Annotated in this window: 35 protein-coding genes and 1 pseudogene (2 of these 36 only partly in view); 10 read left to right on the top strand and 26 right to left on the bottom strand. The window is 37.4% G+C overall.

What is annotated here, in order from left to right:
• The 10 genes from aroC to E1750_RS16500 all read right to left on the bottom strand — a co-directional run.
• Nucleotides 1–189: the start of a chorismate synthase gene (gene aroC / locus E1750_RS16545; protein ID WP_133277833.1), read on the bottom strand. The gene continues 870 nt to the left of window position 1, outside the view; 189 of the gene's 1,059 nt are visible here — the first part of the coding sequence; it begins with the start codon at nt 187–189; the stop codon falls past the left edge of the window.
• A gap of 174 nt (nt 190–363) precedes the next feature.
• The gene (locus tag E1750_RS16540; RefSeq protein ID WP_133277832.1) at nt 364–792 is read right to left on the bottom strand and encodes a protease complex subunit PrcB family protein; all 429 of its coding nucleotides are present in this window, start codon (nt 790–792) and stop codon (nt 364–366) included.
• Nucleotides 789–1,922 (bottom strand): N-acetyl-alpha-D-glucosaminyl L-malate synthase BshA, encoded by a 1,134-nt coding sequence (bshA, locus tag E1750_RS16535; RefSeq protein ID WP_133277831.1) that lies wholly within the window; start codon nt 1,920–1,922, stop codon nt 789–791. Before bshA ends, E1750_RS16540 begins: the two co-directional genes overlap by 4 nt.
• A 72-nt stretch (nt 1,923–1,994) precedes the next feature.
• Nucleotides 1,995–5,003 (bottom strand): glycoside hydrolase family 3 N-terminal domain-containing protein, encoded by a 3,009-nt coding sequence (locus E1750_RS16530; protein ID WP_133277830.1) that lies wholly within the window; start codon nt 5,001–5,003, stop codon nt 1,995–1,997.
• Between the two features lie 11 nt (nt 5,004–5,014).
• Nucleotides 5,015–5,497: an ABC transporter ATPase gene (locus tag E1750_RS16525; RefSeq protein WP_133277829.1), complete on the bottom strand. Its 483-nt coding sequence runs from the start codon at nt 5,495–5,497 to the stop codon at nt 5,015–5,017.
• A gap of 46 nt (nt 5,498–5,543) precedes the next feature.
• Complete coding sequence (locus E1750_RS16520) at nt 5,544–6,335, bottom strand: (Fe-S)-binding protein (protein WP_133277828.1); 792 nt, start codon at nt 6,333–6,335, stop codon at nt 5,544–5,546.
• Nucleotides 6,336–6,565: 230 nt separating this feature from the next.
• The gene (locus E1750_RS16515) at nt 6,566–7,897 is read right to left on the bottom strand and encodes a (Fe-S)-binding protein (protein WP_133277827.1); all 1,332 of its coding nucleotides are present in this window, start codon (nt 7,895–7,897) and stop codon (nt 6,566–6,568) included.
• Between the two features lie 13 nt (nt 7,898–7,910).
• The gene (locus tag E1750_RS16510; RefSeq protein ID WP_133277826.1) at nt 7,911–8,867 is read right to left on the bottom strand and encodes an MlaD family protein; all 957 of its coding nucleotides are present in this window, start codon (nt 8,865–8,867) and stop codon (nt 7,911–7,913) included.
• A gap of 55 nt (nt 8,868–8,922) precedes the next feature.
• A complete protein-coding gene (locus E1750_RS16505; protein WP_133277825.1) occupies nt 8,923–10,065 on the bottom strand; it encodes an N-acetylmuramoyl-L-alanine amidase family protein in 1,143 nt (380 codons plus the stop codon).
• Between the two features lie 18 nt (nt 10,066–10,083).
• A complete protein-coding gene (locus tag E1750_RS16500; RefSeq protein WP_133277824.1) occupies nt 10,084–11,205 on the bottom strand; it encodes an N-acetylmuramoyl-L-alanine amidase in 1,122 nt (373 codons plus the stop codon).
• Nucleotides 11,206–11,285: 80 nt separating this feature from the next.
• On the opposite strand from E1750_RS16500, the gene E1750_RS16495 reads away from it, so the two are divergent.
• The 3 genes from E1750_RS16495 to E1750_RS16485 all read left to right on the top strand — a co-directional run bounded on the left by E1750_RS16495 (nt 11,286) and on the right by E1750_RS16485 (nt 15,301).
• On the top strand, nt 11,286–14,033 hold the full coding sequence (locus E1750_RS16495) for a putative LPS assembly protein LptD (protein ID WP_133277823.1): 2,748 nt from the start codon (nt 11,286–11,288) through the stop codon (nt 14,031–14,033).
• Nucleotides 14,034–14,072: 39 nt separating this feature from the next.
• The gene (locus E1750_RS16490; RefSeq protein ID WP_133277822.1) at nt 14,073–14,453 is read left to right on the top strand and encodes a RidA family protein; all 381 of its coding nucleotides are present in this window, start codon (nt 14,073–14,075) and stop codon (nt 14,451–14,453) included.
• A gap of 95 nt (nt 14,454–14,548) precedes the next feature.
• Entirely contained in the window at nt 14,549–15,301 is a 753-nt protein-coding gene (locus E1750_RS16485) for a PPC domain-containing protein (protein WP_133277821.1), read from the top strand.
• Between the two features lie 143 nt (nt 15,302–15,444).
• On the opposite strand, the pseudogene E1750_RS16480 reads toward E1750_RS16485, so the two are convergent.
• The 11 genes and pseudogenes from E1750_RS16480 to E1750_RS16430 form a co-directional block, all read right to left on the bottom strand.
• Nucleotides 15,445–15,819, bottom strand: a pseudogene (locus E1750_RS16480) (methylglyoxal synthase).
• A gap of 459 nt (nt 15,820–16,278) precedes the next feature.
• Complete coding sequence (locus E1750_RS16475) at nt 16,279–17,802, bottom strand: sulfatase (RefSeq protein WP_133277820.1); 1,524 nt, start codon at nt 17,800–17,802, stop codon at nt 16,279–16,281.
• Nucleotides 17,803–17,908: 106 nt separating this feature from the next.
• Nucleotides 17,909–18,820 carry a glycoside hydrolase family 16 protein gene (locus E1750_RS16470; RefSeq protein ID WP_133277819.1) on the bottom strand — a complete coding sequence of 304 codons (912 nt, stop codon included), beginning with the start codon at nt 18,818–18,820 and terminating at the stop codon, nt 17,909–17,911.
• A 33-nt stretch (nt 18,821–18,853) separates the two neighbouring features.
• Nucleotides 18,854–21,283, bottom strand: a complete 2,430-nt coding sequence (gene galB / locus E1750_RS16465) for a beta-galactosidase GalB (protein WP_133277818.1) — start codon at nt 21,281–21,283, stop codon at nt 18,854–18,856.
• Nucleotides 21,284–21,340: 57 nt separating this feature from the next.
• Entirely contained in the window at nt 21,341–23,278 is a 1,938-nt protein-coding gene (locus E1750_RS16460) for a sialate O-acetylesterase (RefSeq protein ID WP_133277817.1), read from the bottom strand.
• A complete protein-coding gene (locus E1750_RS16455; protein WP_133277816.1) occupies nt 23,262–24,665 on the bottom strand; it encodes a sulfatase family protein in 1,404 nt (467 codons plus the stop codon). Before E1750_RS16455 ends, E1750_RS16460 begins: the two co-directional genes overlap by 17 nt.
• A 2-nt stretch (nt 24,666–24,667) precedes the next feature.
• Nucleotides 24,668–25,798 (bottom strand): glycoside hydrolase family 43 protein, encoded by a 1,131-nt coding sequence (locus tag E1750_RS16450; RefSeq protein ID WP_133277815.1) that lies wholly within the window; start codon nt 25,796–25,798, stop codon nt 24,668–24,670.
• 20 nt (nt 25,799–25,818) lie between these two features.
• Nucleotides 25,819–29,022: a glycoside hydrolase family 2 TIM barrel-domain containing protein gene (locus E1750_RS16445; protein ID WP_133277814.1), complete on the bottom strand. Its 3,204-nt coding sequence runs from the start codon at nt 29,020–29,022 to the stop codon at nt 25,819–25,821.
• Nucleotides 29,023–29,046: 24 nt separating this feature from the next.
• A complete protein-coding gene (locus E1750_RS16440) occupies nt 29,047–30,003 on the bottom strand; it encodes an alpha/beta hydrolase (protein WP_133277813.1) in 957 nt (318 codons plus the stop codon).
• Between the two features lie 49 nt (nt 30,004–30,052).
• Nucleotides 30,053–31,477, bottom strand: coding sequence for an arylsulfatase (locus E1750_RS16435; protein ID WP_133277812.1), 1,425 nt, complete (start codon nt 31,475–31,477; stop codon nt 30,053–30,055).
• A gap of 15 nt (nt 31,478–31,492) precedes the next feature.
• Nucleotides 31,493–33,004, bottom strand: coding sequence for a sulfatase family protein (locus E1750_RS16430; protein ID WP_227873993.1), 1,512 nt, complete (start codon nt 33,002–33,004; stop codon nt 31,493–31,495).
• Between the two features lie 521 nt (nt 33,005–33,525).
• Here E1750_RS16430 and E1750_RS16425 point away from each other — a divergent pair.
• The 7 genes from E1750_RS16425 (at nt 33,526) to E1750_RS16395 (ending at nt 50,644) form a co-directional block, all read left to right on the top strand.
• Entirely contained in the window at nt 33,526–37,545 is a 4,020-nt protein-coding gene (locus tag E1750_RS16425; RefSeq protein ID WP_133277810.1) for a hybrid sensor histidine kinase/response regulator transcription factor, read from the top strand.
• Between the two features lie 259 nt (nt 37,546–37,804).
• Nucleotides 37,805–38,884 carry a fasciclin domain-containing protein gene (locus E1750_RS16420; RefSeq protein WP_133277809.1) on the top strand — a complete coding sequence of 360 codons (1,080 nt, stop codon included), beginning with the start codon at nt 37,805–37,807 and terminating at the stop codon, nt 38,882–38,884.
• Between the two features lie 224 nt (nt 38,885–39,108).
• On the top strand, nt 39,109–42,213 hold the full coding sequence (locus E1750_RS16415; protein WP_133277808.1) for a SusC/RagA family TonB-linked outer membrane protein: 3,105 nt from the start codon (nt 39,109–39,111) through the stop codon (nt 42,211–42,213).
• A 27-nt stretch (nt 42,214–42,240) separates the two neighbouring features.
• Complete coding sequence (locus E1750_RS16410; RefSeq protein WP_133277807.1) at nt 42,241–44,007, top strand: RagB/SusD family nutrient uptake outer membrane protein; 1,767 nt, start codon at nt 42,241–42,243, stop codon at nt 44,005–44,007.
• 35 nt (nt 44,008–44,042) lie between these two features.
• Nucleotides 44,043–47,153 carry a SusC/RagA family TonB-linked outer membrane protein gene (locus E1750_RS16405; RefSeq protein ID WP_133277806.1) on the top strand — a complete coding sequence of 1,037 codons (3,111 nt, stop codon included), beginning with the start codon at nt 44,043–44,045 and terminating at the stop codon, nt 47,151–47,153.
• A gap of 12 nt (nt 47,154–47,165) precedes the next feature.
• Nucleotides 47,166–48,863 carry a RagB/SusD family nutrient uptake outer membrane protein gene (locus E1750_RS16400; RefSeq protein WP_133277805.1) on the top strand — a complete coding sequence of 566 codons (1,698 nt, stop codon included), beginning with the start codon at nt 47,166–47,168 and terminating at the stop codon, nt 48,861–48,863.
• Between the two features lie 149 nt (nt 48,864–49,012).
• Nucleotides 49,013–50,644: a right-handed parallel beta-helix repeat-containing protein gene (locus tag E1750_RS16395; RefSeq protein ID WP_133277804.1), complete on the top strand. Its 1,632-nt coding sequence runs from the start codon at nt 49,013–49,015 to the stop codon at nt 50,642–50,644.
• A gap of 286 nt (nt 50,645–50,930) precedes the next feature.
• Here the strand turns inward: E1750_RS16395 and E1750_RS16390 are convergent, their stop codons facing one another.
• The 5 genes from E1750_RS16390 to E1750_RS16370 all read right to left on the bottom strand — a co-directional run.
• Nucleotides 50,931–51,305, bottom strand: a complete 375-nt coding sequence (locus E1750_RS16390) for a methylglyoxal synthase (protein ID WP_133277803.1) — start codon at nt 51,303–51,305, stop codon at nt 50,931–50,933.
• A 50-nt stretch (nt 51,306–51,355) separates the two neighbouring features.
• Entirely contained in the window at nt 51,356–52,207 is an 852-nt protein-coding gene (locus E1750_RS16385; RefSeq protein ID WP_133277802.1) for an N-acetylglucosamine kinase, read from the bottom strand.
• A gap of 173 nt (nt 52,208–52,380) precedes the next feature.
• A complete protein-coding gene (gene gap / locus E1750_RS16380) occupies nt 52,381–53,385 on the bottom strand; it encodes a type I glyceraldehyde-3-phosphate dehydrogenase (RefSeq protein WP_133277801.1) in 1,005 nt (334 codons plus the stop codon).
• Nucleotides 53,386–53,470: 85 nt separating this feature from the next.
• Nucleotides 53,471–54,457, bottom strand: coding sequence for a 6-phosphofructokinase (gene pfkA / locus E1750_RS16375; RefSeq protein ID WP_133277800.1), 987 nt, complete (start codon nt 54,455–54,457; stop codon nt 53,471–53,473).
• A 213-nt stretch (nt 54,458–54,670) separates the two neighbouring features.
• A protein-coding gene (locus tag E1750_RS16370; protein WP_227873913.1) for a translocation/assembly module TamB domain-containing protein crosses the window boundary here: on the bottom strand, nt 54,671–57,671 show its 3' portion. It continues 1,430 nt past the right edge of the window; 3,001 of the gene's 4,431 nt are visible here — the last part of the coding sequence; its start codon lies off the right edge, out of view; its stop codon occupies nt 54,671–54,673.

Genomic DNA, 57,671 nt, shown 5'->3' with positions numbered 1-57,671 from the left:
ATCTGGTTCCTTACGTTGCGTTACAATTGTAGATTGGCCTGGCTTTCTTCTTGACATTTCAAATTGAATGGCATCAAAATCCAATGCAATTCCTGAAGGACATCCGTCAATTATTCCACCTAAAGCTTCGCCGTGTGATTCGCCAAATGTTGTTATTCTGTATAGGGTTCCGTAGCTATTTCCTGCCATTATAATTAGTTTTGAACAAATATAATATTTTAGTTCAATGTTCAAAACTTTAAAGGATGAAGATTTAAAAATCAATTCTCAACCTTTTGATAATCAGAATATTTTAACTTTATTTATAATATAAAATTATAGTAACCCTACAAAAGGTTTTCGAAAATTTCCCAAAAATCTTTGCTATTTAATGATAATTTCTTTTTTAGAATTAATTTTTACCACGCTGAATGGAGTGGTAATTTCTTGCGCCGCAGTTGAACCTGATTTCGTTTCTGTTTCTTTTATCGTAATAATGATATTTTTATCTGTTTCCACCGCACTTTCAATCCCTATTTTAGATCCGCCAGTTGCTTTTTCGCCCAGATTCAAAACAATAAAATTAGCATTTTGAATGTCGCTGGGTTTAATTTTTTCTTTTAATTTCTCGTCATTTAGCAACATGGCAATTTCATTTTCTGTACTTAATATTTCGAAAAAACGAATACTCGCGCCGCCATCGGCTTGTTGGGTTATCAGTTCGTACAAGGCATTCGTCCCTGCTGTTTTTGTAGAGGTAGCACCGCAAGAAAACAGGAATAAACTAACCAATAATAAGATTACTTTTTTCATGAAAATTTATATATCGCTTTATGATAGAGTTCTTCGTACAAAGGCAGAATGTTTTCGATGTCAAATTGCTTTGCTACTGCTAACGCATTTTCTTTGAATTTATTTAAAGTAGCTGTGTCTTTCAAAATTTTCAAGGCGTTTTCGGCCATTTCATCAACATTTCCCTTATCACTCAAATATCCTGAAACCCCATCAAAATTCACTTCGGGTAAACCACCAGAATTACTCGAAATGACAGGAACGCTCCAAGCCATTGCTTCGAGAGCTGCAAGACCGAAACTCTCGGTTTCAGAGGGCAACAAAAACAAATCGGTATAACTCAATATTTTGTCAATTTCATTGCTGTTACCAAAGAAAATAACTTTGTCTAAAATGCCTAATTCTTGGCATAAATATTCCGCTTTTTCTTTTTCGGGACCATCGCCTACCATCATCAATTTGGCCGGAATCTGCTGCTGAATTTTATAAAATATTTGAATCACATCGGGTATTCGTTTCACTTTTCTGAAATTACTGATGTGCGTAATAATTCGTTCATTTTCGTCAGCCATCACCGAGCGACGGCAAGAAGTCACGGCTTCGACTTCGTGCTTATCCAATTCGATAAAATTCGGAATCACCTGAATTTCATTTTTAATTTTGAATAACTTCAGCGTATCCGCTTTGAGACTTTCGGACACCGAAGTCACAAAATCTGATTTATTGATACTAAATGTAACCGCAGTTTTATAGAAAGGATGATTGCCTACCAAAGTGATATCAGTTCCGTGCAAAGTAGTAATCATCGGCAAATTGATCCCTTCATCTTTGAGCATTTGCTTGGCCATATAACCAGCATAAGCGTGCGGAATGGCATAATGTACGTGCAGTAATTCGATTTTGTACAACTTCACCATATCGACTAATTTGCTCGACAAAGCCAGTTCATACGGTTGAAAATGGAACAAGGGATATTCAGGAACATTTACCTCATGATAATGCACATTGGTACTGAGCAACGCCAATCGAACGGGTTGACTGTAGGTAATAAAATGAATTTCGTGACCCCGTCGCGCCAATTCTAAACCCAACTCAGTAGCTACAACGCCACTTCCGCCAAAGGTTGGATAACATACGATTGCTATTTTCATATCTGTATTTTGATGAAACGAATTTAGGGAAAATAGAAATGAATTTCTGAAAAATGAATATAAATTTCAAAGTTACTTTTCGATAGCTTCGTAAATAATTTCTTGAATCTGTTCTCGGATTTTGCCTTTGGCCAATTTATTTTCAACTACTTCAGGATAAGTTCTATTCGAGAGAAAAACATACACAGTCTCGGTAACGGGGTCTGCCCAAGTCATAGTTCCCGTAAATCCGGTATGACCAAAACTACGGTCCGAAGCCGATTTTGAAGCGGGATTGTCTATTCCGCGAGGCTTATTAAAACCTAAGCCACGAACATTTCCTTCGGCACACAAATAACAACTGTTGAAATCGTCAAATGTTTGCGATGAAAAATATTGAATACCACCATAATTCCCTTTTTGCAAATACAATTGCATCATTTTGGCAATGTCCATCGCATTAGAAAACAATCCGGCGTGTCCTTGCACCCCGCCTTCGATAGCAGCTCCTTGATCGTGAACATAGCCTTGCAAAGTTTGGTGCCTGAAATAATTGTCTATTTCAGTAGGAGCAATATCCGATTTATTCTTTTTTTGTAAAGGATTAAATAGCGAATAATTCATTCCAAGCGATCGGAAAAACTGATCTTGCACCAAAACATCTAGTTTTTTTGCCGTTGATTTTTCCAGATATTCTTTCAAAATCATAAAGGTCAGATCGCTGTATTTGTATTTTTTTTCGGGCAATAATTTGCTATCCACCATAATTTTCATAATCGTGTCGTGAAAATCATTCCGAATGAACATACTATCGGCCACTTGCTTCGAAAAGTTTGGGGCAGAAGTTTTGCTGTAATATTTTTCTAAAGGTTTTCCAGAACTATCAAGCGTGTTTTTATAATACGGAATATAAGGAATCAGCTGTGCATTATGCAATAGCAAATCTTTGAAATTGATGCTGGCTTTATTCGAATCTTTAAATAGAGGAAGCATTGTTGCCAAAGTAGTTGCCAAATTCACCTTTCCCTTATCGTACTGTTGCATCAAATTGGGTAGCGTAGCAATCATTTTGGTCAACGAAGCCACATCATACAAATCGGTGGTGGCAACCATTTTTAGCTTGTCGTAGGTTTGATATCCAAAGGCTTTCTGATAAACCACCTTCCCTTTTCTAGCTACCAAAACCACAATTCCGGGTGCAATTTTTTCCTCGATCGCTTTATTGACTATTTGCTCAATTTCTTGCAATTTCAATGGACTCATCCCAACATTTTCGGGAGCAGTAAAGCCCAAACGATTCAGTTTTTCGGTGGGTAAACCATCATTAACTTTGTAATGAGTATTGACAGAAACGGGCAATTTCCCTTTGGCTTCGATGGCACCAAAAATTAATTCAGCCGAAACGATTTGAGCAACATCCGAATTTTGGTAGGAAACCACTAATCCTTCAATATCGTCATAATTGGATATGGGCAAGAGTGAATAGGGTTTTGCAAAAACATCCAAAATCACTTTGTTTTTTTTGGCAATTTGTTGCAACCAAAGCGACTCTGTTTCGGTAAAATCCTGATTTCTAAAAGCTCGATCCGATTTATGAAAACCAACAATAACCGTATCGAAATCTTTCAATTTTTGATTTAAACTATCCATATTTTGGCTGGCGACTTCTGTGATTTCGGTATATTTTTTTAAATGAGCAACAAATTCAGAGTTTGGAGCATCACCTAATTTCACATAGGCAATTCTATTGTTTTGCAAATTCTTTATTGGAAGAATACTTTCTTTGTTTTCTAAAACGGTAATTGCATTTTCAAACAATTGATAATGCAAGGCTTTGTTCGACGAAGGGTTGATATCTTGTACTAAATTCGAAGTATCGATGGGTTTGAATTGAGGCAAACCCGCTTTGAATTTGTAGCGTAAAATCTTTTTTACAGAATACACCAAGCGTTCCTCTGAAATCACATTGGTCAAATAGGCCGAACGCATTTTCGCTATTGAAAATGGAACAGTATCAGAACATAACAAAATATCATTCCCTGCCAGAAAAGCTTTCAAGTCAATATCCCCAGGCGTTGAAGGAATATCAGTGTTTTCTCTGTAAGTACTAACGCCTTTCATATTAAGTGCATCAGTAAAAATGAGCCCATCAAATTGCATTTCATTCTGCAGTAATTCGGTTACGATACTTTTGGAAATGGAGGTAGGATAATTGGGTCTTGGTTCTAAACTAGGAATATTCAAATGCCCTACCATCACAGAAACCAAACCCTCATCGAATAGTCGTTTGTAAGGATACAACTCGACTAAATCGATATGTTCTTTTGAATAATCTACCAGTGGTAAGGCTTTGTGCGAATCGACAGCCGTATTGCCGTGACCGGGAAAATGTTTTCCTGTAGAAAAAACACCTTGATTTTGAACTCCTTTCATCAAAGCAATAGCTCTATCACTGACATTAACCTTGCTTTCGCCAAAAGATCGAAATCCTATAACCGGATTTTTGGGATTGGTATTGATGTCTAAAACGGGAGCAAAGTTAAAATGTACGCCCATTCTCTTGCTTTCTTTGCCCATACTCTCCCCTACTTTTTCTATCAGAATCAAATTCTGAACGGCACCCAAAGTCATATTCCAAGGATGTACAAAAGTAGAATCGAGGCGCATACTCAACCCCCATTCGGCATCGATTGCAATAAATAAGGGGATTTTGGATTTGGATTGGAAACTGTTGCTCAAATTGGCCTGACGAACAGGACCGCCTTGAAAGAAAATTACTCCTCCTACTTTGTGCTCGACAATTAATTTTTCGACTGAATTAACGTGTACAGAATCCTTATTCGAATAGGCCGAAATCATAAAAAGCTGCCCCAATTTTTCGTCTAACGACATCGTTTGGTACACACTATCTACCCATTTTTTTTCAGCCTCGGACTCTTTGAAGAAGTTTTTTCGCTCCGATTTTAAATGCGGAATGTAGATTTCTTCATTTTCGGTTATTTCCGGTTTTTCGAATGGAATTTTTGACTTTTTACTGGCACAATCGGTCAGCAAAAAGAGCAACATAACACTGCATCCCATTCGGGCCAATATAGATTTCATACACTTAGGTTTTAGAAAAAACGACTGTGCCAACTATCCATAGCCGGAACTTCCCAAGAATCGTTATATTCTTCGATGGTATTAACGAGGTTGTTGAACACAATGGTATTTTCGGTCACTGCTTTTTCTTTGGCCATTTTTTTAAAATCGATCAAGGATTTGTGCGCAATGTGTTCGCCGTTTTTGAAAGTAACATTCATTTTATCGAGTAAATCGACTTGGTACTTTTGTTCCAATTTTTGAATGAATTGCACCGATTTATCGATGGAACAACCGGTAGCGGCTTGCACCTCCTGATTGACGGCAATAATGATAAAACGATTGTATTTGAGCTGATATCCTGTTTCAAGACTAACACTATGTGCTTCCCATTGTTCCAGAAAAGAGTGTACTTCCGCTTCAATTTCAGCGAATTCAGCATCCGAGAATTTTCTGTTGGATTGGTAAATCCAGATTTTGGATTCTAATGGTAAATTTTCGAAAGGTATAAGCATTGGAGTTATGAGTTATTAGGTTGCGGGTTATAAGTTGCGGGTTATATTACAAATCCATTGCGTTTGCAATCAATTCGGCGATGTCTATAACTTTTACTTCGCCTTCTTTTTCTTTGTTTTTGATACCGTCGGTCATCATCGTGTTGCAAAACGGACAGCCGGCCGCGATGATATCGGGTTTGGTTTCAAGCGCATCTTCGGTTCTCTCGATGTTGATTTCTTTGTTTCCGGGTTCAGCATCTTTGAACATTTGAGCTCCACCGGCACCACAACATAATCCGTTGGCTCGGGAACGCTTCATTTCGACCAATTCGGCGTCGAGTTTTTGAATTAAATCGCGAGGCGCTTCATAAATATTATTGGCTCTTCCTAAATAACAAGGATCGTGAAATGTAATTCGTTTTCCTTTGAATTGTCCGCCTTCGATGGTCAATCGTCCATCGTCGAGTAGGGATTTTAAGAATTCGGTATGATGTAAAACTTCGTATTTTCCGCCCAATTCTGGGTATTCATTTTTCAAGGTATTGAAGCAATGTGGACAAGCAGTTACGATTTTTTTTATTTCGTAGGCGTTCAAAACCTCAATATTGGTCATAGCCTGCATTTGGAACAAAAATTCGTTTCCTGCTCGTTTGGCTGGATCACCAGAACAACTTTCTTCAGTTCCTAGCACTGCAAAAGAAACGTTGGCGCGATTCAAAATGCGGACAAATGCTTTGGTGATTTTTTTGGCTCTATCATCGAAACTTCCTGCGCAACCTACCCAAAACAATACTTCAGGTTGTTTGCCTTGTGAAAGCATTTCGGCCATTGTAGGTACTATTAATACTTCTGACATATAAAAAAGTTTAAAGGTTTAAGTGTTTAAAGTTTAAAAAACTGTCATCTGAAACCGTTTTGTTTTATCAATTTATTTGTTTTTTCCTGTATCCGCGTGAGGGATGGAAGTGGAGCTCTTTTTTCTTTATCAATTGCCACGGGTTCAAACCCGTGGCAATTGATAAAGAAAAAAAGCGGGAACGTACAGCCCGACCCGCAGTTTTTACGGAGGGTCACGCCCAAATTATGCTATTCATTCTTCCAATTCAATCGGTCTTGCTGATTGTATTGCCAAGGTGCTCCATTGTTTTCTATATTGCTCATCATCGCGTTCAACGACATTGGCGCCGCGCTTTGTTCCATTACGAGATAGCGACGCAAATCGACAATAATCGACAATGGATTGATGTTTACGGGACATTCTTCGACGCAAGCATTGCAGGATGTACAGGCCCATAATTCTTCGGCGGTGATGTAATCGTTGAGTAATGATTTGTTATCGGGAACGAAAACGCCATTGTTGGCATCGATATTTTTGCCTACTTCCTCGATTCGGTCTCTGGTGTCCATCATAATTTTACGAGGCGATAATTGCTTTCCGGTCAGATTAGCAGGACAGGATGAAGTGCAACGCCCACATTCGGTGCAGGTATAGGCATTCAATAATTGCACCCAGTTCAAATCCTGAATATCGCTTGCGCCAAACTTGCTGGGAACTGCGTTTTCATTTGCGGGTGGAGCGGCATAAGGGTCGGCATTGGGATCCATCATCAGTTTCACTTCATTGGTGACCGACTCTAAATTATTGAATTTTCCTTTTGCGTTCAAATCGGCGAAATAGGTATTGGGGAACGCTAGCAGAATATGAAGGTGTTTTGAATAGTACAAATAGTTCATAAAAATGAGAATGCCAATGATGTGCAACCACCAAAATAGTTCGTTGAGTACCATCACCAATTCACTAGAAACACCGTTGAATAATGGCGCAATGAACTGGCTTATCGGATAACTTCCAGCTGTGATATAATGTGAAAAGCCTCCCGGAATGTTTTGCAAATGCAAGTCGGAAGCGTTCATCAATAAAAATAACGACATCAAAACGACTTCGAAATACAGGATATAATTGGCGTCGTTCTTAGGAAAACCATTTAAATCTTTGCTGGCAAATCGCTTCAAACGGATGATATTTCTTCTTGTCCAAAAAGCAAATACCGCTAGCAAAACAAGTCCGGCTAAGATTTCGAATGACCCAATCAATACATCGTAAAAAGTCCCCAAAAAGGCAAAAATTCTGTGGGTTCCAAATAATCCATCGATAATTATTTCAAGCAATTCGATATTGATGATGATAAACCCGGCATACACAATAATGTGCAATATTCCAGAAATGGGTCTTTTGACCATTTTTGATTGTCCGAGGGCAATCATCGCCATGTTTTTCCATCGGGCTTGGGGATTGTCCTTTCGATCAACTTCTTGACCAAGATTGATGTTTCGGATGATTTTTTTTATATTCAAATAAAAATAACCAAATCCAACGGCTAGCAGAATGGCAAATAAAATTGAACTTAAATACCCCATAATTATCACTTTATTATTTTGAAATAGTATCTTTTACAGGTGCTACATAAGGTTTGTTTTTCTTTCCAAAAACGGAAACATTTACATAACGCGTTGGATGAAGTCGAACATCTTCTAGCAATAATTCTAATTCTTTGGATGTTTTTTCCAGATTATTGTAGAGGGCTTCGTCTTTAACTAATTTTCCCATCGAGCCTTTACCAGATTGAATATCGGCCATAATTTTGTCTAGATTTTCTAGGGTTTTTTGCAAGTTTTTAGCCGTTTTTCCCAAATCGGCTTTTTGAAGCGAATCGGATATTTTAGAAAAATCCGACGAAACTTTATTTAGATTAGTCACCACGCCATTGATCTGAACCTTATTGTCATCGAGCATCGCATTGACACTGGAAGATGCTTTGTGGAATTGCTGCATGGTTTGACTCAATTCGGCTAAACTTTTCTTGAGGTCTTGTTGTCCTTGAGCATCTAAAACATTGTTGATTCCTGTCAATAAATTATCAGCATTAAGCATTACTTTTTCGAACTTTGCTTGAAGCGGAACCAATTGCTGTTTTAATGCTTCGGTTAAGTCCAATTCGGAAGTCCCTACTAAAATTTGACCTTCGGCACACTCGGATTTGTCCGCAAGATTAGGATGGATGGCAATTTGTTTCCCGTCGATAAATCCGGGTTTATAGATTACTGCAGTACTGGTTTTCGAAATAGGAAAATCGGTTTTGAGTTGCAAGCGCACCATTAGTTTCCCCGTTTCTTTATTCAACGAAATCTTAGTTACTTTACCCACAACCAATCCGTTGATGGTGACCGAAGCAGAGGGCGATAGGCCTTCGACATTGTCGTATTGCACATAAAAAGTTCGGTATTTATCCAAAAGATCTTTCCCTTTCAGGAAACTGTACCCCCAGATAAATAAAACAATAGTCGTTAGCGCAAAAATGCCTGTTTTTAATTCTCGTGTTAGTTTCAAAATATATAAAGTTTGGACAAATTTAATGTAAATATATTAAACTTGAAGTTAATAATTATTTGATGGCCTCTTGTACGGTAATCAACTGACCATTTTTCAATGCTATCAAATAAGCCGAATCATATCCTTTGGATTTCGCTTCCGCCAACAGTTTTTGGGCTTCCTCGAAAGTAGCGGCGGCGCCAAACATATATTTGAAATACTTCCCGTCGGCAACCACTGTAATCCCTTCGAGCCCTTTGAAATTGCTGGATTGCAATTCTAATTTCTTCTTACTGGTCATTAGTTGCACTTTAAAAACGATGGCAGGCGCCTCTTCTTTCACTACTGGTTTTTCAACCACTGGGGCCACATTTTCGTTTACGGCCGCCGCAGGGGTTGTTTGGCTGGGTCTTTCATTGTAATTATCGGTTGCATCAGCTCCGAAATATTCTCTTTTGTAGCTGACAATCGCATCTGCGATGGCACGGGCAATATCGTTCTGTCCTTCTTCTGAATTTAGATAATTACCTTCAACAGTATTCGAAATAAAGCCCGTTTCGACTAAAACTCTTGGCATATAGGCCTTGTGCAGTACCATAAATGGAGCTTGTTTTACGCCGCCTTGCCGAATTTCTCTTCCTAAATCGGCAAATCGATCTTCAATTTTACTTGCCAATGCAATACTGTTATCTAAATATTCTTCCTGCATCAAGGTCATACCGATCATCGTTTCGGGAGAATTCGGATCGAAACCTTCATATTTTTGTTTGTAATCTTTTTCTAAAGTAATTACCGAGTTTTCCTTTTTTGCCGCTTCTAGATTCGAGGCTACTTTACTCATCCCCATCACATAAGTTTCGGTTCCTGAAGCAGCGGTATTCTTGTTGGCATTGCAATGAATGGAAACAAAAATTGTGGCATCGGCGCGATTTGCAATATTGGCTCGTTCGATTAAATCGATAAAAACATCGGTAGTACGGGTGTAAATAACCTCTATCTTAGGGTTTTGTTCTAAAATTTTGCCAACCTTAAGCACCAAAGCCAAGTTGATGTTTTTTTCGATTCGACCGCCATAATTGGCCCCAAAATCGTGATCGCCGTGCCCCGCATCTAAAGCTACACGAAACAAATTTTGACTAAAAGCAGCGCTAAACACAAAAAATGTCGTCACGAAAAAAACGATGGCCGCTATTCTATTTTTTTTCACTACTTGCATTATTTTTCAAATTAGGTATTAGAATTTATCGATGTCTTTGACTGGGCTTGCTTTCCCATCCTTGATCAGAACAATATATGCGCCAGAAAACCCCGTTTTTTGAGCCTCCGATTTCAGTTTTTTAGCCTCTTCCTTATTGGTCGTTTCTCCATACATATACCGATACATATTATTGCTAAAGGTAGTTGAAATATTTTTCAGCCCTTTAAAGGATTTAGAATCCAATTCAATTTTTTGTGTCCCTGCAAAAAGTTGTATTTTATAAATCGAATCCTTTTTTGAAGAGTCGGTTTTCAATTTTTCACTGGTTTCTATCGGATGTACGGGTTTTTCTTTCACTTCTGTTGGCGTAGAACGGACTCCCTCTTCCCCCAAGTAATCTTTTTTGTAGGATTTAATGGCGTTTGCAATTTGAAGCGCCATTTTGTATTGTCCTTCATCGGAATTCAGAAATTTCCCCTCTTCAAAGTTAGACAAAAAACCCAGTTCGATTAATACCCCCGGCATATAAGCCGCATCCAAAACCCATAGCGGCTGTTGTTTGACGCCACGCGTATTTCTGTCTAGATTATGGGTGAAATTATTTTGAATTTTTGTGGCCAAATTGATGCTGTTATTTAAATTTTCTTCTTGCATCATCGTTAAGCCGATCAACGATTCCGGTTTCTTGGGGTTGAACCCCTGATAGGTTTCTTTGTAATTATTTTCGAGCAAAATAACCGAGTTTTCATTTTTGGCGACCTCCAAATTCATGTCGCTTCGAGACAAACCCATAACAAAAGTTTCAGTTCCGGAAGGAGTAAAATTTTTAACGGAATTACAATGAACCGAAATAAATAAGTTTGCATTTGCCTTATTGGCTATTTTCGGCCTTTTTGATAATTCAATAAACACATCGGAGGTGCGAGTATAAATCACTTTTATCCCCTTTTCTTTTTCTAAAATCTCTCCAACTTTCAGTGTGGTCTTCAGTGCAATTTCCTTTTCTACAAATCCGTGATAGGAATTACCAGGGTCTTTTCCGCCGTGACCAGCGTCTAGAATTACGGTGAATTGCGAATGGTTTTGAGCAAAGGATAAACTGCATAAAAACAAGCTGGCAAACGCTGTGCAAAAGAAGTTTTTTAAATTAGTGGTCATTTATAAAAGTTAATTTAATTACAACACCAAGGCTATAAATGTAATATTTGATTATTTTTGCAAAAAATTTATATGTAAGTTTGACACGTCAAAAAACAAGCCATATTTTTACAAAAATAGCATTAAAACCTTTGAATACAAACTTATTTAATATCGTTTTATTATCCATTTTCCTAACAATAGGAAGCTGTAAAATATTTGGGCAAGATATTTCAAAAAAGAAAAAAACAATTCCCTCGACCGAACAATCCAAAAAAGCCGTTGCTACCCCCAATTCAAAAAATCAGCCGAGTACTTTAGTGGTAAGCAATACCGACACCATCAAAAAAGACAGCATTCCCAAAAAAGTACTTCTTGACGCCAAAATAAAATACAATGCTACCGATTACGTCAAAATAGAACAGAAGAAAAAGCTCATCACGCTCTACAATAAAGCCGAATTGTATCATACAGACACGGAATTGAAATCTGGAATTATCGTTTTGAATTATGAAACCAACGAAGTTCTCGCGGGAAGAATTAAAGATTCAATGGGTAAACCTTCGCAATATCCCAATTTCAAACAAGCCGAGAATGTTATCGAACCTGATTCTATCCGTTTTAATTTTAAATCTAAAAAAGCTTTAATCTGGAATTCAAGAACCGATCAAGGAGAATTCAAAGTCAAAGCAGTTTTGACTAAAAAAGAAAATGATTCGGTTTATTTCTTGAAAGGTGCGCGATTCACGACCTCAAAAGATGTCGATAATCCGGAATATTATTTTCAAACTAGTAAAGTAAAAATCATTCCGGGTAAAAAAGTAGTAACGGGTTTGACCAATATGGTTATTGCCAATGTGCCAACACCAATCGCTTTGCCTTTTGCTTTTTTCCCGATGAGCAAAGAAACCAGTGTTTCAGGTATCCTTTTGCCGAGTTATAATGACTCCAACAACAGAGGTTTTTCATTGCAGAATGGTGGATATTACTTTGCATTGAGCGACCATTATGACTTGACTGTCCTCGGCGATTATTATACCAACGGGAGTTATGCCATGCGTTTTGAATCGAGTTATGCTAAACGATATAGTTACAGAGGCAATTTGAACTTTAGATTCGAAAACTTGATCAATAGCGAACGTGGTTATCCCGATTATTCCAAACAAAACATTTACAATTTGCAATGGTCACATTCGAAAGATTCTAAAGGAAGTCCTAATTCAAGTTTTTCGGCATCGGTCAATATGGGAAGCAGTAAATATTACCAACAATCAATCAATCAATCCAACATAGGTTCGAATTTGAATAACACTTTGACCTCGTCGGTTTCTTACAGCAAATTTTTTCCCGCCACTGTAGGTTCGCGTTTGTCCTTGAGTGCCACCCATTCGCAAAACACCCAAACTTCAGAAATCAATATGACCTTGCCCGATTTGCAATACAGTGTCGATAGAATTTATCCTTTTGTGGGTAAAGACGGTGTAAAAAAAGGGTTTTTCAAAAACATCAATTTACTGTATAATTTAGTTGGAAAGAATAGTTTTGTTACTACAGATTCCTTATTCTTTTCCAAACAAATGTTTGATAACGCAAAAATTGGTATGCAACATTCGATTCCATTGAGTACCAATTTCAAAGTTTTTAAATATTTTAGTGCCTCGACGGCAATGAATTATAACGAAGTTTGGACTTTAAAAACTATCAAAAGGTATTATGATAAAGACCAAAGTGAAGTTATAGATGAAACGATCAACGGATTCGATGCTTTTAGGACCTATAATTTTTCGAGTAGTTTGGGAACCACTATTTATGGAACTTTCAACTTCAAACCCGATAAAAAAATAAAATCCATTCGACACGTGATGCGGCCTTCGCTCTCCTACGGCTACACTCCTAGTTTCGAAAAATATTACGACACCTACGCCACCGATGCTTCGGGAACTATGACCAAAGATTATACACGGTTTGAAGGAGGCGTCTTTGGAGCACCGTCAAATAACAATTCCAATATACTAGGTTTTGATTTGAGCAATACCTTCGAAGCAAAAATCACCGATCCCGATAGCACCAAAGTCGATCCTAAAAAAATTATGCTGCTGAATAATTTGAATTTTTCTACCAGTTACGACATCAATGCCGACGGAAAAACGACTCTCGCATGGGCTCCTGTCCGAGTGAGCGGAGGAACGCTATTATTCAAAGATAAATTGAACATGAATTTCGGTGCCACACTCGATCCTTATGCCATTGATAATGCCGGCAATAGAATCAATGTGTATAACATCAACAATGGCGGCAGTTTGTTTCGAATGACCAGCGCCAATATGACTTTAAATTATTCGATATCCAGCAAAGATGCCGATGAAAAAGAAAAAGAGGGCAAAAACAAAGAAGGTCAACGGAATGGAGGGCGAGATGATGATTTGTTTGGACGAAATACCATTGATAATATTAGAGGCCGAAGCCAATTTGAAGACGAAGATGAGGACGCTACCGATAAAATATCCGAATTTTTCGCTTCGAAATTGCCTTGGGATATGACCCTCGCCTATTCTCTTACGTATAGCAATATCAATAGAGAAAGCAAAATTACCGGAAATTCCTTGATGGTTTCTGCAAATGGGGATTTAACTCCAAAATGGAAAGTTGGGGTTTCTACAGGATATGATTTTGTACTAAATGGTGTAACTTACACCCAACTCCGTTTTGAAAGAGATTTATTAAGCTGGCGAATGGATTTCAATTGGCAACCCTTTGGCGATCAAGCCAACTGGAGTTTTTTCATTGGTATCAAATCCGGTATCCTTAGTGATATTAAATATGATAAGCGGAGCGTGAGCAATCGATAATTTAATGCTATTTTTGATACACTAAAAAATGCAGTTTTTATGAAAAAAATAATCTTTACCGAAAAAGCTCCAGCACCAATTGGGCCATACAACCAAGCGGTTCTTATGGGCAACACCCTTTATACTTCTGGGCAAATTGCCATCAATCCCGAAAATGGGGAACTTGTTACCAACAACATTCAAGCCGAAACCCAACAAGTGATGCAAAATATGAAAGCTGTTCTCGAAGCGGCTGGAATGACCTTTGAAAACGTAGTAAAATCGACGATATTCATCACGAATATGAATGATTTTGGAGCTATAAATACCGTTTATGGTTCGTATTTTGACGAGGTTACAGCTCCTGCACGTGAAACCGTTCAGGTGGCAGCATTGCCCAAAAATGTAAATGTCGAAATTTCGATGATTGCGTATTTGTAAAAAGTCATTTATCAATGCGTTAATTTCCCCCTAAGCGATATTTAGTATACTTTTTTTTTATAAATTTGAGTTAATAACCATTAAAACAAATTATTATGAGAAAATGTTTAAAAAGAATGGGATTGTTTTTAGCAATTTTGGCGTTGATTCCAGTAGAAAGTTCTGCTCAAATTATTACCAAAAAAGTTAGCTTCCCGAAAGGTAAATCTTCAACGGTAATACAAGGTTCCATTACAGGAGATCAAACCATTGATTACACTGTGGGTGCCAATGCGGGACAAACCTTAAAAGTAACTTTTAAACAACTTTCTAAAAGTAGTTTCTTTAATGTACTTCCCCCAGGTTCAGAAAATGTAGCTGATTTTATTAGTCAAACTGAAGGCAATACCTGCAGCCTCAATTTGACTAAAAGTGGTACTTATAAAATTAGAGTATATCAAATGAGAAGCACTGCTAGACGCGGTGAAAAAGCGACCTATAGTTTAAGTATCAGTATTCCTGCTGGTTCTAGTTCAAAATCTAGTTCCACTGCAAGTGCTAACACTAGCTATAGTGGAGATGCCAAAGTAGCTGGCACCAAATACAATGCCACTGGGGATCTAAGAGCTAAAAATGGAACCGATAGCGCTATGGCAAAATTTGGTGTTATTCGATTCAATGGTGGTGCTGAAATACACGCCACAATACCTAGAGGACTCAAACGTGTTTTTGTTTTTTCGAAAGGAGAATGGTCTTGTAAAACAGAGAGATGCACTATTGTATCTCAAAAAGCAAGTGATATATGGGAGATTATAGTGAACGATTATGAACATTATTTTATTCCCGATGCTGTGATTTACGGTGGATAATAGGTTGTAAAAGTTGAATCCGATACTAAAAAGTGATTCCGTATAATTAGATTTTGATAAAAATCAGAATGATAAAAAAAGAAGCCGTCCTAAATGGAACGGCTTCTTCGTATTTTATCAATCACAGCGTTCCTGGTGTTGGATCAATTTTCCTTCGCAATAGCATCTATAAAAAATTGAGCTGCGGCTTCGTTTGTAGCTATGGCAACATTATGAACATCGCAAACAAACAACAACTTAATCACATCCTATTTGTGTACTTGACTTTATAAAGATTCTTTTGAAAAACAAGACCATTTTAGTTTTTTCTTCTGCCACTCTTCCTGCGATTTGATCATCGCCACCTTGTGAACCAGAAAGCACTTTTTTGACTTTGAAACCGGCGCTTTCCGCTTTTGAACCTGTTGTGCCTGTGGCAATAAGACGAATATCATTGCGAAGCAAAACTATTTTGTTTTTGTTCAAAAACTGAACCATATCGGCTTTTTTCCGTCGTGGGCTATAATTGCTATTTCCATTTTATATAGTTTATAAAAAAACCTGATTCGAAAATCAGGTTAAAGTTGTTTTACTTGTTTGCGATATGATATAGGCTATCAAACCATCGATTGGTCGTCAATCGCCTCAAATTATGATTTGGTACCAGACAAAAATAATCAAAATCGAGAAAAAGCCATTTTGCGCAAAATCTATTTAGGCAATGACTATTCCAAATTTTGAATAGCAAAATATATTGTACAGGAAGGCCGATCAAAAACTTACGGGCTTAAAAATAACCTCAGAATCAATAGGGAAATTAACTTAAAAAAAACACCAAAAATGGTTGCATTACTACAACCAACTATATTTAAGAAACCAATCTATTGTTGCTCAATTTAAGCGATAACTCCAATAAATTGTCTAGCAAAAACAAATTACCCACGAGTGAATTTGGGGAGTAAGAGTTTTAGAGCTGCAACCGACTCTTTTTCTACAGATTATTTCAAATCACTTCTGTTCCATTTTGGATTGGGTTCTAATTTTTTGTCGTAAGTTTTTACAATCCAATTGTTCAACATTGCTTTTAATTCATTTACTTTTTCGGGCATTGTTGTAGCAAGATTTTTGGTTTCGCCGATATCACTTTTTAGATTGTAAAGGGCATAGTCATCTAATTCTAAATCGTGAATCAATTTAAAATCTCCTAATCGAACCGCACTGGACGGATTTCCGCCTTGATTGGAATAATGCGGATAATGCCAAAACAAGGGACGATCTTGACCTCCATTTGAGGTTTCTAGTATCGATTTAAGGTTTAGACCATCAATCGGAGCAGCAGGGGATGAACTTGTGGCATAATCCAAAATGGTCGGGAAAAAGTCTACACCTGAAACGGGAGTGTCAATTACTTTTCCTTTATTACACTGCGGTGGTTTGATTATAAAAGGCACTCTAATTCCCCCTTCATACATCCAACCTTTTCCTTTTGCTAAGGGTAAGTTGGAGGTTGATGAACCTTCAGCTGTTGCTAAACCTCCATTGTCCGACACAAAAATAATAAGCGTATTGTCGTAAGTACCCGATTGTTTTAGATGATTAATTAATCTTCCCACATTATCATCTAAAGCTTTGATCATCGCTGAGTAGGTTGGATTGCCTTGTTTGATGCGTTCTTTATAACTTTTTCCATTCCCGGACGCCGTTGCCATCCAAGGGGCTGAGTTGACAAATTCTTGCGCTTCGGTGATTCCTACTTTTTCTCTCTTTTGTTTAAAAATAGCTATATCCTCATCTTTGGCTTCTAATTTTGTATGCACTAAATAATAGGACAAACACATAAATAGTGGTTTATCCGTTTGCGATTTTAAAATTGCAATAGCTTCATTTGTCAATCGTTCTGGCAAATATTCTCCTGCAGGTCCATCTTTGAGTCGTGGATTCCCATAAGGCGAAAAATAGGCTTTGCTGCCATTGACAGTATGAGGACCGCCAGCACTCCAGCCACCAATATTGATATCGTATCCTTGATTTTCTGGCCAAAAAGCTTCCGTTTCGCCCAAATGCCATTTGCCAAGGAAAGCCGTTTTATATCCTTTATTTTGCAATGCCTCAGCGATGGTGATTTCGCTTAATTTCATATCATATTCTGTATCGGGCACTATCCAACGATCATTGGAAGTAGTTCCGTTTTCTGCTTTTCTTCCTTTTATCCAATCGGTAATGCCTGTATTTACCGGATATTTTCCTGTTTGAAAACTTGCCCTTGATGGCGAACATACTGGGCAATTGGAATAACCGCTAGTAAATTTAACTGCAGTATTAGCCAAATTATCCAAATTTGGGGTTTCGTAGAAGTCGCTTCCATAGGTTCCAAGATCGGTGTATCCTAAATCGTCCGCAATGATAAAAATAACATTGGGTGGATTCTTTTTAGATTTCGTCCCGACAGGTTTCTTTTGGGAATAAGATGCCACAAAAAATAGTAGGAACACAATTGTTATTATAGGATTATTTATTTTCATCTGTCTGTGTTAAAATAGGATTCAAAAAATGTACGATTAGAAAAAAAAATTGAAAAGAAATACAGTTGCTTCGAACAATTCATCTTTCCAGTCCGTTTTGTATTTTTTACTTTATTTCCTTTGTTTGATATACCCGTACATAATCGATATAAGCTTCTGCTACACCTCCCTTTTGAATGAAGTCATTTTTGCGAACATCACCCTGCAACCAATCATTTTTCCCAAAACAGCTACCAGAAAAATAGAGATACTCCGCTACCTGCGGGATTGCTTTTGGATCGGTTATTTCTTTTACTACTTTGCCATCACAATAAAATTTCAAGTAAGTGGGTGTCCATTCTAATGCAAAAATATGGTATTCCGTATCGTGAATGTTAGGCTTTTTAATATTGCTTCCAGTGCCTTTGTGTGCAGGTTTAGCATACCCATCCCAATGCAAACCAAGCGAATAGGAACGTAATTTATTGCCTTCGACAATGTCTATTTCAGCACCATCATTGGCAGTACCATCGGGTGTTGTTGTTGACGCCATTCCATTTCCTTCAGGCATCATCCAAAAAGCACTTTGATAGCCATCGGGTTTTACTAAATGCATTCTTGTTTCGAAATAGCCGTAGGTTGGCGCGTATTTTTTATTGGAATTAAATCGTCCCGCCATATAAGTGGTGTCGTTTAAGGACGATTTGCTATAATAAATATAGGCTTTTCCGTCTTTCTCTTGCACTTGGTCGTCATTGGAATACAACATAATATCGACACGTTTTTTCGGAGCATTTTCTACGTTCCATTTCGAAGTATCGATTTTAGTATCATTAAACTCGTCTGAAAAAACCAACTTCCAGTTGCTTTTCTTAGTTTTTGTCGAAGTAGAATCCGAAACTATAAATGGTTTGGCTGAATTAGGTGTTTCTTTATCAACAAAAGCAGGATTCTTAGCTGTGGAAATTCCGTGCTTCGATTTACATCCAATAGTTAAAACAATCAAAAACCCTAAGAATAATAAAATTTGTTTCTTCATTTTAATTTTTTTATTTCAAAATTGACTAGACGATTATTTAGTCAAATTTTCAGTTGTGATTTTTACTTCTTCTGCGTTCAGTAATCCTCCAGAAACTTTCAAAGTAATTTCTCCAGCAGTAGTGTCAGATTCAACAGTTACCACTAATTTTCCGTTGAATGTTCTCATATATTTTGAAGCAAAAGACGTTTGGTCTGTGGCATCGCCATTGCAAACGGCTTTTAATTTTCCAGCACCAGTTACATCAAAGAACAATAAATTAGCGGCTCTTGGGCACAAATTTCCATCCTTATCTAAAAGTTCAACAGTTACGAAAGACAAATCTTTTCCATCAGCTTTAATGGTTTGTCTGTCGGCAGTAAGTTTTATGTTATAAGTTTCGCCAGCGGTTTTGATGATTTTTTCTGCCACCACTTTGTCGTTTTTATCATACCCCACTACTTTGATTTCTCCTGGTTCATAAATTACATCATCCCACATCAAACGGTATCTTTTAAGCATACTTGATTTGTCTTTTACTCTTGTACCCATACTTTTTCCGTTGACAAATAATTCTGCTTTTGGATAATTGGTATAAACAAAAACAGGCACTTTTTGATTCAAACGATCAGGCCAAGTCCAATGTGGCAAAACGTGAAAAACGGGTTTTTCGCTCCATTTGCTTTGGTACAAATAATACCTGTCTTTTGGGATTCCAGCTAAATCAACAATTCCAAAATAAGAACTTCGTGCTGGCGTTCCTTCATTATAAGGCGAAGGTTCGCCCAAATAATCAAAACCTGTCCAAACAAATTCTCCAGCCACCCAGTCTAAATCATCTTGGTATTGAAATTCATAATCAGGTAGGTCTGCCCAGCTACAGGTTTCTAGGTCATAACTTGTTAATTGATAGTCTGTGTACCACGCTTTTTTAGAAGGAGTTACAGGAAATTTATATTCTCCACGAGAACTTACTGTCGAAGCGGTTTCGCTACCATAAATAGTAAATGTCGGGTTTTCTTGGCGCATTTTTTCATAGAAATCGGGTGCGTAATTAAAACCAACTAAATCTACTTCTGCTGCTAAACCATTTTTTATGGCTCCTTTCCAATTATTGAAACCCGCCGAAACAGGACGAGTTGGGTCTAAATCGTGACTAATTTTCGTTAAAAATTTTGCCATTGCAGCACCTTCGGGCATACCTTGTTCTCTGATTTCATTTCCTATGCTCCACATCACCACAGATGGATGGTTTCGGTCTCTTTTGATCATTGCTGTTAAATCTTTTTCGGCCCATTGGTCAAAAAATTCGCCATAACCATTGGTGTTTTTACCGTTTTTCCATTCGTCGAAAGATTCTACTTGTACCATCAATCCGATGCTGTCGCATATTTTTAATAATTCTAATGACGGAGGATTGTGCGATGTTCGAATGGCATTTACACCCATTTCTTTCATCATTACCAATTGACGCTCGGTAGCTCTAAAATTGACTGCAGCACCTATTGGTCCTAAATCGTGGTGCAAACAAACGCCTTTGAATTTGGTATATTTTCCGTTTAAGAAAAATCCTTTATCCCTGTCGAACTTAATGGTTCTAAAACCAAACACCGATTTATATTCGTCTTTTTGAATTTTACCAACAAAAACTTTTGAAACAGCAGTATATAAAACAGGCGTTTCAGGGCTCCATAAACTTGGTTTATTGACTTTCAATTTTTGTTCAAATGCTTTATTCCCCTCGCTTTTTGTTGAGGCTACTTTTTGTCCTTTAGCATCAAAAATTTCTGTTATTAGTTGTACTTTTTCATCTCCATCAATTTCGGTTTTAATGTTGACTTCGCCCATTTTAGGTGAAACAACTGGAGTTGTAATATAAGTTCCCCATTGTGCCACTCGAACCGGAGCTGTTTTTACCAATCGTACATTTCTATAAATTCCTGCTCCCGAATACCATCTTGACGATTCTTCTTTGTTTTCTAAACGAACAGATAAAATATTTTCTTTTCCTAACTGAATGTATTTTGTCAATTCAAACGAAAAAGAAGAATAGCCATAAGGCCATTCGCCAATATAAACGCCGTTTAAATATACTTTCGAACGGCTCATTGCACCATCAAATTCTACAAAAATTCGTTTCCCTTCATCAGATTTTGAAATGTTTAATGCTTTTCTATACCAACCAATTCCGAAACAAGGCAACGCTCCAGTTCTTCCTGTTCGTAATTTTGCCCCTCGATCGCCATCTTCAATCACGGTAACTTTTTGCATATCGATGGTCATATCAAAAGGTCCTGCAATTGCCCAATCGTGGGGAACGGTAACGGTCTGCCACGAGGAATCGTCAACTTGATTTATATTAGTTGTTGGGATTTCTTTATTGAGGAAACGCCAACCTGTATCGAGTAATTGTACTTCTCTTTTTTGAGCTTGCAGTTGAAAAGCGAGGCACATCAAGCTAATAATAAATAGGCTTTTTTTCATTGTGTTAGTGGTTAAATAAGGTATGTAAAAGGTGTTTTTTTATAAGAATCAGTTTATCTACCAAGAATCTGTTCTGAACGGAGAAGCCGGAATGCCTTCGGTGTTGAATAATTTTTCGCCCTCGGGATTGTCTGCCCAAGCATAACGGACAGCTACAGGATTCGGAACAGCTGCGCTTGAAACTATAATTTTCCCGTTTTCGATTTTGGCCTCAGCCCAAACGAACTTTTTGTCTTCGCCAGCTATGGCAAAATTGGTGTGTGTACCTTCTCCTTTGAATTGCATTGCGCTTCCAAAAGTGGCAAAAGAGAGTATGATTTTACCTTTTTCTACTAGCATTGATTCGAATTTTGGTCCGTAACAAACTACTTTAGCCTCGCCGTACACTAGATTTTGTGCAATAAGCGCTAAGCGTTTTCCAACCGGCTCCTTTTGATGTGGGTGAATGTCGTTCCATTCGCCAAGATCTATTGTCGTTGCCATTCCGGTGTTTGGTACTGCCAAAGTTTTTAATTGAGATTCTCTTAATAATGCCCAATTACTGTCGGCTGGATTGGGTTGTACCTTTTGATAATTAGGCAATTGCACAAACAAAAAAGGCATATTTGGATTGCCAAAAACGGTTCTTAATTCTCCAATAAGTGCTGTTTGCAGCTGTACATATTCTTTTGGTTTACCGGAATTTCCTTCGCCTTGGTACCATAATGCGCCTTTAACTGCGTAATTTTTTAAAGGTTGAATCATCGCATTGTACAATGAGGTTGGTTTCCATCTTAAATTAACCGTGTTGGGCAAGGCATCCATTTTTGCGCCTATTTTGTATTTCCAAGTTCCCGCAAGATTCAGAGCTCCCCCTTTGGTAACCAGCTGATATTGCAATCCTTCCACAAAGCCGCCATTGCCTCTTTTTTTAACCAAACGAATAGTAATGGTGTTTTTACCTTCTACAAAAGTATTGGGCAAAACTCCGTACTTTCGAGACGACCATTGATCCTTGGTAGAACCTACAAATATGCCGTTGACATAAGTAGAATCGGCTCCCATCATTGTACCTAGCTTCAATATCGCATCAGCCGAGGCTTCTTGTTTCGTAACTTCAATTTCTTTTTTATACCAAACTACGCCATTTGCTTTTTCAAGTGCTGTGCCGTTTGTCAAACCCGGAATTTTAGCTTCCTGCCAATCTGCGATGGATGTTGCATTGGATTGCCAATTGCCTTTACTTGCTATTCCTTCGTCAGTTTGCAACAGCTTTGCATTCCAAGTTTTATCTAATTCTAAGTCTTTATTTTCGATGCTTTTTACGAATTCAGGATTTTTTAATGCTGCAATTTCGTTATAGCTTTCGGGAAATGGCTTCAAGGCCTCTTCGCTAAGCCAAGCGTGAATAGGAGTTCCGCCATAACTTGAATTGATCATTCCGATTGGAATTTGGTATTTTGCATAGATATTTTTTGCAAAAAAATAAGCCGCTGCCGAAAATTTCGGAACATTGGCAGGATTGGCCGCCGACCACGAACCGCCACTTAAATCCGTTCTTGGCGTATTGAATTCATATTCTCGTGGCACTTCAAAATTTCTGATGAATTTGTTTTCAGAATTGGCAATTTCCGTTTCATATAATTCGCGGCATTGTCCCACAGTCATTGCCATATTGGACTGACCTGAACACAACCAAACATCGCCAATTAAAATATCATTAATTACGATAGCGTTACTTGCGGCAATCTTCATAACATAAGGGCCACCTGCTTTTAAATTGGTCAATGGCAATTCCCATAGGCCTTGTTTATTGGCTTGAATTTTATGTTTTTTATTCATAAAATCGATGGCAATTTTTTCATTGGCGGAAGCCCAACCCCAAATTTTAATTTTGGTATCCCGTTGTAAAATCATTCCATCGCTAATTAATTTTGGAAGTCTTACTTGGCAAAAAGCCGCCGTAGCTATGAAAACGAATACTATGACAAGAAAATATTTATTTAACTGTTTCATTTTGATTTAAATTACTTTTTATTTGTTTATTTTTTTTCATAATCAGGCCTTCAAAAATTGGCTCGATGAGTTGGGAATCCCATTCTTTTCTGAGGTTATCCATCTTTTGTAGTTCTGTGGGAAATTGCTTTGCAATATCATTTATTTCCCCAATATCCTCTTTCAAATTGTAGAGTTCTGGTTCGTTGTCTTTGTTCAAAACTAACTTTAAATCGTTGTGCCGAACAGCATATTTCTTTTCATCAAATTTTCTTAAATAAATGGTTTCGTGCGGAATTGCTTTATTATTTCCAGTTATAAAAGGAATCAAATTAACGCCATCTAATGGCTTGTCTTTGATGATTGGGGCTTTTGAAAGTGCGGCAATTGTTGCAAAAATATCGAGTGACGAAACTGGATTGTCGTAGACCGTTGGTTTCACAGTGCCTTTCCATTGCATAGCAAAAGGAACGTGAAAGCCGCCTTCGTAAACCGATGACTTTCCGGCTCTCAAAACACCATTGTCAGAACTGTTGTCGTTTTCTGGGCCACCATTATCAGACAAGAAATAAACTAAGGTATTCGAATCTAGGTGTAACGCTTCTAATTTATCTAAAAGTCTTCCTACACCATCGTCAACGGCGCTGACCATTGCAGCATAAGTTTTTCGTTTTTTATCCTCAATATTCGGAAAACGATCTAAATATTCTTGTGTAGCTTGAAGCGGTGAATGTGGAGCGTTATAAGATAAATACAAAAAGAAAGGTTCTTTTTTATTTCTTTCGACAAACTGAACCGCTTCATCCGAAAACTCGTCCGTTAGGTATTTTTTGGTTTGGATAGGCTTTTGATTGCGCATAATCCAAGTTTTGTAACTCATTCCTTCATCATTGTCAACAGCGTAACTATCTTGGATTGTTAATTGTTCTGGAAAATAGGCGTGTCCTCCACCCAAATGTCCAAAGAATTCTTGAAATCCTCGGTTCAAAGGATGATTCGAAATATCGGCTCCTTGATGCCATTTGCCCACAATTCCTGAAGTGTAGCCAACTTGTTTTAAGGCTTCCGCCAATGTTTGTTCTGTTTTTGGCAAACCCATATTAGGGTCGTGAGGACGGTATTGTGGGTTTCTTTCGTAGCCAAAACGTTGCGGATAACGACCTGTTAAAAGTCCTGCCCTACTGGGTCCACAAACAGAAAAGGTAACATAAGCATTGGTGAATTTTACTCCTTCGTTGGCTATTCTGTCTATGTTTGGAGTTGGAATGTCTTTGCATCCATTAAAACCCACATCTGCATAGCCCAAATCATCGGCTAGGATAATTATGATGTTTGGTTTTTGCGCATTTTGGCTGTAGCCAACACATTGGCACAAACAAATAAGGATAAAAATGGTAAAATTTTTCATTTCTATTTATTAAAAAAATCCAAATCCCACGATTGATGCCACTTCAAAAACGGAATTCCATCTTCAAATTCAACAGGCAACCATATATAGCGACTGTCGCCCAAATCTTTTGAATTCCAGCGATCACCAACATAAATGAAAGTATTTTTCTTTCCGATAACTGGAATTACAAAAGTGCTTTGCGAATGGAAAGTTGTTTTCTTTTCTTCTTCTGATCCTCTACACGGATTTTCCAAGGCTTTCCAACCCGACATCATATTGTCGGAAACAGCCAATCGACCCGGATTTGGATTCCAACCCGTTGTGTAGGACGAAAACATAAAATATTTGCCATCTTTTTTCAAAATCGCCGGTGCCTCATTGGTTTCGCCAGGAAAAACACGCACATAGTCATCGGTCATTGACAAATAATCATCGGAAAGTTTAGAAATTAACAGCGTTTGGTTCTCTTCCGAAGCGGTAATATGGTAAGCTTGTTCATCCTCATCTACAAATAAATTCATATCTCTGGACATTTGCCCCGTTTCAAAATCTCTTATCATATGAACACCAGCAAAGCCTTTATGATTCGGTTTTACAGGCTCTTTTAGCGGAAGCGACGCTATTTGTTGTTGTTCTTTAGTGAAGTTTTTTGCATAAACTTTAGGGTGTAACCGCATACTGTTGATGTACCTAAAAGGGCCAGTAACCTTATCTGAAACGGCCACGCCGGTCAATGCGGCTTTGTAACCCTGATCTTTTAACTCGTGGTGGAACCACATGACGAATTTTTGTGTCTTTTTATTATAAATGACCTTTGGGCGTTCTAACACACATCCTTTTCGTAACATCGAAGTAGTGTCATTAGACATTGACAATGCCACGCCTTCGTCTTTCCAATTATACAAATCTTTAGAGCTGTACACGTGAACGCCAACTAATGCTTTCGCCCCCATTTTGCCTGATTCTTTGTGCTCGCCAAACCAATAATAGGTCTCGTCATACACCAAAAAACCGCCTCCGTGCGCATTCACAGCATTTCCCTTGTCATCCAACCAAACTTCACCAGGTTTGAAATTGGTGTAGGCAGTTTGTGCTATTGCAAAGTAGCTAGAAAACAATAATACAATTAGTAAAATATCTTTGGACTTCATTTTCATTTTATTTATTTCACCTATTTAATTGGAATAATTTTATAAGAATATTCCAAATTGCCCGCGTTGACTCTGTATTCCTTATGAGCAAGTCCAGAAGGACTCCAACTATTGTCGCCTCCAACACCTGTTTGTGCATAATCTATATTGACACTGACCAACTCTCGTTTTTTTATGTCGATGGAATGGCGTTGTATTTTCTTTTCACCATCATCAAAATCATCATTGTATTGGTGGTGTGCGCTAAAACTGAACAATTCAGGTCGTTCAATTCTCACTCCTTTGCCGTTGTTGTTGGTAAAAGTTACCCAACGCACCTCGGTTTTATACCCGTTTTCCTGTGGACGGATGTAGGCAAAATACAAATCGGAAACAGAGGCTTTATATTGCCCCACCAATGCGGATGTTTTTCGGTCTTGGTAATTTTCGTGTGGCCCACGGCCGAACCAATTTACCGTTTGATACGCGTCTTTTAGTATTAAATTATTTCCAAATCTTGGCAAATGAGGCAGATCGGCTTTTATATTTTGCAATTGATTGTTTACTGTAATTTCGCCCAGCGCATTGATGGTGTAGGAAACTATAATTTTTCCCTCAACTGCTGGTAAATCAAAGGTAGCTTGAATCGTTATTTGGTCCTTGATTTCGTTTTTAGACTTGATTTTAATTTCTTTCGCATTCTTCAAGAATTTAACATCTTTTAGCACTTGATTTTTAGTGGCTTGTTTCCATTGTGCTAATGTTTTTTGTGATTTTGCCCCGAAATCATTATCGGTTGTGGCTCGCCAAAAGTTGGGTTCAACTCCTTTCAGCAAAATATTTCCGTTTCCATAATCTAAGGAGCTTAGAGTTCCTTTGTTGTTATCAAATTCTATTTTGAAATTTGCATTTGAAATTAAAGTGATTGCATTTTCTTGCACTACTGAAATTGAACCGTTCACTACTGGTTTTACAACAACTATTTTTTCAATAGGCAATTGAAACTGCTCATACGCCACGATATGATTTAAAGGCATCAAATCCGTAGCATTTTTATTCAAAGCGTAAATATTCAAATGGTATTCCCCGTTTTGATATGCAATCTTTGGCAAATCCATTTTTACGAGTTTGGTTTCATACGTTAAAATATCCAAAGTTGGGAAAACCCCAGAGGCTATTTCTATGCCATTTTCCAAAAGTTTCCAAGTAAACTGAAATTGATTTAAATTGGTAAAATCATATCTATTCTTGATAGCGATTTCGCCTTCTTTTAAATTTGAAGCTCTGAATTTAATATATTGATATACTTTTTTGACTTCGTACAAAGCGGGATGCGCCGTTCTATCGGGAGCAATAATTCCGTTGGAACAGAAGTTTTCGTCGTTTTGATAATTGAAGCCTCCAAAATCACCTCCATACCCCCAATACTTTTCGCCAGCTTCATTTTTGGTTAAAATTCCTTGATCTACCCAATCCCAAATAAATCCGCCTTGCATCGTAGGATATTTTTCGATGACGTCCCAATAATCCTGTAAATTCCCGGTACTATTTCCCATCGAGTGTGCGTATTCGCATTGAATCAATGGTCGTGTCTGATTCTTTTCGACATATTTAATCATACTCTCGATGCTCCAATACATTGGCGCTTGAATATCGGTATTAGCATAATTTGTTGCTCCTTCGTACTGAGTTGGCCTAGTGCTGTCGTGTTCTTTCAACCATTTATAAGTGGCAAAGAAATTTTCGCCATTACCCGCTTCATTTCCTAAAGACCAAGTCACGATGCAAGGATGATTTTTATCTCGTTCAAACATTTTAATGGTTCTGTCTAAATGGGTGGCTTTCCATTGTGGTAAATAATTGGGATGAACAGCCTGTTTTTTCTTGTTGCCATCCAATCCTTGGTTGGTAGCACCCATACCGTGAATTTCGATATTCGCTTCATCGATGACATAAAAACCATATTTGTCACACAACCTATAAAAATGGGCGTTTTTAGGAAAATGAGCGCACCGAATAGCATTGATATTGTTTTGTTTCATTATTTGTAAATCCTTCAAGGTAAGCGCTTCGGAAATGACGTGCCCCTCGGTTTCGCTATGATCATGAATATTTACCCCTTTTATTAATACCGGTTTGCCATTGACTAAAAACTGATTGTTTTTGATGGATACATTTCTAAAACCAACTTTGATAGCTGTCGATTCTGTTATGGTCCCTTTTTTATCTTTCAAGGTTATTAAAAGGGTATATAAATTAGGATTTTCGGCATTCCAAGTTTTTACATTGGGTAGTTTTGTGTTAAAATCTAAAGTGTTTGCACCGATTTTTGCAAGGAGACTTTTGGTGTCAGAAAACACAGTGTTTTCTCCGTCCAATAACTGGATGGATACAGTATTATTTGCATTGGTTTTACCGTTGTTCTCTATTTGCAGCGCCAAATTAAAAACGCCATCCCTATAATTATTTTCTAAATCAGAAACCACTCTAAAATCTCTAACAGTGACTTTATTGGCCGCATAAATAAAGACATCCCTTTCGATACCACTTATTCTCCAAAAATCTTGATCTTCTAAATAACTGCCGTCATGCCAACGCAAAACCAGCACCGCCACCGTGTTTTTTCCTTTTTTGACAACATCCGTTATTTTGAATGCCGATGGAGTTTTGCTGTCTTCATTGTAGCCCACTTTCACGCCATTGACCCAAACGTACATAGCGCCACTTACACCTTCGAAATGGAGGTAAATGTCTTTTCCAGTCCAATTCTCGGGAACTTCAAAATCCCTTTTATAACTTCCATTGTTGTTCATATCGTGAGGAATAAAAGGCGGATTGGCAGGAAACATATAAATTATGTTCGTATAAAACGGAATGCCATATCCTTTCAATTCCCAGTTGGAAGGGACTTCGATTTTATTCCAACCTTTTACCGAAAAATCATCTTTGTAAAAATCAGTCGGTCTTGTGGTTACATTATCGGCATAATAAAAATCCCAACTGCCGTTTAAGGATTTGTAAAATGGTGAATTGTTCCAACTGTCATTTTTCAATGCATCCGATTCATTCTCATAACTATAAAAACTGGCCGTCGGTTTTTCTCTATTGATTTGAAAAATTTCTGGGTTTTCCCATTCAGGGTTTTCCCATTTGGGTGCGGTGTATTTGGGTTTTTCAACAACTTGCGCTTGGATCGAAAAAACCGTTGTACAGATTGCCAAAAGAGCTAAACGATGTATTTTCATTGTTAAATGGAATTGAATTAAAATTTAATTTTTCGTTGGATTCTCAACTGTTATAAATTGATTGATTTTCAACCAATCTTCGCATTGTTTCGTCCAGTTTTGACTTGTCGTTGCTGGGCGACCCATACCAAAACCGTGTTTTCCCGTTTGGAATAAATGAATTTCGGATGGAACTTTATTTTTTCTTAATGCCAAAAAATACTGAATACTATTTTCTATTACTACCGATGTATCGTCAAAAGCATGCACGATATAGGTTGGCGGCGTTACAGCATCAATATGCTTTTCGTTTGAATATTTTTCGATTAATTCCTGAGCTGGTTTTATTCCTAAAAGATTGGTTCTAGAACCTTTGTGCGTAATGGTTTCGTCCATTGAAATTACGGGATAGACTAAAATAGAAAAATCAGGTCTCGCGCTAATAGCATCTTTTACTTTATACAGCTCGTAATTGTAATGAGTGGATAGTGTGGAAGCGAGATGACCGCCCGCAGAAAAACCGATGACACCTACTTTTTGAGCATTTATTCCCCATTGTGCCGCATTTCGTCTTATAAACCGAATGGATTCTTGTGCATCTTGCAAAGGTCCAATGGTTTTGTCTTTCATGATTTCGTCACTTGGCAATCTATATTTTAAAATAAAAGCTGTTATTCCTTGTGAGTTCAACCATTTGGCTATTTTATAACCTTCGCCAATCATATAAAGCCTGAGATAAGCACCTCCCGGATAAATAACTACTGCCGTTCCGTTTGGTTTTTCTGGTTTGCATACGGTTAAAGTCGGTACTGAAACTTTACTGTAAAACTCAACCAACCCGCCTTTTATTTCTGTTTCTTCCTTGTATTCTTTGTTAGAAATTGCGCCCGGAATTTCTCCGTTCCATAAAGGAAGCACTTCGTTTTGGGCCTGTAAAAAATCTGTGACACCAAAAAACAGGGTCAAGAGTAGCAATGTTTTAATACTAAAGTTTTTTTTCATTCTTATTGAATTACTTTATATTGTAATTGGTTATATTTTAAAAAACAAATCATTTAAACTGAAAAACTTCGGATTCTGTTCGGCTAGATTCGAGAATTTTGGACAATTCAGCTACCTTTTCAGGCATTTTAGATGCCAAATCAGTGGTCTCGGAAAGGTCATTTTCTAAATTATACAATTGGTATTTGCCATTATTATTGACATTGTATTTTATCAATTTCCAATTGGCTTTTCTAATCGCTTGTCGTCCTCCCAATTCGTGAAATTCCCAATACAAATAGTCGTGCTGTTTTTGAATGCCTTTACCTAGCAAGGTTGGAAGAAACGAAACACCATCAATCTTAGTAGGAACTTGGGTATTGATAAGCTCTGCCAATGTTGGCATCACATCCCAAAAGGCAGAGACATGCCCGGTTTTGCTGCCCTTCGCAATTTTTCCTTTCCATTTAACAATCATTGGAACGCGTATTCCCCCTTCGAATAAATCTCTTTTGTAGCCTTTGAGCGGTCCATTGCTGTTGAAATAATCAGGATCGGCGCCCCCTTCTTGATGTGGTCCATTGTCTGAGGTGAAAATGATTATGGTGTTATCTTCTAAACCCAATTCTTTAATCTTCGCAACAATTTCGCCCACTTGCTCGTCCAACAAAGTTACCATAGCGGCAAAAGCAGCGTGACAATACGGTTGAGAAGCGTACTCTCCTTTTCTGAAATTTTTGCCTGCATCCGTCCCAATATATGCTTTTTCGGGTTCAAATTTTCCATTAAATTTATTCATATAAACTTCAGGAGCTACTAATTCTGCGTGCGGCAACGGACTGGCATAATACAAGAAAAAAGGGTCTTTTCTGTTTTTTTCTATAAATAACAGGGCTTTTTTATGAATCAAATCCGGCCCATATTGCCCTTTATTAGAGCCTTCGTTTTCGGTAAGCAGCACTTTATTATTATTGGCCCACAAATGGTAGGGATAATAATTATGTGCTAACTTTTGACAATTATACCCATAAAAAGTGTCAAATCCTTGTTGCAACGGATCGCCTTCCGAGCCAACATTTCCTAATCCCCATTTTCCAAAAGCGCCCGTTTTATACCCCTTTTCTTGTACTAATTCTGCAATAGTAAAGGCTGCGGCGGGTATTGGATATTGTCCTTCGGGTTGCACTTCCTTATTTCCTCTGATAAAAGTATGGCCTGTGTGCTGCCCTGTAAACAAAGCCGATCTGGAAGGGGCACAAACCGCTGCTCCTGAATAATGCTGGGTAAACAACATTCCTTGTTGGGCTAAGTGATCGATATTGGGTGTTGTAAACTTTTGCTGACCATAGCAACTTAAATCACCATAACCCAAATCGTCTGCGAGAATGTATATAATGTTAGGTTTCAGTATATCCAAAGCAGGTTTCTCCTGCGCAGTACAATAAATTGCTGCAATAGAAAAAAAAAGGAGAAACGCTATTTTATGAGATTTCATCACCTACGAATCAAATTATTCCAATTTCAATTCTTGAATATTGGTACTGGACTTTCCCCGAATTTTTTCAAAACAAGCCATCATCTCTTTCAGTTTTTCAGGATTTGATTTGGCCAAATTTTGTTTTTGACCAATGTCTTCTTTCAAATTGTACAATTGATACTCTTTGTTATTCCCCACTTCGATATTGACATCACCGTAAACAGGCACTCCCTTATAAGGAGGAATCATCGCCCAATCACCCTGTCTGAAGGCAGTTTTTGAAGATGCCTCTAAAACGAGTTCCTTTCGTCCGATGCTAGTTTTTCCGGTAAAAACAGGCATTAGGTTTTCACTATCCGGTGTTGTTACATTACTGCCCACTAGAGAAGCTAACGAAGACAATAAATCAATCTGGCAGACCAAAGCATCTGAAACAGCTGGTTTAATTTTTCCGGGCCAACTCACCACAAATGGAACACGAGTTCCAGCATCGAACAAACTGTATTTTCCTCCTCGTAATGGTCCAGCAGGCTTGTGTTTACCTAATTTTGTAACAGCATCATCATAGTAGCCATCATTGAGAACGGGACCATTGTCACTTGACAAAACAATCAAAGTATTTTCTAAAAGTCCTTCTTTTTCGAGTGTTTTGATAAATTCTCCAATAGTCCAATCGGCTTCTAATATAACATCGCCCCTAGGTCCCATTCCTGATTTACCTTCAAATCGAGGATTTGGAGTTCTAGGCACATGAGGTTGTTGAATAGCGTAATAAAGAAAAAAAGGTTCATTTTTATGCTTGATGACATAGTCTTGGGCTTTTGTTAAAAAATGATCCGACATATCGACATCGCTCCAAATGGCAGATTTTCCGCCTTTCATAAAACCAATTCTCGGAATACCGTTGACCACGCTATTATTGTGTCCGTGATGCCATTTCATTTTTACCAATTCAGGATTGGTAATTGCGGTAGGTATTCCTTCAAAATTTTTATCGTAATTCACCTCGATGGGGTCTTTTGGGTCTAGACCAACTACAAATCCATTTTCGATATAAACTGTTGGCACTCGGTCTTGGGTTGCGGCCATAATATGCGAATAATCAAATCCCACTTGGTTAGGGCTTGGACTAATTTCTTTGTTCCAATCTAAATTCCCTTCGCCTAGGCCTAAATGCCATTTTCCTACGATACCAGTTTGGTATCCTTTTTCTTTGAGCATTTTGGGAATAGTCATTTGATTGGTTTTGATCAGCAATGGCGCTGTTCCGGGCAAAATTTTAGCATCTTTTTCTCTCCAAGGATAAACGCCTGTTAGCAATCCGTAACGACTTGGCGTACAGGTTGCCGAAGTGGCATAACCATTGGTAAAACGAATTCCACTGTTTGCCAACTTGTCCATATTTGGCGTTTTGATTTCAGTTGCGCCATAAACCCCCAGATCACCATAACCTAAATCATCAGCATAAATAAAAACGATATTGGGTAATTTATTTTTAGATTTTTCATTTTGCGCATTGACCTTGCCCACTATTAAAAAAAGCATCATAATTGCGAAGGCAGCAACGGAGTAATTTGGTATTTTCATCTCATTCAAGATTAATTGGGTTTGTATAGTATACTATTTCTGTTGAAGTACTTTTCATTTTATTTTGAACCAGCATTCAACGAACGGTCGGATTCAAAAAATTGAACTATTGGATCATTTTTTGCTTGAAAATTTTAAACCAATCTTTTCCTAATAGTTATTCTCTTGTGCCTGCCACTCATCACTATTTTTGGTATTTGCATTAGTTTTGTAATTTTACGGTAACGTTTTCGGAAAGTTCTATTAGCAAAAATAAAGCTAAACACCTTATCAATAGGGGTATAATTCGTTCAATAAAAGGGTCGGAATGGGCATTTGTATAATCATTCCTTATTTTTACCCTAAATACTGCTACTTTTACAAGGATGTAGTATCAAAATCAAAGAAAAAAATATTGACTCGTTTATGTGATTTTCTATTCGGTAAAAAAGAGATAACATTCCAAAAAAACCAAATTTTAATTCAAAAGTGATTCTAAAATGCAAAAGACACTACTCTTATTTGGCCTATTATTTTTCTCGTTAATTCAGGCTCAAATTGACGATTCCAACTACGTTATGGAATACATCACTACGAGTCAAGGTTTGCCACACGATTATGTTACCTCTTTAATCAGTGACGATCATAATGTAAAATGGATTGGCACTGAAAATGGTTTGGCGAAATATAACGGGTATAATTTTGAAAATATAAAACCCGGCAAAAGTTATAAAAAACTTGAAAATGAAAACATTGAAGTTTTATTTAAGGATAAATCGGAAATCATTTGGATAGGAACAAAAAGTGGGGGAATTTCATCATTGGATATCCGAAATAACGCCATTAAAAACTACAATCACCTCATTGATGTCGGTAAAAGAGGCGGTATAAATGTAAAAGCGATTGCCGCTGATGACAAGGGTAATATTTGGATTGGAACCTGGGAAGACGGTGTCTTTGTAATTAATCCTTCCCAAAATAAATTGATTAAACACATCAAGATAAAGTCTGTAATAAACAGTATCGTCAAAGATAATCAATCCAATATGTGGATTAGTTTCTATCAAACACTAGCAAAATTTAATACCAATGGCGAGCGGACGCTCAACTACAATTTAAAAACGAATATTTCGGATTTAATTTTAGATTCAAAACGCAATAAATTATGGATAGGAACATCCTTGAGTAGCACAAAATTATACGAATATGATTTTAAAAACCAAAAGATAGATTCTATTGAAACCGGCGTACACAGCGATTTCTATAAAACACTTTCATTAGATTCCAAAAACAGGCTTTGGATTGGTACTTGGCTTCAAGGCCTTTACAGAAGTAATGCTGATTTGACTAAATTCTCCAAAATAGACCTTGTCACTCTTGATTCAGGTAAATTAAAAACAAACTATAACACCATACTCAAAGTACATCATGACAAGAACAATCAAACCTGGGTAGCCACTGCCAATGGTGGGGTTGTAAAATTAATTGAAGGCAAGAGATTTCAAAATGCAAGTGAAATAATTGATACTAAATCACTGAACGGAGATTTGAATTTTGGTGCAATATACAAATGGAAAAACACCTTATTTGTTGGTACACTGATTAATGGACTTTATTCAGGCACCAATTTTTCGAATTTAAAACCCTTAAAAGAGATTGGCTTAACCAAAATACTTTCACTCTACGAGCATCAAAATAAATTGTATGTCGGTACGAAAACCAGTTTTTATATTTATGACTTGATTGCTGCTAAAATAATTTTCACCTCAAAAAAAATATTCAAAGCCACCGCTTTTTATGTTGACCAAAGCAATACTCTTTTTATAGGCACACAGTTAGACGGGCTTGCCGTTGTTCCGCTGAAGGATATTAACAATAGTGCAGCCTACAGATTTTATTCGGATCTGAAAACTGGCGATAATAAAATTGAAAACAATCGCATCACCGGTATTAAAGAGGATTCGAAGGGAAATATATGGGTAGGCACTTATAATGGTTTGCATTTATATGATAAAGCCAGGAGAAAATTTAATGCAAAATCGCTTTTGATAAATGATAAATTGCCGAGTGTCATCATTAATTCAATTGCCATCAAAGAGGATAATATATGGCTTGGAACCCCTAGCGGATTGATTAAATTAGGGTATGAAAACAAAAAACTCGCCATTAAATACGAACTCAACAAGGAAAATGGCTTGAATAGTGATTTTATTTGTGCCATAACTTTTGATGCCCAATCTAATTTATGGATGAGTACCAAAACTGAAATTGTAAAATACAACGAAAAAAAACACTCCTTTATAAGTTATGGCGAAAATGACGGCATAAAAACAACCTCATTTAACAATAGAAGCTTTTATAATTTTGAAAATAACGTGCTCTATTTTGGGGGAATTGACAACATCACCTATTTCAATCCAAATACCATTAAGGGTACAAATTCCTTACCCGAGGTGATATTCACCAATCTTCGTGTCAATAATAGCATCATTCAATACCCGATCGAAAAAAACGAGCATCAAATTATTGATAAAAATTTCAGCTATGTTGATAATATTCAACTGACCCATACCGATAAATTTTTCTCAATCGGATTCATTACCAATGACTTTTTGGGCAAATTAAATATTAAATACAGGTATAAATTAGAAGGCTATCAAAACAATTGGCTTGATATTCAAAATCAAAACGAAATCAATTTTGCCGGTCTTAATGCCGGAAAATATATTCTCAAAGTATCGGCCACTCGCGACAATCAAACCTGGAGCGAACCCAAAAGTATCACTATCGAAATATTGAATTCCCCTTGGACAAGCCCTTGGGCGATTATGCTTTACTTGCTTCTGATCATTTCACTCGTTTATTATTTTTTAAAATTCTACAAAAATCAATTACAGCTTAAAAACAATCTAGAAATTGCCCGAAATGACAAGGAAAAAGAGATGGAATTGAGCGAATTAAAACTCAATTTCTTCACCAATATTTCCCACGAGTTCAGAACGCCGTTGACGCTAATTATTAGCCCACTCAATGAACTTATGGAAAACTTAGAGGCGAGTCCGAAAATTGCTAAAAAACTAAGTATCATTGACCGAAATGCCAACAGACTCCTGAATCTAATCAATCAATTGTTAGATTTTCGAAAAGCAGAATACGGTCTGTTGCAATTGAATGTATCCAACGGCAATATCGTAAGGTTTTCGAAAGAAGTGCATCTGTATTTTAACGAAATGGCAAAATCTAAAGAAATCAAATACAAGTTTAAGCACAGCGAAGACGAAATCCTTTTCCCATTTGATAGAAACAAAATTGAAATTGTATTATGTAACTTACTTTCCAATGCTATAAAATATTGTAACGCAGGCGACAAAATCACTTTGGAAGTATCCAAAAACGACACCTTTTGCATCATTTCTGTTAAAGATTCAGGACTCGGAATGGAAGCCGATTATTTGGACAAAATTTTCGATCATTTTTACCAGATTAAATCTGCCGAATCTACCGAAATGATTGGCAGTGGAATTGGACTGTCTTTCTCCAAAAAAATAATTGAACTACATCACGGGACGATTGAGGTACAAAGTCAAATAAATAAGGGTACCGAATTTATCATAAAACTCCCTTTAAGTCTAAATTATAACGAAGGCGAAATCGACGCTAATTTCATTAATACCGACAACATCAACGCCTATGACACGGAATGGAATGAAAATCAAATAGAAAATTTGAGCATTAACAAAAAAGAAAACACCCTCCTACTCATAGATGACAATCAAGATATACTAGAATATTTGAAAGATATTCTATCGGATTCGTATAATATTATCGTAGCTGGTGACGGCGACCAAGGATTCAAAATAGCCTCAACCGAAATCCCTGACCTCATTGTGAGTGATGTAATGATGCCTGTAAAAGACGGCATTACGCTTTGCACTGAATTGAAAGCACAAATCATAACTTCGCACATTCCGATCATATTATTGACTGCGCGATCTTCGACTGTATTTGAAATTCAAGGGCTGCAAACCGGAGCAGATGACTATATAACCAAACCGTTTAATCCGGTAATAATCAAAGCTAGAATTGCTAATTTACTCGAAAACAGAAAAAAAGTAAGAGCGCTGTTGTTAAACAAAATAAAATTTGAGCCTAACATCGAAGAAACCGATAAAGACGATAACGTAGAAAGTGCCTTTATTCACAAAGCGATCCTTTTGGTAGAAAACAATATGCAGAATAGTTCCTTTAGCATTGAATTGATGGTCGATGAGCTAAATATGAGTCAATCGACCTTATACCGTAAAATAAAATCGTTGACTGGCCTATCGCTGACCTCGTTTATCCGCTCTATTCGCTTAAAAAAAGCAGCACAATTGATTTTGCTTGACGACCTCAATTTAAGCCAAATTGCGTATGAGGTAGGCTTTAATGATTATAAATATTTTAAGATATCCTTTGAAAAACAATTTGACTGTTTACCATCAAAATACAAGGCAAAAATGACTAAGAAAAATAAATAATATCTGAAAAAAAATCTAAAATCAATTTTCAACTCATAAACTAGTAGGCGTCAATTAAACCATTGAGCATATAAGGTTTACCTACTTTACGATAAGTGAAATACCTCGAAAACGCCTTTAAAAACAACAACTATTTTAAAATTGCATTATTTGACCTCTTAATTGCATTATTTGCACCCAACTAAAACGTTGTATGTTGTTATTTTTGTGGTGTTAAAAAGTTAATTTTTAAGTTTAAAACCAAACAATTCCTCAAACCATGAAATTCATTTCAAAATTTAAAATTGCAGCTTCACTTTTGTCTTTGTCCGTGCTGATTTCATCTTGCGATAAATCAGAAGATACGGACCCAGACTTTAGGGACAATACCATCTTGACCGTTGCTACCAGTGACCCCAACTTGTCGCTTTTTGTCAATGCTCTGGCGGCAACAGATTTATCACAAACGCTTCAAGCGTCTGAGCCATATACTGTTTTTGCGCCTACCAACGCAGCATTTGAAAAATACTTGACGATGGCAAATTATTATGACCCTGGGACCAATCCAGATCCTACCAAAAAGCCACCCGTTACGATAAATAAAGTTCCAGTAAATCTGCTGAAACAGCTGTTGTTAAATCATATTGTTCTCGGCAACATTAAATCGACAGATTTAAAAACGGGTTATGTCAACACTTTAGCTACAAGCAGTATTTCTAAAATGAATACGATGAGCATGTATGTTGATGTAACTTCTGGTGTTAAATTAAATGGAGTTGCGACGGTAACATCGCCAGATATTACTGCCTCAAATGGGACGATTCATATTGTTGACGGCGTTATTGATTTCCCGATGATTACGACTCACCTTAAACTGAATCCAAAATTAAGTACGATGCTTGATGTCGTGACAAAAAATGCAGGTACTACCTTATTGAATCGTTTGTCACTTCCTAACTTTTACGAAAAAGGAAAGCAACAGTTTTTTCTACCCATCGATCCAGTAACGCTTTTCGCACCAACAAATGCAGCGTTCAATGATCTTAACGTAGAATTAGCACCAAGCGGAGGTATCGCTGCCGTTAGTCCTGCAAATATGAATAAAATCGTAAATTACCACTGCGCAAGTGATAACGCGCTAGCGAGTAGTTTGACCGATAATCAAAAAATACCAAGCCTATTAGTAATTCCTACGACGCCACCAGCTCCTATAAAATATGAAGAATTAACTGTTCAGATGGCAGGAGGCGCAAAAATTAAAGATGTAAAGAACAGGTTATCAACAATAGAAACCACGGATATTCAGTGCTGGAACGGAATTATACACGTTGTAGATAAAGTACTGCTGCCTAATTTGTAGCAAATAGCTAGCGTTTCTAAATTGAGATTTTAAAATTAAAACAAACAGAAAGGTCTGTTTCACAGCCCTAAATAGTACGAACAACGATATTATTTAAACAATTAAAAAAATCACATTACATTATTTAAGCTACGCGTTGCATTTATTATAAAATATGTTGGGCGAAGCTATCAAAAATCACGAAACTAACGAACCAATTCTTAACCAAATGAAAATTTAATCCAATGAGAATACAACAAAAAAGCCTTCAATTACTTCTTCACCTGATCATTTTACTGGGAATTTGTACTTCCTCGTGGGCACAGTCATTGCAAGTATCTGGAAAGATAACGGACAGCCAAGGACTTCCTATACCAGGGGTAAACATCATAGATAAAACAACCAAAAGAGGCGTTAATTCTGATTCGGATGGGAAATACAAAATTGGTGCAACTGCTAAAAGCGTCCTCGAATTCAGTTTTATAGGTTTTGAAACCAAACAAATTCCTGTGAATGGCCAGAGCGTAATCAATGTAAAATTGAACACCAGCGCCACAGACTTAGAAGACGTGGTGGTTGTTGCTTATGGCAAACAGAAAAAAATATCAGTTACGGGAGCTATTACTGCCTTAAGTGGCGAACAATTAAGTAAATCGCCCAGTGTAAACATTGCCAATACACTTGCCGGACAGATTACCGGTGTGTCGACGGTTCAGTTTTCCGGAAGGCCAGGCGCCGACGATCCCAGTATTTTCATCAGGGGTTTAGCCACGATATCTGAGGATAGATCGCAACCTTTGATTATTGTAGATGGTGTTGAGCGCCCGTTTACAGGTTTAGATGCCGATGAGATCGAAAGTTTTTCTATCCTTAAAGATGCCTCTGCTACTGCTGTTTACGGCGTGCGTGGTGCAAATGGAGTTGTAATTGTAACAACCAAACGTGGTTCTAAAGGCAAAGCCTCTATCACGGCTGGATATTCTTATGGTCTACAAGAACCGACTCGTTTGCTTGATTTTGCAGATAGTTATACTTACGGAACAGTTCACAATAATGCGCGTATAAGTGATAATCCATTAATAACTGTGGGGGAATTAAAATTTACACCAGAGGCTTTGAATGCCTTTAGGACTGGCGCTTATCCTCAAATCTATCCCAATACGGATTGGTTGGATTACATCTTGAAACCCTACGCACCCCAATCAAGAGCAAACCTTAGTATTTCAGGTGGTAATGATAATGTACGTTATTTTACCTCAATTGGTGTCATAAGCCAAGACGGACTTTTTAACACATTTGATGCAAATTACGATTACAATTTTAGTTTTCAACGCTACAACTTCCGAACCAATTTAGACATCGATGTGACTAAAACAACTAAGATAGGAGTTACCATCGGCGGGCAAATTGGTATTCGAAATGAACCAAGAACGAACAGTGGCATCAATCAACTTTTTAGAGAAATTTACTGGTCGCAGCCCTACTCTAGCCCCGGTATAATCGACGGTAACTACATCATTGGTGGTGATAATTATATAACAGGGACCAAAAAAGACCCTTTAAGTTCCTATTACGGTCTAGGATATTCTAATATTCTACAAAATAGACTCAATTTTGACCTTGAATTAACCCAACAATTAACATTCGTGAAAGGGCTAAGTTTTAGAACCAAATTTGCCTACAACACCTTGTATACTCATACTAAAAATAGAGCAACAAGTGTTATGCGATTTATACCTTTTTTCTTAAGAGATTTAGATCCAACTGTTGACAGAAACAGCGATGAGATTGGGTATAGAACTACCTCAGCCAACGGGAACCTTTCTTACAGCGAGGCCCAAGGAAAAGACAGAGATTGGTATATAGAAGCCGGTTTGAATTATAACCGAAAATTTGGCGATCATAACTTTGGAGGTTTATTACTGTACAATGCACAAAAAGATTTTTATCCAACAGATACAAATGGTAATCCAACCTCAAATCAAGATATTCCGAGAGGTTTAGTAGGTATTGCCGGAAGGATAACTTATGATTATCAAGGAAAATACTCTGCCGACTTTAATATCGGTTACAATGGCTCTGAAAATTTTGCGCCAGAAAATCGTTTTGGTGTGTTCCCCGCATTTTCAGTGGGTTGGATTGCCTCCAAAGAGAAATTTATGGAACAACTCAAATTTGTCGATTTCTTTAAAATAAGAATGTCCTACGGATTAGTTGGTAATGATAGAATTGGAGGCAATCGCTTCCTTTATTTACCAGATAGTTTCGATGCCAACAGTGGCAGTTACAGTTTTGGAACAGAAAACGGGACCAATCAGCCAGCAGCAGCAGAGGGAATTATTGGTAACCCACAAGTTACTTGGGAAACAGCTACAAAACGTAATTTAGGTGTTGAATTAAAATTTCTTGAAAACAGACTAGGCATTATTTTTGATGTATTTAATGAAAATAGAACCAATATTTTAACTAATAGAGGAACTGTTCCAGAATTTGTAGGTTACAGTCTTCCTGCCGTCAACGTAGGTGAAGTGTACAACGAAGGGTATGAATTGGAATTGAACTGGAATGACAAAGTAAGCGCAGATTTCAATTATAGAGTCAATTTTAATGTATCTTATTCTAATAATAAAATAGTATTTATCGACGAAGTCCCACGAAGTCAGCCCTATCTTTACCAAACAGGTAATCCTGTTGGACAACCTTTCGGCTATGTATTTGATCGATTTTATAGCGTAAATGATGTACCTGCCAATGTTCCTAATCACCTGTACCCACTTAAACCCGGAGATATGGTCTATAAAGATTTAGATGGTAATAATATTATTGATCAGGACGATCAAAGAGCAATAGGGTTTCCAAATTACCCTCAGTACATCTTTGGCTTCAATTCAGGTTTTACCTATAAAAACTTTGACCTAAGTATGTCGTGGGTTGGTGCTACAAATACCTCGAGACTACTCGATGAGTCTTTACGAACTCCTTTCGGAACAAGTGGCGAAAGATCGTTGTTGCAATATATGGCAGACGAAGCTTGGACACCAGAAACGGCAAGTACCGCTACTTTTCCACGAGTAACTTTTCAAGGTGCGTTAAATAATTCGAAAAATTCAGATTTTTGGTTACGTGATGCTTCGTACATTCGACTAAAAACATTTGAGGTAGGTTACAATTTTAAGGGTACTTTCCTGAAAAAAGTGGGACTATCGACCTTTCGTTTCTATTTTAATGGAAATAATTTGCTAACCTTTTCTAAGCTTGACATCACCGATCCAGAAACTAGAACGGGCTCTATTCAAGAATATCCGCTCACAAAATTGTATAATTTAGGAGTAAAATTAAATTTCTTATAATTTCATTAGCAATAAATAAAAAAAGTTATGAAAACAAAAAAATTATTATTCAGTATTGCTGTCGCCTTACTAATTTTAAGCAGCTGCGACGATGTCGAATTCGGAGATAAATTCTTGGAGAAGGAACCAAGTGTAGATGTAACTAAAGATACCATCTTTAGCTCTGTAGAGTTCGCAACTAGATACCTTACAAGAGGCTATACCACCCTGCCCTATGGTTTAAATCTAGACTGGGGTGCCAAAGACGATAAACTAGGAATGGACATCTTAGAATCATTAAGTGATCTTAACCAAAGTTATTTGTCTTGGGGAGGTCCAAACCAATTGTATTATAGTGGTCAATATGCTGCAGCTAGCGAAAACACTAGCAACAGTACAAAATACCACTATACCAAAGAAAATAGTTGGGTAGGTATCCGTATTGGTTGGAATTTTATAGAAAATGCTGATAAAATCCCAGCTCCTGATGAGGCAACAAAAAATTTGGTAAAACGCATGAAAGCAGAAGCCAAAATGATTATCGCCTTACATTATACCGATATGTACAGGCATTTTGGAGGATTACCGTGGGTAGATCGCACCTACTCGCCAGCCGATGAAACGACCCTACCACGTTTAACTTCTTTAGAGACGATGAATAAAATTGTCGCACTAATTGAAGAAGCTGAACCAGATTTACCATGGGTATATGCGAATACGCTCAACGACGATGGTAGATTTACACGAGCTAGTGCCCTTGGACTTAAAGCTAGATTACTACTATTTGGAGCTAGCCCACTTTTCAATTCAGGAACACCCTATATGGATGGCGAAGCAGCTGCTAAAAAATTAGTATGGCACGGCAGTGAAGATCCTAACCTATGGAAACGTGCCGCCGACGCAGCTAAAGAATTAATGGACCAAGGATATTACGGTCTAGTAAGCACAGGAAACTTTAGAAAAGATTTTCAAGATGCCTACTACAAACGTGGCACAAAAGAAATGCTTATCAGTACAAGACAACGTTACCGCTCCGGTGGCTATTGGACTGCTAATTACTACTTTTATCAAAGTGCTGGTGGGTACGGAACCGGCTGTCCTACTAAAGAATATGTGGATATGTTCCCAATGAAAGACGGCACACCAATCAATGATCCAAATTCCGGCTATAACCCTAATATGAATCCTTGGGAAAATCGCGACCCCAGATTGTACGAAACCGTACTTGTAAATGGGGATTACTACCAAGGAAGAACCGCCCAATTGTGGATTGGAGGTCTTGAAAGAACTACACTTGCTGCTAATGGTAGCAAAACTGGCTTTGGATTACGAAAATTTTTACTAGAAAGAGATGCTGCCACTTCTATGCCGTCGATCGTGCATTGGCCTTATTTAAGAATGGCTGAAATTTATTTAACCTATGCTGAAGCAATAAATGAATTCAATGGCAGTCCAACACCAGAAGCCTATGCAGCCGTGGATATCGTTAGAAATCGAGTTGGACTCGGCGACTTACCCAAAGGATTATCTAAAGAGGCGTTTCGCGAAGCTGTTTTAACAGAACGTGCGTGCGAGTTTGGATGGGAAGAAGTGCGTTGGTTCGATTTAATACGACATAAAAAAGCCAACCTATTTCAAAGAGCGTTGCACGGCGTAAATACCACCAAAAATGCTAACGGCACTTACAGTTACGAAACAGTTGAACTGCAAGCTCGCCACTGGAAAAACACTTGGTCACCGAAATGGTATTTGAGCGCATTTCCTCCGAACGAAGTGAACAAAGGTTATGGCTTAGTGCAAAACCCAGGATGGTAAAACAAATAGAATTTGAATGAATTAATCAAAATCAAATGAATCAAAAAATAACCAAACAATTAAATGAAGCGAAGATGAAGAACTACCTTACTGCCATTGAAGCCGATCATTTTCAAGATTATACAACCACCAAAAAGATCGGATTCGGCAGACTAATGTTCTTTATGCTGCTTTTAATAAACACTGCAACCGTGTGTGCTCAGAATGCTAGTGTAAAAATAAATGTAGTCGACGAATTTCAAAAACCAATAGCTGGAGCTATGGTCTCCTCGATACCAAATCCTGAGCAATCAGGTATGACTGATAAAGAGGGCAATGTGACACTAGAAATAGCATCAATCGGGCAAATAAAAGTGCTTTTTAATCAAAGGGAAAAAATAGCTAGTATTAACTCAAATTCGGTTAAAATTGCACTTCTGAACAGCGACAAGAGAGTCAACAGTGGTTTCGGAATTACCAAATCTTCAGACGAAATTACCACTGCACTTGATTTGGTGTATTCTGACAAATTAGAGAAAAGTTCTTTGCTTAATCCATCAGAAAGTCTTTACGGAAAACTTAAAGGATTAATGGTAATGGAAAATGCAGGAGAACCGTGGAATAGAGAACCTAGTTTTTTTATCCGTGGTTTGGGAACGACAGGAAACAACAGGATCCTGGTTCTTGTTGATGGCTTCGAAAGATCCATCTCCTCACTTGCTCTTCAGGATATTGACAACGTTACCGTTTTAAAAGACGGAACCGACCTAGCTAAATACGGTTTAAGAGGGGCCAATGGGGTTATTTTGGTAACCACTAAAAGAGGGCAAAAGAATACTTTCAATGTAGATGTTTCCTACGATAGAGGATGGAACATGCCAACCCGAAAACCTAAATTCCTAGACTCTTATGGCTATGCAAACGCCGTGAATCAGGCAAGTGCCTTAGATGGAAATGCGCCTGTGTATTCTGACCTAGACCTACGAGACTTTAAAAGTGGTCTTAGTCCCTATTCCCATCCTAATGTGGACTGGTGGGACGAAACACTCAAGGATTACGGAATTACCAATAACTTAAACACTAGTTTTTATGGAGGAGGAAAAAGTATCAATTATTTCGCGTCCCTAAACTATCAAAATGAAAGAGGACTAATCGACAACAGCAACCTCGACGCGCGCTACGATAGTTCCGTAAAATACGACCGATTGAACTTTAGAACCAACCTTGATATTGAACTCACCAAATCAACCAAATTTTATGTAGATGCCTCTGGATATATTGGCGGCCAAAGTGAACCAAACGCTCGACTTCGCAACAATTCCAATGGTGATTTTCCTAACAATATAATGAATGGAATTTATAGTATACCAGCGGCAGCCTTTCCTGTTAAAACGCAAAATGGAGAATGGGGCGGAACGAATATTTACGGGAACAACCCAGTAGCGGCCGCCACTTCAACTGGCGTAAGTAAACCCAATTATAGGACCCTGTTCGCCAATGGTAAACTCGTTCAAGATTTAAGTAGTTGGGTGAAAGGTCTATCTGCAGAACTAGCCGTCGCTTATGATAATTATGCTTCTTTCTTTGAAAATAGAACAAAAACATATCTTTACGAAAATGTCCCTTACACAAGAGACAGCAATGGTAATGTCGTATTCGGAACCCCACAACAGTTTGGCACCGATGCAGACCTAAGTTATTCGGACAGTTTTGGCGATCAAGTACGACAAGCAACAGGTATTGCCAAAATAAATTACGAAACAAAATGGAACGAAAATCATTTGAGCGCAAGTGCATTATTTCAAGAAGATAAGCGTGTAAATGACGGCCAATACAACACCTTTCTGCATCAAAATTTTATGGGATCAGCGAGTTATTCCTATAAAAATCGCTATTATATTGATGGCGTTTTATCCTATAGCGGAACCGATATTTTACCTAAAGAAAATCGTTTTGGGCTATTTCCAGCGGTATCAGCGGGTTGGATTATCAACCGTGAAAATTTTCTAAAAAATAGTAAGATTATCAATTTTCTAAAACTTAGAGGTTCTTGGGGTATGAGTGGTAATGACATTATGTCGCCTAACCTCGATGAACAGGCATTTAATGCTGGGGGAACCTACTATTTTGGCGTTAATAACACTAGTAACGCTGGTATTCGAGAAGGTCGCTTAGCCGCTAACGGTCTTACATATGAAAGTTCAGAAAAAATGAATGTTGGTTTAACAATGGAAATGTTTAAAGATTTATCTATTAGTTTCGATGCATTTCGCGATAAGCGCACGGATATAATCGTTTCTACAGGAGGAGCAGTTCCTACTTTGATTGGCGTGGGCGCCGCTTCTGAAAATGCCGGAGAAGTCTTGAATAAAGGTTTTGAAGGTTCCATCATGTGGAAAACTCAAGCCGGCAAACTAAAGTATTTCATAGGAGGTAATTTTACCTATGCCAAAAATGAAATTATCAATATGAATGAAGAATTTCAACCATTTCCCTATCAAAGTGAAACCGGTCGCCCCATCGGACAACAATTTGGCCTTCAAAGTTTAGGATTTTTCCAAAACCAAGCCGACATTGACAATAGTCCAAAACAACTTTTCTCGGTAGTAAGACCGGGAGATATAAAATATAAAGATCAAAATGGAGATAAAGTCATCGATGAGTTTGACACTGTTGCCTTAGGCTATAGTAATAGAAATCCAGAACTTTATTACGCCATCAATTTAGGATTCGAAATGGAAGGATTTGGAATGGATATGCTACTTCAAGGAGCGGCTAACGAAACCGTATATTTAAGTACTAAAAGTGTCTTCTGGCCATTGGTGGGACAAAATAATATCAGTGAGTTTTCCGCAGGAGCTTGGACACCAGAAACAGCAGCAACAGCGACTTTACCAAGGCTAACAATGCTAGCGAACGACAATAACTATCGTAGAAATGACATCTGGCTTACCTCTGGAAATTATCTAAAAATGAGACAATTCGAATTGTACTATAATTTCCCTCAGCATTTAACTAAAAAAGTGAAAATGGATAAAGCGAAATTGTATGCCAGAGGAATGAATGTATTCTCTATTGACGATGTTAAAGTTGCTGACCCTGAATCTATTGGTGTTAATTATCCAACTTTAGCATCATACCACCTTGGAATTAAATTAGAATTTTAAAAAAAAGACCCCATGAAAATACAAAACTATAGCAAATACGGATTAATTTTTTTACTATTTTTTACTTTTATAAATTGTGAAGATTTGGAGTATGACGAAACATCATTTAACACCAAAGAAACTGTTTTCGTAGAATTTGCTCGTTCAAAAAGCTTTTTATCAGCGATATATGCTTATTTGCCAAGTGATTTCAATAGTGTTGACGGAGCGATGCGTGCCACCGCATCGGACGAGGCAGAACACGTAAACGATTTATCTGATGTACAAAAGTTTAACGATGGAACCTGGAGTGCCATTCAACCTTTAGACGATGTTTGGGGCAATATGTATGCCGGAATCCGAGCCAGTAATATGTTTCTAGTAGAATCCGCAGGCCAAACATTTCCAGAATTAAAATATAATGATACCTACGCAGATCAAATGGCGCAATACAATAACTATCCATTTGAAGCCAGATTTTTACGCGCATTTTTTTATTTTGAATTGGTAAAAAGGTACAAAAATATTCCGCTCATAACTACTGTCTTAACGCCTGAAGAAGCGGCCAATGTGGAACAAAAATCCTTTACGGAAATAGTTGATTTTATTGTTAGTGAATGCGACGCCATCGCACCAAAATTGCCACTTTCCTATGCCAATTTTACAGGAGCAAAAGAAACAGGACGTGCAACCAGAGGGGCAGCTTTGGCCTTGAAAGCGCGGATGCTGTTGTATGCAGCAAGTCCATTGCACAATCCTGGAAACGATGTATTATTATGGCAAAAAGCGGCCCAAGCGGCTAAGGCAGTAATTGACTTGAATACGTATTCATTAGCATCAAGCTACGCCACAGTGGTAAATAATACATCTCTATCACCGGGTCCTGAGTTAATATTAGAAAGACGAGAAGCAGCGTCTAATGGGTTTGAAAGAAGAAACTTCCCTATAGGTTATGAAGGTGGTGGCACAGGAACTTGTCCTTCACAAAATTTAGTTGATGCCTATGAAATGAGAATAAACGGATTGCCAATTACCGATCCAGCATCGCGCTACAATCCTGCCTCACCGTATGCTGGTAGAGATGCGAGGCTAGCACAGACTATTCTTTTTAATGGTGCGCAATGGAAAGGTACTGCCGTCGAATCCTTTTTTGGGGGTAAAAATGGATTGCCACTCGCGAACGCAACAAAAACGGGCTACTATTTAAGAAAATACGTGGTCGAATCAATAAATCTAGATCCTAAAGTTGGAGCAATTGGCAGTAGAGAGCATACGTGGACACTTTTCCGTTATGGGGAAATATTATTAAATTATGCTGAAGCGGTAAATGAAGGATATGGCGGACCAGAATTTTCAGTTCCATCAACAACAACACCACCAACAGCGGCACTTACAGCCACGCAAGCAGTTAACCTTTTACGAAATAGAGTTACAATAACGCGCTTCCCTAATGGTATGAGTCAGGATGCTTTCAGAACAAAACTTCGTAATGAAAGACGAGTGGAACTAGCTTTCGAAGACCATCGTTTTTGGGATATCCGTCGTTGGAAAATTGGAGACCAGACTAAGGATATCTTTGCAATGAATATTACCCGTGGTACCAATAATGCGTTAACTTTTGCAGTGAAACTCTTAGAAGTTAGACCTTTTTCGGAGCGTATGTATTTATATCCAATACCGCAATCCGAGATTTTCAAAAATGCAAAACTAAAACAAAATGAAGGTTGGTAAAATCTGATTCTGCTTGTAGATTTTTATTTACAAGTCTAAAAATGTAGTAAAGTCAATCTTTAAAAATAAACGAAGTGGTGTTTTTAGCAAAGCACCACTCTATTTATTATATACCAACACATTTTCCTATTGATAAAAAACATAAAAAAATGAACTTTAAATCGATACTTCTCGTCCTATTAATGTTGGTATTAGCACAAAAAGGAATAGCTACTACCTATTATATCCACCCTAAATATGGTAATGATTTGAATTCTGGTGTTTCTAAAAAGAATGCCTTCAAAACTTTCGCGCGTTTCACTGCAATTAATTTTACCGCAGGAGACCGAATACTGCTTGCTTCTGGCCAACTGTACACAGGAAGTCTAAACCTGATTAATCAAAAGGGAACACGCAAAAATCCCATCGTTATCACTGCTATTGAATGGGAAAGAAATGATTTAAAATTACCGGCCATAATCGATTTCAAAAGCCAAGCCAATGGTATTTTATTAGAAGATTGCAGTTTCATAGAATTATCGAATATAAAGCTTACCGCCAACGGATACAATCAGGAGGATCAGAGTCTTAAAATGCGATGTGGATTGTTATTAACTGCAAAAAAATCGAAAATTATTGAGCATATCCTGATAAAAAACATCATTGTGCAGGATGTGTATTATGAAAATCCCGGCTTCGTTAGGGGCAAAGATGAAGTTAAAACAGCAAATGGTACTCAAAAATACGGTTGGGGAATTCGGATCCTAAATGATAATCTTGAAAATGTTATCGAAAACGTTAACATTGAAAATTGTCATATCAATAGTGTTTGTCATACCGGTATTAAATTAACGGGAACCCAAAAAAACATCAAAAAAATAAAGCTTTTAAATAATAAAATTGAAAACACAGGCGGGCCGGGAATTCAAATGTCGGAGGTAGAAAATGTATATGTGGCTCAAAACACAGTCTCTCACTCCGGATCTAATAATGATTCCAGAAAATGGGGTCGCGGTAGCGGTCTTTGGACTTGGGGTTCGTCGAATGTTTTGATAGAAAAAAACGAGTTTCTTTACGCGAATGGTCCAGGAGATTCTGCCGGAGCCCACATCGATTATAATTGTGATAATATTATTTTGCAATACAATATTAGTGCGCACAACGCGGGAGGATTCTGCGAAATTCTTGGCAATAATTACAATTGTATGTACCGTTACAACATCAGCATCAATGACGGTCACCGCGTCAAAGGCGTTGATGGTGCCTTTCAAGAAGGGAAAGTTTTTTGGTTGAGTGGCTATCAAGGGAACAAAGAACCAAAAGGCCCGGTAAACTCCTATTTTTATAACAATACGATTTATTCCGATGCTTCCATTGAGGCAAAATTTGCTATCGATAACACAAGTAATGGGGTTGTAATTGCCAATAATATCTTTTGCATCAAAGGGCTTTCGAAAGCTGTTTTGGGCGATCAAAACAAAAGGGATGCCCAAAATGGTCTTCAAGTTGAAAATGTTTTCTTTCAGAACAATCTCTTTTTTTCCGAAACTAATTGGCCGCAGGATTTAAAAATAAAAGATGAAAAACCGATAATCGGAAATCCAATGTATCGCAAAGAAGGAGGATTAAAAACGGAAGATTATAGTCCACAAAATCGGGCACTAATCAAAAATAAAGGAATCGAAATTCCAACTTTACCCGATTGCAACGTAAAATTATTGTTCGACTTAAAAATGGACAAAGATATTATGAACAACACAATAAAGGGACGTCCAAGTATGGGTGCTATACAAATCAACTAATATTTTTATGAACCCAAATTACATTAATACGCCCAAAAAACAAGTCATTTGATTGTTTTCCGCGATAGGAGACCCTATTACAATTTGTATAGAATTTAGATTAATTGATTTTGATTTTCATCCCTTTTTAGAAGGACTTTTGTATCATAGAATGATTCAGGCAGGATAATTTCCAGTTGATACATAGTCTGTGTTCGTTCAACTGTTTTTTCTAAGAATAGTTGGAATTTTTCAATTTTCAAAACATTTTTCAGTTCCTTATAAATCACAGCAATCTAAAGTTGGATCAATTTTCCTTCGCAATAGCATCTATAAATAATTGAGCTGCGGCTTCGTTTGTGGCTATGGCAATATTATGCACATCGCAAACACGCAATAACATATTCACATCCGATTCGTGGGCGTGACTCGATAAAGGATCTTTGAAAAACAAAACCATTTTGGTTTTCCCTTCTGCCACTCTTCCTGCGATTTGAGCATCGCCACCTTGCGGACCAGAAAGCATTTTTTTGACTTTGAAACCGGCGCTTTCCGCTTTTGAACCGGTTGTGCCTGTAGCAACAAGACGAATATCATTGCGAAGCAAAACTATTTTGTTTTTGTTCAAAAACTGAACCATATCGGCTTTTTTTCCGTCGTGAGCTATAATTGCTATTTCCATTTTATATAGTTTATAAAAAAACCTGATTCGAAAATCAGGTTAAGGTTGTTTTACTTGTTTGCGATATGATAGGCTATCAAACCATCGATTGGTCGTCGCAACACATTTCCTAAAGTCATCTCGTATTTATCGAACATCACTTGCAATTCGTCTTTGAGGTAAAAAGCAATAGAACCTACAAAATGTACCGGAACTTCCTTGTGATTATCGTATTGTTTGATGTAATTTTTGATAAAAGATTTCATCCCTTTGTAAATGATTTTTTTGCAAAATTCGTGATCTTTATTTTGAATCAAAAATTTAGCAAAAGTCGCCAAATACGCATTAGGATTGGGTTCTTTGTACAATTTATTTTTGATGAAATCAGGATCTAAATCGTATTCTTTTTCAAATTCTACAGTTAATTCTTTCGGCATTTTATTGAAATAGTATTTACGAATTAATTCTTTGCCGAACACATTTCCGCTACAATCATCCATCACAATGTAACCCAAAGACTGTACTTTTTGATGCAATACTTTTCCATCAAAAAAGCTACAATTAGAACCTGTACCCAAAATGCTCACAATAGCTTGCTCACCCTTAGGCGTTGTCGCAAAAACTGCTGCATAGGTATCTTCTTGAACATCGACAATGGCATTCGAAAAATATTTTTGAAAAGCTTGCGAAAGCATAATTTTCATTCTATCGGTACCGCAACCCGCCCCATAGAAAAAAAGATGTGTGGCTTTATCCTTGTTTTGTAAAATATCAAATTTGTCATTTAATCGCTCGATGATTTCATCTTCATCTAGGATTTCTGGATTCAAACCTAAAGTTCTGGTGGTAAATAATATTTTTCCATCCTCATCTATGGCAATCCAGTCGGCTTTTGTAGAGCCACTATCAACTAATAATCTCATTTTAATTTAGGATTTTGGAATTACGATTTAAGATAAAAAATATAATTCCTATTAATAATTACATCCGAAGATGTTAGATTGTTGTATCTGCCAAAAGTACAAATTTTCAGTAAAATTTGAAGAAAAAAAATCCCGTAATATCAAATTTACGGGATTTTTATTGGCAATAATTATTATTTTAAACCTGCGATATGAACTGATAAATCAATCAATTTGCTTGAATATCCGTATTCGTTATCATACCAAGATACTAATTTGAAGAAAGTAGAGCTCAATCCAATACCTGCAGCAGCATCTATGATTGAAGTTCTTTTGTCAGAGATAAAATCTTGAGACACCACAGCATCTTCAGTGTATCCCATAATTCCTTTCATAGTAGTTTCAGAAGCTAATTTCAAAGCAGCCATAATTTCTTCGTAAGTAGTTTCTTTCGCCACTTTTACAGTTAAATCTACTACAGAAACGTCAGCAGTAGGCACACGGAAAGCCATACCTGTTAATTTTCCATTCAAAGCTGGAATCACTTTTCCAACTGCTTTTGCAGCACCTGTTGATGATGGAATGATATTGATAGCCGCTGCACGACCACCTCTCCAATCTTTTCTTGAAGGACCATCAGCTGTCATTTGAGTTGAAGTTGTAGCGTGAACTGTAGTCATCAAGGCTTCAACAATTCCAAAATTATCATTCACTACTTTAGCTAAAGGAGCTAAACAGTTTGTAGTACAAGAAGCATTAGAAACAACAAGGTCTGAAGCTTTGGCAGTTTCGTGGTTTACACCCATTACAAACATTGGAGCATCAGCAGAAGGAGCTGAAATGATTACTTTTTTAGCACCACCAGTGATGTGAGCCGTTGCAGTTTCGATTGTGGTGAAAATACCGGTACATTCCGCTACTACATCTACATCTACTTCATTCCATTTTAAATCCGCAGGATTTCTCTCGGCAGTGATACGGATGTTTCTTCCATTTACATATAATTTTCCTTCTTTCACTTCAACAGTACCGTTGAAACGACCGTGTACTGAATCATATTTCAATAAATAAGCTAAGTGATCTACGTCTAACAAATCGTTGATTGCTACTACTTCTACATTATCTCTGTTAAAAGATTCTCTAAAAACGATTCTTCCAATTCTCCCGAATCCATTGATTCCTAATTTTACTTTTGACATTTTTTTGATTGTTTTGGCTCAAAGCTCGTGCTTCAAGCAGATTATTATTCATTTAATTTATTACTGTTTTGGCCGAAGCCTCTTTTTATACTGACATTATTTCGGCAACGCGAAGCAATTCTCTATCGATTTCCGATTCGCCTTTGATGGCTTGCAACAATGGAGTGATGGTCACTTTGTCATTCAACATCCCCACCATAAAATTAGATTTGCCTTCCAACAAACATTCTACAGCTTTGACGCCCAATCTACTGGCAAGAACTCTGTCATAACAAGAGGGCGCTCCACCACGTTGCATATGACCTAAAACCGATACACGAATTTCATATTCTGGCAGATTCGCTTCGACATAATCTTTGAGTTCGAATACGTTTTTACCAATTTTATCCCCTTCGGCAATCACAACAATACTCGATGATTTTCCGGATGCCTTACTTTTTTTAAGCGATTCTAACAATCGTTCTAGTCCCAATTCTTCCTCAGGAATCAAAATCTCTTCGGCGCCTCCTCCGATTCCGGCATTCAAAGCGATATGACCTGCATCACGCCCCATTACCTCAACGAAGAACAATCTATTGTGCGAACTGGCAGTATCACGAATTTTATCGATACAGTCTATTACTGTATTAAGCGCAGTATCGTATCCTAGTGTATGACTCGTTCCGAAGATATCATTATCAATCGTCCCAGGAATTCCCATTACAGGAAATTGAAACTCTTTATTAAAAATTTCGGCTCCAGTAAAACTACCGTCTCCACCGATTACTACAAAACCTTCTACCCCTGCTTTCTGCAATTGATCGTAGGCCTTTTTACGACCTTCTGAAGTCATAAACTCTTTCGAGCGCGCCGATTTCAGTATAGTTCCTCCTTTGTTGATGATATTGTGCACGGTTCGGGGTCCCATTGGTATAAAATCACCTTCAATCATTCCTTGATAACCTCTATAAATTCCAACACATTCTATCTGATGATATGCACAAGTTCTAACTACGGATCTGATGGCTGCATTCATACCTGGAGAGTCTCCTCCCGAGGTTAGTACAGCTATTTTTTTTATTGTTTTTGACATTATTTAAGTATTAAAAGTGTAAATTTAATAAACATTCGGCAATTTAGCAGGTATGTTTTTAATAATTTAGTAAAAGCCGCCAAATTCAAACGTTATCGTTAATAAGTTGCTTATATATTGTAATAAAAATAATAATTCCCTTTGAAAATGCATTTTTTACAACAATTTTTTTTGGAATTGCGACGGTGATACCCTGACATTTCGGTCTAATTCTTAGTCCTCTTCTGGAACTCGTCCTTCTAAATTTGGGGCTGTTTCTTTCGAACTGGGCTTGTTCGATTTGGAAGATTCTTTCTCTGGAACAAAATTAGAATCGTGATCCGTAGTGTCTAATTCTTGGGCTTTTTTGAATTTAACTTTTTTGAAAAACTTATTGGCCAATTCAGTGAAGGTGTCAAAATCAACCTCATAAGAAACCCCAACACCTTGGGTATAACCAATCCCTTCGCCTACATAAGTAATGTCGTTTTCTCGATTAAAAAATCGCAAATTAACGGTTCCGTCATCATTTACGCGATACAATATTTCAACATTGCCAACCACCGCTGTTTGAGTCGCACCTCCGAAAGGAACCCCAACTTTTCCGTTAATGGTAACTCTTTCGTTGATTTTAGAGGAAATCTCTGCCACAAAACGTCCGTCAGTTTCCTGTCCGCTAGTTCTGTCGGATCCAATAATATCCAGCTTAACTTGAAATTTTTCGTCATTAGAATGTATCATACTGGTTAGCAAACTGGAAGCAGTTTCGAAAGCACTTTGAGAAAAAGCCGACTGATTAACACCTTCCGAGCTTAAAAAACTCCCCGTAGACAACAAATACAAGGCTTGAGTTTGGCGCACATCTTTGTCAGTCAATTTGTAATCGATCTCAGCTTTCAAGACATTGCTCACCCTTGGAAAATCAAAATTAAAGTCGGGCTCAGGTTTGGTCAAATCGCCCCGAAGTCCGATAACAACATTGACATCGACCTTTTGGTTAAAGGATGAATTCTCTAATAAAACCGATGGATTTGCAGAAGTTTTATAAATGGCTTCTAAATTTAATCTCGCTTTCATCGGATCGCCTTCCCAGGAAATATAACCTCCTTTTTTGACGGTGAATTTTTTATCAATAATTCCGCCGTATTTAAAGTTGTAGAAACCTTCATACGCTTGAAAATCACCCCACATATTAAATTTCCCCAGCGTATTGATTTTCAATAGCAAAGTTCCGTTTCCTCTACCCTTCATTCCGTGTCCGGTATTGCGATCCAGAATCACCTCCACTTCGGCATCGGGCGTAATATCGATATCAAATTCCAATTCCAGACCGTTGTAATTTCTGGAATTGTCGACAATTCCATTTTTTATATTAAACTTCTCTTTAGCCGTCAAAAAGTGTAAAAAATCATTCGAACTCACACTTTCTGAGTCATTGATGGGAATTTTCAATGAAGACCCTTTTTCTGATTTGGCATCTACTTTTATAAACAAAGCATTGGTTGGCCCTTTGATTGTTGCCACCCCATTAATAAATGCAATTCCATAGTACGCCACATCTTCTGCATCTTGTGTATCTAAGACCAATAAATTTTTAGAATTAATTTTCAAATCCAATTTCCAATCCGAAAAATTATGATGTTCTATAACTCCGTTCAAATACCCTTTTGTACCAAATTTGGTATCAGTAAGCATATTGTTTTTAAACAAAAACTTCTCGTCCGATAAATCCACTACTGTCCGTTTATCTAAGGAATAATCGGTATTTAAATAAGGTACTTTCAAGCCCGCATCATCTACATAAAGTCTGCCGTTGATTTCTGGTTTATTCAGATTGCCTTCGATAGTTGCAGCACCCGATGCCACGCCTCTAATGTTCGAAATTACTTCCCCACCAAGCGGACTGAGGAAACCCAAATTGAACCGATCGAGTTGGAGCTCTAAATCCAAAATGGTGTTTTTATCTACAATCTCAAAACTTCCATCGACCGCCAAGGAGGTCACCGCTTCTTTTTCGATAGAAGACTGTACATTGAATTTTTTGAAACTTTCGTCGCTGGTAATTTCAAAATTCAAATTACCTAAGTCGGTAGCATTAATATTGAGTTGGTCGATTTGTATGGAAGCGGTCGGTTTATATACGTTTTTATCCTGTTTGTAGTCGACCACGGCATTCAAGTTTCCGTTGATGGTAAATTTAGGATCAGCGGGTGTAATTTGATTCAGATCCACATTTTTCACATTCAACTTCAAGTCTTTATAGGAATCCCCTTTGATGACACCGGTAAAAGTAATTTCCTGCTCGTTGTGCGTCAGAATGATATTTTCGAAAGAGAAATTTTTGAAAGCTTTATCAAAAACGATTTGATTATCATCTTCATCTTTTTCATTAAAATGCCACACATAATCTTTAAGTTTCATTTCGGATTTCTGTATTCCTACCACATTTTTATTTTCCTTATTGAAGGTGTGATACAAATTCAAATTGAAATAGTCTTGTCCTTTGCTACCCCCTTTGAACTCGGATCGAATTCGCATAGTATCGTTTACAATGACGTTTATTAAACTGAAATCCCTGATGTTGTACTGTTTCGTTTTGATACTATCGACTTCAATAAAGGCACTATACAGCGGATTTGTATTATCGACATTGACTCTAACATTATCAAAAGTATTGCTGGAAGCTGTTATTTTTGGCGAATTGAAATCGAATTTGAATTCATGATTATCCGAAGCCAAAGTACCTTTGACGACGGTATTGCTGGCAATGGAAATTTCAGGATAAAAGATTTCGATAATTTTACTGTAAACGGTAAAATCAAAATTCAGAAACTGCCCTTTTTTAACTTGTAATGGGCGATAGTTTTCATATAGGCTTCCCAATGAATTCTCGACTAATTTTTGCAATTGATTGAATTGAAATTTTCCAACAACTTCTCCTTCAATGATATCCGTAGATTTTAATTGAATGGTTCGTACTCCGGCCGGATCAAAAGAGGAATTAATAGAAAAATCATCAAAATAATAAGTAGATTTTGCATTTTGATAGGTTGTTTTATTGATCAGGACATCGCCACGAAGATTATCAATAGAATTTCCCGATAATTTGACAATTACATCGCCTTTGAACTTCGCCACCACATCTTGTTTGAAATTCAGCTTTTTCAAGTCGGCTTGTTCAACATTGATGTGAAAATCAAACCTACTTTGTTTTTGGCTCAAATCGACCAAACCA

Origin of the sequence: Flavobacterium nackdongense (genome assembly GCF_004355225.1) — a bacterium.
GTDB classification, from domain to species: Bacteria; Bacteroidota; Bacteroidia; order Flavobacteriales; family Flavobacteriaceae; genus Flavobacterium; species Flavobacterium nackdongense.
This window is presented reverse-complemented; position numbering and strand designations above follow the sequence as displayed.

Coding starts and splice junctions, on each gene's coding strand:
- E1750_RS16540 (WP_133277832.1), bottom strand. CDS start 792: ATGAAAAAAGTAATCTTATTATTGGTTAGTTTATTCCTGTTTTCTTGC.
- bshA (WP_133277831.1), bottom strand. CDS start 1,922: ATGAAAATAGCAATCGTATGTTATCCAACCTTTGGCGGAAGTGGCGTT.
- E1750_RS16530 (WP_133277830.1), bottom strand. CDS start 5,003: ATGAAATCTATATTGGCCCGAATGGGATGCAGTGTTATGTTGCTCTTT.
- E1750_RS16525 (WP_133277829.1), bottom strand. CDS start 5,497: ATGCTTATACCTTTCGAAAATTTACCATTAGAATCCAAAATCTGGATT.
- E1750_RS16520 (WP_133277828.1), bottom strand. CDS start 6,335: ATGTCAGAAGTATTAATAGTACCTACAATGGCCGAAATGCTTTCACAA.
- E1750_RS16515 (WP_133277827.1), bottom strand. CDS start 7,897: ATGGGGTATTTAAGTTCAATTTTATTTGCCATTCTGCTAGCCGTTGGA.
- E1750_RS16505 (WP_133277825.1), bottom strand. CDS start 10,065: ATGCAAGTAGTGAAAAAAAATAGAATAGCGGCCATCGTTTTTTTCGTG.
- E1750_RS16500 (WP_133277824.1), bottom strand. CDS start 11,205: ATGACCACTAATTTAAAAAACTTCTTTTGCACAGCGTTTGCCAGCTTG.
- E1750_RS16490 (WP_133277822.1), top strand. CDS start 14,073: ATGAAAAAAATAATCTTTACCGAAAAAGCTCCAGCACCAATTGGGCCA.
- E1750_RS16485 (WP_133277821.1), top strand. CDS start 14,549: ATGAGAAAATGTTTAAAAAGAATGGGATTGTTTTTAGCAATTTTGGCG.
- E1750_RS16475 (WP_133277820.1), bottom strand. CDS start 17,802: ATGAAAATAAATAATCCTATAATAACAATTGTGTTCCTACTATTTTTT.
- E1750_RS16470 (WP_133277819.1), bottom strand. CDS start 18,820: ATGAAGAAACAAATTTTATTATTCTTAGGGTTTTTGATTGTTTTAACT.
- galB (WP_133277818.1), bottom strand. CDS start 21,283: ATGAAAAAAAGCCTATTTATTATTAGCTTGATGTGCCTCGCTTTTCAA.
- E1750_RS16460 (WP_133277817.1), bottom strand. CDS start 23,278: ATGAAACAGTTAAATAAATATTTTCTTGTCATAGTATTCGTTTTCATA.
- E1750_RS16455 (WP_133277816.1), bottom strand. CDS start 24,665: ATGAAAAATTTTACCATTTTTATCCTTATTTGTTTGTGCCAATGTGTT.
- E1750_RS16450 (WP_133277815.1), bottom strand. CDS start 25,798: ATGAAGTCCAAAGATATTTTACTAATTGTATTATTGTTTTCTAGCTAC.
- E1750_RS16445 (WP_133277814.1), bottom strand. CDS start 29,022: ATGAAAATACATCGTTTAGCTCTTTTGGCAATCTGTACAACGGTTTTT.
- E1750_RS16440 (WP_133277813.1), bottom strand. CDS start 30,003: ATGAAAAAAAACTTTAGTATTAAAACATTGCTACTCTTGACCCTGTTT.
- E1750_RS16435 (WP_133277812.1), bottom strand. CDS start 31,477: ATGAAATCTCATAAAATAGCGTTTCTCCTTTTTTTTTCTATTGCAGCA.
- E1750_RS16430 (WP_227873993.1), bottom strand. CDS start 33,004: ATGCTTTTTTTAATAGTGGGCAAGGTCAATGCGCAAAATGAAAAATCT.
- E1750_RS16425 (WP_133277810.1), top strand. CDS start 33,526: ATGCAAAAGACACTACTCTTATTTGGCCTATTATTTTTCTCGTTAATT.
- E1750_RS16420 (WP_133277809.1), top strand. CDS start 37,805: ATGAAATTCATTTCAAAATTTAAAATTGCAGCTTCACTTTTGTCTTTG.
- E1750_RS16415 (WP_133277808.1), top strand. CDS start 39,109: ATGAGAATACAACAAAAAAGCCTTCAATTACTTCTTCACCTGATCATT.
- E1750_RS16410 (WP_133277807.1), top strand. CDS start 42,241: ATGAAAACAAAAAAATTATTATTCAGTATTGCTGTCGCCTTACTAATT.
- E1750_RS16405 (WP_133277806.1), top strand. CDS start 44,043: ATGAATCAAAAAATAACCAAACAATTAAATGAAGCGAAGATGAAGAAC.
- E1750_RS16400 (WP_133277805.1), top strand. CDS start 47,166: ATGAAAATACAAAACTATAGCAAATACGGATTAATTTTTTTACTATTT.
- E1750_RS16395 (WP_133277804.1), top strand. CDS start 49,013: ATGAACTTTAAATCGATACTTCTCGTCCTATTAATGTTGGTATTAGCA.
- E1750_RS16390 (WP_133277803.1), bottom strand. CDS start 51,305: ATGGAAATAGCAATTATAGCTCACGACGGAAAAAAAGCCGATATGGTT.
- E1750_RS16385 (WP_133277802.1), bottom strand. CDS start 52,207: ATGAGATTATTAGTTGATAGTGGCTCTACAAAAGCCGACTGGATTGCC.
- gap (WP_133277801.1), bottom strand. CDS start 53,385: ATGTCAAAAGTAAAATTAGGAATCAATGGATTCGGGAGAATTGGAAGA.
- pfkA (WP_133277800.1), bottom strand. CDS start 54,457: ATGTCAAAAACAATAAAAAAAATAGCTGTACTAACCTCGGGAGGAGAC.